Below are 55,682 nucleotides of genomic sequence, written 5' to 3' on the forward strand. Positions count from 1 at the left end.
ACGCTGTTCTTGAGCGTGTTGATCTCGCCCGTGTTGCCGGCGATGTCGGTCGTGTTCTGCGTCACGCGGTCGCCCAGGGCGCCGATCGCGTTCGTATTGCCGGCCACGCTCTGGTTGGTCGCGTTCAGCTGCGACATGTTCACCGCGTCGTTATCGGCGACGCCGGCCGTGACGTTCTTCAGCGTGCGGGTGTTGCCGTCCTTGTCGGCGAAGTCCACCGCCACGCCGTCRGTGGCCTTGCCCACCGTCAGGTCGGCACCGGCTGCAGCTTGCTGCACCAGGCCCACCTTGCCGTCGGCCAGATCGTTCGTGATGCCGTCGATCGCGCTCTTGTTCTGCGTCACGCGGCCGTCGATGTTGGTGATGGCGTCACCCACGTTGTTGACCGGCGTGCCGTTCACGCTGTAGCTCGGCGCCGAGATCGCGCCGGTGGTTGCGTTGTAGGTCGCGCCGCCGCCCAGGGCTGCGGCCGTAGCGGCACCGGTAGCATCGGATTTCGCAGCTTCGGATTGCAGTTGGCTGACGTTGACGGCGTCCGTGGCCGCGGCACCGGCGGCGACGTTCGTGACGCGGCGTTCATTGCCTGCCGAGCCGACCGAGACTTCGCCCTTGGCAGCCGATGCCGTGCCCGACAGGCCCGTCGAACCGGGGTTGTAGCCCGTGGCGCCCAGATCGGCGGTCGTGGTCGAACCCGCGCCGAGGGCGACGGAGTTGGCGGCCGTCGCGTTGGCCGACGCGCCGATCGCAATGGCGCTGGCTGCGGCCGCATTCGCAGCACGGCCCATGACTACGGCGTCAGCCGCGCCAGTCGCGGTCGCATTGGCGCCGAGCACAATCGCGGAAGCGGACGTTCGAACTTGGGATGATTGGCCGATGGCGATAGCGTTTGTCGACGCAGCGTCGGTAGCCACAGTCGTTACGCCGTTGCCCTGAATCGCTATCGAGCCGGCACCCGCCGCCTCGACCTGGTTGCCGATTGCCGTGGAATTGACCCCCGAGGCCTTGGTCTCAAAGCCAACCGCCGTGCCATCTTGGGCCGTAGCGGTCGACGAGGGGCCAACGGAGACAGCGTTCGTGGCTGAGGCGTTGCCACCATCAGTCGAGCCCGCCATCGCCCCAAAGGCCGCACCGGCCATCATGATCGCCACAAGAGCCTTCCGGCTGCTCGACTTCTTCCCTCGCCCCTTGGCGACTTCACTCGCCGCAACAAAAGTTCCCGTCTTCTCGCACCAAACGCTCTTGAATGACTTGTTCATGGAAATTAACACCCCAGTTGAAGTTGAAATAAATGCTCTGCACCGCATTTCTTCTTTCTAAAGAATTGCCGCCGAGATCAGCTCGATTCAATTGCCTTATTGATCTGCCGTCATGGGTTTATTCTGTAAGAAATTACTGCAACAACATATAAGAAAGTTCTTAAACCGATCTCACCCCAAAGGGTTTCACGCGGGGATTGAGAAAATTCTGAAATTGAATTGAAGCTCTCAAATGACGTGATTTATTTCCGCCTCTTGATATTTCCTTGCCGATCGGCTTGCCAAGGACTCGGAATTCATGATATTGACGGGCCCTTGGAGCGCATATGAGAATCGTCTCATTGGAAATGGAAACCATGCGACGAAATGATCGATATATGAACTTTTAAAAATCCTGAAAATTCTTGCCGTCAATTCAATTTCGGGCCATTGACCGAACGCGAAAACCCACCGACCTCGACCGCCGTCAAACCATTGCTTTGAGGCTGACGATCGGGCGGACGACGTCGCGCTTCGAGCACGGATCGAGGCATTCAAGAAGCCCTTGGTCACCACCGCGACCGCGGCCAGCGCCCCCGATTGGCAGAATCCCGGCATGGGAACCCTCTACCTCGTGCGCCACGGGCAGGCCAGCTTCGGCGCCGCCGACTACGACCAACTCAGCGAACTGGGCCGCAAGCAGTCGGTGCGGCTGGGCGAGTACTGGCGCGAGCGCGGCATGCGCTTCGACGCCGTGATCACCGGCACGCTGAAGCGCCATCGCCAGACTTGGGAGGGCATCGCCGAGGGCTTGGGCATCGGGCCCGAGGACGTGTTGCCCTGGCCCGGTCTCAACGAGTACGACAGCGAGGCGATCATTGCGACGGTCCATTCCGGCAAACTCGAGAAGCCCGATTCGCCGGAGATGTACCGCCACCATTTCCGCCTGCTGCGCGACGGGCTGGGCGCCTGGATGCAAGGCCGCACCGAGCCGGTCGGCATGCCGAGTTACGTCGATTTCCTGGCGGGCGTGACGACCGCGCTCGACCATGTGCGCGACAAGCACCACGGGGCCAAGGTGCTGGTGGTGTCCAGTGGCGGTCCGATCAGCACGGCCGTGGGCCATGTGCTGGGCACCAGCCCCGAGACCACGGTCGAGCTGAACCTGCGGATCCGCAACACCGCGGTGACCGAGTTCGCCTTCACGCCGAAGCGCCACATGCTGCTGACCTACAACACGCTGCCGCACCTCGACGGCCCGGCCTACGAAGGCTGGGTCACGTACTCCTGAGGACTACTTCGTCACTTCGCGCAGCCAGGCCGCGCAATCGGCCGCGGCTTCGACCGGCCAGTCGATCTTGAGCTGGGTGTCGCCACGCTGCAGTTCGATGCGGATGTGACGGCCGTCCGCCGTGCTGCCATGGACGAGCCGCGACCACCAGCCGCGGCCCGCTGGCGCGGGGGCAGCCGGGACGGCCGCGGGTGGCGTTGCAACCGGCACAGAAGCCGGCGCCACGACAGCCGCCACGGGCCGCGCAGCAGCCGCCAAGCTGGCCGGTGCCACTCTGGCCGGTGCCGCAGCCTGGATCGGCGCCGCCGCAGCCCTTGCGGGCGCGGTGGCCGCCACTGAAGGCCCGCATTCCAGCCGCGCCACCAGGTTCTGGCCGAACTCCTCCCACATCCGGTCGGCCTTGGTCTTCATGACGCTGAGCCCGAAGGTGCCGAGCCGCCCGAGCACGTCGACCTTGACCTTCATGCGCAGCTCGGTGCGGCCGTCCGGCAGCTCGGCCAGGAACAGCTCGCTCTGCTGCTTCAGCGAGCTGGCGACCGAGGCGTCCTCGCCGGTGCCTTCGCAGCGCAGGTAGTGCGGCGCCCGCTGCTCCACGATGGTCGTGCGCAGCTTGAACCTGGCACTGATGAAGGAGATCTTGACGTGGATCTGGGCGATGTACTCGACGTCGCTGACCACCTCGATCGACTTCATGCCGGGCACGCAGCTGCCCATCACCTGGGGGTCGAGCAGCATCTGCCAGACCTGCGCCGCGGGCGCGGCGACCGTCATCGTCTTTTCAATTTCCACGCATCTTCTCCGCAGCGTTCATGACGGATTCGACGATCTGCGTGTAGCCGGTGCAGCGGCACAGGTTGCCGCTCAGGCCGTGGCGCACTTCGTCGACCGTCGGGTTCGGGTTGTGGGCCAGCAGCGCGCACGACGCCATCAGGAAACCGGGGGTGCAGTAGCCGCATTGCAGGCCGCCGCATTGCATGAAGCTCTGCTGCAGCGGATGCAGCGCATCGCCGTTGCCAAGGCCCTCGACCGTCGTGATGCGGCAGCCGTCGGCCTGCACCGCCAGCGACAGGCAGGACTTGACCACCTCGCCGTCGACGATCACCGAGCAGGCGCCGCAGGTGCCGGTCTCGCAGCCGCGCTTGGTGCCGGTCAGGTGCAGATCGTCGCGCAGGAAATCCGACAGCATGCGCCGCGCCGGCACCTCCATCGATTGCGCTTCGCCGTTGACGGTGATCGCGATCAGGTGCTTGCTCATTGCTTGTCTCCATCGATGGCCAGATCGAACAGCTGGGCAATGGTGCGCCGGGCCACCACCCGCACCATGTCGCGGCGATAGTCCTCGCTGCCGCGCGAATCCGAGACCGCGAGGATGTCCGCGCTCGCGATGTCGGCCGCCTCGGCCGCCACCTCCGCAGTCACGGCCTTGCCGGCCAGGAAGGCCTCGGCGCGTGCCACGCGGGCCGGGATCGGGGTCGATGCGCCGACCACCAGCCGGGCCTCGTGGCAGCGCGCGCCGCTGCGGCGCACCGACAGCGCGACGTTGACCAGCGGCCGGTGCTCGGCCGCGGTGCGCCGGAAGCGGGTGTAGCGGCCGGCGGCGTCGGCCGAGGGCGCCGGCACGCGGATGTCGAGCACCACTTCGTCGGGCTCGATGGCTGTGACGTAGTAGTCGACCAGGAATTCCTCCATGCCCAGCACCCGCTCGCCGCGCGAGCTGGCCAGCGTGACGCGGGCGTCGAGCGCCATCAGGCAGCTGGGCGGGTCGGTGGCCGGATCGGCATAGCAGAGGTTGCCGCCGATCGTGCCCTGGTGGCGCACCTGCGGGTTCGCCACCTGCGCCGCCATCGCGGCCAGCATCGGGTAGTGCTGCTGCACCAGCGGCGAACGCGCCACGTCGCAGTGGCGTGAGAGCGCGCCGATGCGCAAGCCGTCGCGGGCGTCGAAGGAGATGCCGCGCAGTGCGTCGAGCCGGGCGATCGAGACGATGTGGGTCGGCGTCAGCATGCGCTGGCGCATCGCCAGCATCAGGGCGCTGCCGCCGGCCATCACGCGGCAGTCGTCGCCGAGCTCGGCGAGCATGCGGCTGGCCTCGTCGATCGAGGTCGGTTGCAGGAAATCGAAATCACGCATCACGCGCACCTTGCAGTTCGCGCAGGCCCGCCAGCACCTTCTCGGGCGTGATCGGCAGGTCGCGGATGCGCACGCCGATGGCGTCGTAGACCGCGTTGGCGATCGCCGGCGCGCCAGGCAGGATGGCGGTCTCGCTGGCGCCCTTGGCGCCGTAGGGGCCGTTCGGATCGTTCGACTCGACGATGCCGCCGCGCAGCATCGGCACCGCGTCGCTGGTGGCCATCGTGTAGTCGGCGAAGTTGCCGTTGGCCATGCGGCCGCCTTCGAGCTGCAGCTGCTCGTAGAGTGCCCAGCCGATCGCCTGCACGGTGGCGCCGTTGGTCTGGCCGTGGATCGCCAGCGGATTCAGCGCCTTGCCGCAGTCGTCCGAGACGAAGCTGTCGACGAGCGTGACCTGGCCGGTCTCGGTGTCGACCTCGACCTCGACCGCCTGGGCCGCGAACGAATAGGCCGGCGCGATGTTGCCGTAGACCTGGTCGTCGTGCATCTGCGTGCGCGCGTCCCAGCTGCCGCTGACCTGCAGACCTTCGCCGCCGTGGCGCCAGACGTGCAGGCGCGCCAGCATGGCCAGCGTGCAGCTGCGCTCGGGGTCGGCGATGACCCGCACCGTGCCGTCGGCGCATTCGAGCTGCTCGACCGGCCGTTCGAGCTGGGTCGCGGCCAGCGCGATCAGTTTGTCGCGGGCCATGCGCGCGGCCACGATCGCCGCGTTGCCGCCTGCGATGGTCACGCGCGAGGCCAGCGAGCCGATCGCGATCGGCGAGCTGTCGGTGTCGGGCGGCACCACGTGCGTGTGGTCCAGGGGGATGTCGAGCTCGTGCGCCACCACCTGGCTCAGCATCGTCATCGCGCCCTGACCCATGTCGGCTTCGCCGCTGTGGATGAAGACGCGGCCATCTTCGTTGACCTTGACAACCACGGTCGAGCCGTCCCAGTTGCCGATCGTGCGGTTGCCGCTGACGTGCATCGCCGCCGCCATGCCCACGCCGCGGCGGCGGGCGCCAGTGCCCTTCGGCGCGGCGCGCCTGGCTTGCCAGCCGATGGCGTCGATCGCCTGATCGATGCACTCCTTCAGGCCGGTGCTGCCGATCTGCCAGCCGTGGATCGAGGTCTCGCCGGCGCTTATCGCATTGAGCTTGTGGATCGCGACCGGATCGAGGCCGAGCTGCTCGGCCATAGTGTGGATGTGGCTGTTGAGCGCGAACAGCATCTGCGAGCCGCCGAAGCCGCGGAAGGCGCCGTGCGGCGGCGTGTGGGTGTAGACCAGCGTGGCGTGCGAGCGCACGTTCGGGTTGCGGTGCATGTTGTCGCTGCGCATCGCGCTCACGTGCATCACCTCGGCCGCGAGACCGCTGTAGGCGCCGCAGTCGGCCACGATGCGCACCTCCTTGGCGACGATCAGGCCGGCGCGGGTCATCCCGAGCTTGAGCGTGATGCGCTCGGGCACGCTCGAGGGCGCCGCCAGAAAGTCCTCGAGCCGGTTGTTGACCAGCCGCACCGGCTTGCCGGTCTTGCGCGCCAGCAGGCCGGCGATCAGGTTGTTGGCGTCTTCGACCAGCTTGCCGCCGAAGCCGCCGCCGGTGGTCGCCTGGTGCACCCGGATGCGCGAGATCGGCATCTCCAGCGCCGCCGCCAGCCGCAGCCGCGCCTGCGTCACCGACTGGGTCGAGGTCCAGACCACCAGCCGGCCATCGGGCTCGAGCGCGGCGACCGTCGCCATCGGTTCGAGGTAGCCCGGGTACTGCGCGTGCGTGGTGTAGGTGGCCTCGTGGACCAAGTCGGCCGAGGCGAAGGCGGCGTCGGCGTCGCCGCGTTCGAAGCGGATCTCGTGCGAGACGTTGTTGCGGCCCGGATGGACGCCGGGCGCCTCCTCGTCGAGCGCCTCCTCCGGCGTCAGGATCGCCGGCAGTTCCTCGTACTCGACCTGGATGTGGTCGAGCGCGTCGCGTGCGATCTCTTCGCTGGCCGCTGCCACCGCGGCGACTTCTTCGCCGGCGAACCGGACCACGCCCTCGGCCAGGATGCGGCGCTCCTTGTGATGCACGCCCCACATCGCGCGCGGTGCGTCGGCCCCGGTCAGCACCGCCTTGACGCCCGGCAGCGCCAGCGCCGCCGAGGTGTCGATCGCGACGATGCGCGCATGCGGATAGGGGCTGCGCAGCACCGCGCCGTGCAGCATGCCGGCGACCTTGAGATCGCCCGCGTACTGGGCGCGCCCCAGCACCTTGGCGCGCGCATTCACCTGCGGCACGTCCCGCCCGAGCGTGGACTGGTTGGTTCCCGACGTCATGGCGCAGCTTCTAGTCGGCCTGCACGCCCAGGTCGCGGATCACCTTGCCCATCACCTCGTAGTCGGAGGCGTTGGTCTTCCCCAGCAACTCGGGCGCGCCGCCCACCGGCAGGGCACCGAAGGTGGCGAGCTTCTCGACCACCTCGGGCGACTTCAGGATCTCGTTGAGCTGGGTGTTGAGCAGCTTGACCACTTCGGCCGGCGTTCCCTTGGGCGCGAAGAAGCCGTTCCAGGCGCCGACCACCACGTCCTTGTAGCCGGCCTCGGCCACGGTCGGCACGCTGGGCGCGAGCTTCGAGCGCTGGGCGTCGCCGATCGCCAGCGGCACCAGCCGGCCCTGCTGGATGTACTGCGTGACCGGGCCGAAAGTGACCCAGGCGGTGTCGACATGGCCTGCGACCACGTCGGTCACCGAGGGGCCCACGCCGCGGTAGGGCACATGGGTGATCTTGACGCCGGCCTCGCGGTTGAGCCACTCGCCGAGGATGTGCATCGGCGAGCCGGCGCCGGGGCTGGCATAGCTCAGCGGCTTGCCGCCCTTCACGCTCTTGATCATGTCGGGCACCGACTTGACCCCGGCGGCCGGGTTGGCGACCAGCACCAGCGGCTGCACCGCCGTCTTGATGATCGGCTCGAAGCCGTGCAGCACGTCGTAGCCCGCGCTCGGCGACAGCTTCATGACCAGCGGCGCGGTGGTGAACGGGTTCGGCGTGAACAGCAGCGTGTAGCCGTCCGCGGGCGCCCGGCCGACGAAGTTGTTGCCGAGCGCGCCGCCCGCGCCCGGCTTGTTGTCGATCACCACCGGCTGCTTGAGGCGCTGCGACAGCTTGTCGGCGAACAGCCGCGCGATGGCGTCGGTGTCGCCGCCCGGCGGATAGGACACCACGACGGTGATCGGCTTGGTCGGGTAGGCAGCGGCCGTCTGGGCCTGTGCGGCACCCAGCGTGGCGGTGAGCACGCCTGCGATGGCGGCGGTGACGAAGAGTCGGCGGGCGGATTTCATCGAGGGGGCTCCAGCAAGGGCATGGGGGGTCGGCCAGGGGTCAAACTGTTTGTTTCACATATGGATCAATCGCCCATCAGAGAAACGCACAGCCGTATTCTTCGCTTTTCTGGTTGATCGATCAACTAGGCACAATAGCGTATTGACAAATCAACCGAAATGCTCTGAACAGGTCTTTTCCTGCGTTCAATGAGACGATTCGCCCATTGCCCCTGCCGCGAGCGCACGCACCCGCCCTGACCATGGACCCCAACGAAGAACAAGAAGCCCCCCTGCCACGGACGGCTGCCGAGGGCGGATACGGGCATGACGCATCGCCCTGGGCCGGTCTGGAGGAAGGCGGCGCCAGCCTGGCGATCGACGATTTCCTGACCACCATGATGAGTCACGCCAGCAACGCGCTGCGCCGCGCCATCACCGTGCCCTACGCCGAGCAGGCCGGCCTGACGGTGTCGGAGTGGCGCATGCTGTCGGTGCTGGCCGAGGCGCGGCAGCTGCCTTTCATGGAGCTGGTGACGCGCGCCGCGGCCGACAAGGCGCAGGTGAGCCGCACGCTGCGACTGCTCGAGAGCCGGGGACTGCTGTCGCTGCACGCCGAGCAGCTGGGCGCGCGCAAGTGGCAGACCTGCCGGATCAGCCCGCTCGGCCAGGCGCTCTACGAGCAGATCATTCCGCTGGCACGCCAGCGCCAGGCCGCCGTGATCCGCCAGCTGAGCGCGGACGACCGGGTGGTGCTCTACCGCGCCCTCAAGACCCTGCGCCGCATCGGCGAGGCCGCCGCGGACGCACGCGAACCGAAGTGAGGGGTCAGGCCTGCCAGACGCCGTAGCCGGCTTCGCGCAGCGCGATGCCGAGCTCGACCTCCATCTCGCGCGCCGCTTCGTAGGGCATCGGGTTGTACATCGCGTACAGCGCCGGCAGCAGGCGCAGGCCGTGGTCGCGCACGAAGCCGTTGGCCTGGATGCCGGCCTTGTGCTTGTCGAAGCGCACGTCCGGATCGAGCCCGGTCATGCCGACATAGACGAAGGGCATGCCCAGCCGGTAGTCGGGATTGGCGCGCCGGAAGCGCGCCACGTTCCAGACCCGGTCGTCGAGTTCGACCACGTAGACGTGGTGGTGATGGCGGCTGCGCGCCTTGCGGGCCGGCTTCGCGGGGCCCGGCGCGGGTTCAGGTCTTGCGCTTGACAAGTCCGTACAGGAACAAGAGCACGATCGCCCCGACCACCGAGGCGATGAAGCCCGCGCCCTGGCCCGCCGTGTACCAGCCCATGGCCTGGCCGACGTAGGTCGCGATCAGCGAGCCGGCGATGCCGATCAGCGTGGTGATGATGAAGCCGGCCGAGTCGTCGCCCGGTTTGATCGCCCGAGCCACCAGGCCCGCGACGAAGCCGATCAGAATGGTCCAGACGATGCTCATACGAGTCCTTGGAGTTGTGGGAGTGGACGCCCCAGCCCGGCCGGCGGCGTTCGAATCGATGATAGCGGGCCGCGGCCGACATCGCCTGTCGTCCAGCGCCCGCATCCAACCGCCGGCGCTGCTATATAACCGGCAAATGCTCGAGAAGCTCCCTGACGTGATTGGCCACGCCCTGCACGGCGTGCGCGCCGGCCTGGACGAGATCGCCTTCAACACCATCGGCCTGCGTGCCGGCATGGCCTCGATCCGGGTCACCAGCCTGGCCTTCGTCGACCATGCGCCGCTTCCCGATCGCTACACGGCCGATGGCGTCGGCCGCTCGCCGCCGCTCGAATGGGTCGGCGTGCCGGCCGATGCGGCCGCGCTGGTGGTGGTGGTCGAGGACGCCGATTCGCCGACGCCTCACCCGCTGGTGCACGCCCTCGTGGTCGATCTGCCGCCCGCGGACGGCAGCCTGCACGAAGGCGCCCTGCCCAGCGTCGACAACGAAGGCGACGGCAGCCATGCCGGCCTCAACTCCTACCTCCAGGCGGCCTGGCTGCCGCCCGACCCGCCGCCCGGCCATGGCGTGCATCGCTATGCGTTCCAGGTTTTCGCGCTCGGCACGGCGCCATCGTTCTCGTCCCATCCGGGGCGCGACGAGGTGTTCGAGGCGCTGCGTGCGCATGCCATTGCCAGCGGCCTGCTGATCGGCACCTGCGAACGGCCCGACGGGTCGATCAAGCTGCCGGAATCCGCACCCGCGGGGCCGCTGGTCGCCGGCTGATCGGCAGCGGAGCAACGTTCAGGGCAGCGGCTGCGTGTAGGCCGTCGCCAGCGGCAGCCGCGAGACCTCGCCCAGCAGCGCCGCCAGCTGGGCGGCGCTGGCGTCGACCAGCGCCCGGCCCTTGTCCGCGCTCGCGGCTGCGGCGTTTCCGGCCGCGCCCGCGGGGTTGTAGTCTTCCATCGCCCAGCCGAGCTTCGCGCTGCGGCCGTTGCCGAGGATCGGGTAGTCGGCGGCGCGCTGGCGCGAGGTCGAGCCGAAGTCTCGCGCCGCGCCCATCGCCACCTGGCCGGGTGCCAGCGCCAGCATCATCGAGGTCTCCATCTCGCCGGCATGGACGCCGAAGCGGTGCTCGTCGGCGCTGAACTGCGCACCGGCGTCGCCCAGCGGCAGGTTGAACCAGCTGCTGCTGTAGACGATGAGCCCATGCGCCGCCCGCAGCTCGCGCGCCACGATGTCCATGGCGCCCGAATGCCCGCCGTGGGCGTTGAAGAGCACCAGCTTGCGCAGGCCGGCCCGCGCGACGCCGGCGCCGATCTCGCTCCAGAGCTGGATCAGCGTGGTGGAGGACAGGGTCAGCGTGCCGGGAAAGCGCGCGTGCTCGGGGCTCAGGCCGATCTGCTGGGTCGGCAGGAACAGCACCGGCAGCTCGGCCGGCAGCAGCGGCAGGGTGGCGGCGACGATGCCGTCGACCAGCGCCGAATCGACGCCCAGCGGCAGGTGCGGGCCGTGCTGTTCGGTGGCGCCCAGCGGCAGCACCGCGACCGTGGTCGCCGGATCGAGGGCGGCGAAATCGCGCGTCGTGAGCTGGGACCAGAAGCGGCTGGCAGGGGCTGTCATGCAGTGATCTTAGGGCCAGTTTCCGGCGTCGGGTTCGACGTGAACTTCAGCGCCAGGAAGTCGACCAGCGCCCGCACCCGCGCCGGCACGAAGCGGCCGCTCGGCAACAGCGCATGCAGCGGATAGGGCTCGGTGTCCCAGTCGGGCAGCAGGCGCACCAGGGCGCCCGAGGCCACGTCGCGCTGCAGGTCGAGTTCGGACTTCAGGGTGATGCCGTGCCCGGCCAGGACCCATTCGCGCGCCAGCGAGGCATCGTCGACCACCCGGTCTCCATCGACCCGGACCTCGGTCCAGTGGCCTTGGCGGGCGAAGCGCCACAGCCGCTGGCGACGGCCGCCGCGATGAAAGGTGAGGCAGTTGTGCTGCAGCAGGTCGTGCGGCGTCTGCGGCGCCGGATGGCGGCGCAGATAGGCGGGCGAGGCGCACAGCGCCGGACGGGAGTCGGCCAGCCGCCTCGCCACCAGCCGCGAGTCGGCCAGTGGCCCGTAGCGCAGCGCCAGGTCGACCTCGTCGCGCATGACGTCGAGCGGCCGGTCGCCGACCGACAGCGCCAGCTGGAGGCCCGGGTGCAGCGCCAGGAAGTCATCGAACCAGGGCAGCAGCGTGACCCGGGTCAGGTCGGAAGGGGCCGCCACCCGCACCGTGCCGACCAGCGCGCCCCGATCGGCCTGCACCAGGGATTCGCCCTCGGCCAGCAGCTCGAAGGCGCGCACCGCGTAATCGAGCAGGGTCTGGCCTTGCGGCGTCAGCCGCATGGCCCGGGTCGAGCGCTCGAACAGCCGTGCACCGAGTTGCGACTCGAGCCGCTTGAGCGTCGCGCTGGCCGCCGCCGGCGTGATGCCGAGCGCCGCGGCGGCCGCCGTGAGCGTGCCGCCGCGCGCCGTATGGACCAGCACCTGCAGGTCGGCGATATTTTCAATCTTCATTTGAAAGTGAAGCTTTCTCCAAGGCCCTTATCAATTTCCGATTGCCACTCTACATTGAGCCTGTCGCAACGATCAAGGAACTCCCATGAAAGCCGTCGGCTACCGCCAATCCCTCCCCATCGACAACCCCGCGGCGCTCGAGGACCTCGAGCTGCCGGCCCCGACGCCCGGCCCCCGCGACCTGCTGGTGCGGGTGAAGGCGATCTCGGTCAATCCGGTCGACACCAAGGTGCGCCGCAACGCGGCCCCCGAAGCCGGCCAGGCCAAGGTGCTGGGCTGGGACGCGGTCGGCACGGTCGAGGCGGTGGGCGGCGCCGTCACCCGGTTCAAGCCCGGCGACCGGGTCTACTACGCCGGCTCGATCGTCCGTCCCGGCGCCAACAGCGAGCTGCACACGGTCGACGAGCGGATCGCGGCGCTGGCGCCCAGCAGCCTCGACGACGCCCAGGCTGCGGCGCTGCCGCTGACCACCCTCACGGCCTATGAGCTGCTGTTCGATCGCCTGGGCGTGCCCCAGGGCGGCGGCGCCGGCCAGACCCTGTTGATCGTCGGCGGCGCCGGCGGCGTCGGCTCGATCCTGATCCAGCTGGCGCGCCAGCTGACCCAGCTGCGCGTGATCGCCACCGCCTCGCGCCCCGAGACCCGGGCCTGGTGCCTCGAACTCGGCGCCCATGCCGTGATCGATCATTCGAAGCCGCTGGCCGGGGAACTGAAGGCAGCCGGCTTCGGCGAGGTCGAGATGGTGGCCAGCCTGACGCAGACCGGCCAGCACTACACGCAGATCATCGAAAGCCTCCAGCCGCAGGGCCGGATGGCGGTGATCGACGACATGCCCGTTCTCGACGCCATGCCGCTCAAGACCAAGTGCATCTCGCTGCACTGGGAAATGATGTTCGCCCGTTCGCGCTTCGAGACCGCCGACATGGCGCGCCAAGGCGAATTGCTGGCCGAGGTGGCGCAGCTGGTCGATGCCGGCCGCATCCGCACCACGGCCAACGCGAGCTTCGGCGCCATCAACGCCGCCAACCTGCGCCGGGCCCACGCGCTGATCGAGAGCGGCAAGGCGCAGGGGAAGGTGGTGCTGGCGGGGTTCTAGCTACTTCTTCCTGACCCGCCAGACCGCGTTGCCGACATCGTCGGCGACCAGCAGGGCACCGCTGTTGTCGAAGGCCACGCCGACCGGGCGGCCCTGCGCCTTGTCGTCGGCGGTCAGGAAGCCGGTCAGGAAATCAACCGGCGGACCGCTGGGCCGGCCGCCGATGAAGGGCACGAAGACCACCTTGTAGCCGGCCAGCGGCTTGCGGTTCCAGGACCCGTGCTCGCCGATGAAGGCGCCGTTGGCGAACTCCACGGGCATGGCCCCCGGGCGCGAGAAGGCGATGCCGAGCGGCGCCCGGTGCGAACCCAGCGCGTAGTCGGGCACCACCGCGGCGGCGACCCGGTCCGGCCGCTGCGGGTTCACGCGGGCATCGACATAGCCGCCGTAGTAGCTCCACGGCCAGCCGTAGAAGGCACCGTCCTTGATCGAGGTCAGGTAGTCGGGCACCAGGTCGCTGCCGAGCTCGTCGCGTTCGTTGACCACCGCCCACAGCACATTGGTGTCGGGCTCCCAGGCGAGCGCCGTGGGGTTGCGCAGGCCGCTGGCGAACAGCCGCTTCTCGCCGCTCTTCAGGTCGACCTCCCAGACGGCGGCGCGCCCCTCCTCGGCCTCCATGCCGTTCTCGCCCACGTTGCTGTTGGACCCGACCGTGACATAGAGCTTGGTGCCCTCGCGGTTGGCGACCACGTGCTTGGTCCAGTGGTGGTTGATGCCCGCGGGCAGGTCGGTCACCTTGACCGGCGCCGCCGTGACCTGGGTCTGGCCGTCGGCATACGGCACCTTGACCAGCGCGTCGGCATTGGCGATGAACAGTTCGTTGCCGACCAGCACGACGCCGAAGGGCGAGTTCAGGTTCTGCATGAATACCTGCTTCAGTTCGGCGACCCCATCGTGGTCGGCATCGCGCAGCAAGGTGATGCGGTTGGCGCTCGGCACCCCGGCGCCGGCGCGCTTCATGAACAGGCCCGTGACCCACTGCTTGGTCCGTGCGACTAGCCCGCTGCCGCCGTCGTGGCTGCCTTCGGGCTTCGGCGGCTTGTTGCTCTCGACCACCAGCACGTCGCCGTTGGGCAGCGTGTAGACGGTGCGCGGATGGTCCAGCCCGCGGGCCAGCGCCGTCACCGCGAAGCCGTCGGGCGCGGTCGGGCCGGCGGTGTCGGTCCAACCCACGACCGGCGCGACATTGACGGTCGGCAGCAGGGCCTGGCGCGGTGCCGGCAGGGTCGGTGTCGGCCCGGTCTCGGCTTCCGGCGCCAGCTTGGCGGCGTCGCCGCAGGCGGCCAGCAGCAGCGCCGCCGCCGGGGCGAGCAGCGAGCGCCGCACGAAGAGAGATGGGGTGATGGGCAGGTTCATTCTGGTGCCATCCTGCCCGCCCCGCAGCGCCGCGGGTGTCGGCTGTGGGCGCTTTCGGGCGTGGGCCGGCTGCCCCGCAGCCGCGCCGCTACCATCGGGCCATGACCGACGACCTGTTCCGCTCCGATGCCTATCTGCGCGACTGCGAGGCCCTCGTGGTCGCCGCCGACGAAGGCGGCATCGTGCTCGACCGCACCGTGTTCTATCCGATGGGCGGCGGCCAGGCCGGCGACAGCGGCCGGCTGCTGCTGACCGACGGCCGCGAGATCGTGATCGTCGATACCCGCAAGGCCAAGGATGCCGACGGCAAGCCCACCGACCAGATCGTCCATGTCCCGGCCGCGGGCCAGGAGGCCCTGGTCGCCGCGCTGCAGCCCGGCGTGCGCCTCACCGCCGCGATCGACTGGGAGCGCCGCCACAAGCTGATGCGCTTCCATACCGCCACCCACCTGCTGTGCCACCTGGTGCCGCAGCCGGTCAACGGCTGCTCGATCACGCCCGACTACGCGCGGCTCGATTTCCACATGACCGACCCGCTCGACAAGGAGGCCCTGACGGCCGGCCTCGCGCGGCTGGTGGCGGCCGCCCATCCGCTGGTGGTCGGCGCCATCAGCGATGCCGAGCTCGACGCCAACCCGGCCCTGGTCAAGAGCATGAGCGTGCAGCCGCCGCGCGGCACCGGCACGGTCCGCACGATCCGCATCGGCAGCGGCGACCAGGCCATCGATTTCCAGCCCTGCGGCGGCACCCACGTGGCGAACACCGGCGAGATCGGCGCCGTGCTGGTCACCAAGATCGAGAAGAAGAGCGCCAACAGCCGGCGCGTGGTGCTGGGGTGGGGCGGATGAGCCGGAACTTCGCCTCGCGCGCCCGCTCCGACTGACGGCATGTCCCTCCTTTCCCGATTCCGCCTCGCGGCATTCCTCTGCGCCAGCCTCGCGGCCTGCCTGCCGGCCGTGGCCCAGCTGTCCGCCAGGACCGGCCCGGTCGTCACCACCCCGCACGTGCGGGCCGAGCTCGTCGCCCATGCCCCCGAGGGCGTGTCGCCCGGGGCGCCGCTCTGGGTCGGCCTGCAGATCGCGCACCAGCCCGGCTGGCACACCTACTGGAAGAACGCGGGCGACTCCGGCCTGCCGACCGAGCTGGCCTGGTCCCTGCCGGCGGGCGTTTCCAGCGGCGACATCGACTGGCCCGTGCCGCGCAAGATCCCGATCGGCAACCTGGCCAACTACGGCTACGAGAACACCGTGCTGCTGCCGGTGCCGCTCAGCGTCGGCGCCGACTTCAAGCCGCAGCCGGCGCTCACCGGCGCCGCCGAGATGGAAGTCCGGCTCAAGGCCTCCTGGCTGGTGTGCAGCAAGGAGTGCATTCCCGAAGACGGGGAATTCCTTCTCAAGCTGCCGCTGCAGGGCTCGACGGCGCTGCACAAGGCCGATTTCGATGCCGCGCTCGCCGCCCGGCCCGCCGCGCTGGCGCAGCCGGGCCGGATCGCCATCGACGGCGACAAGCTGCAGGTGCGCCTCGACGGCCTGCCCGCCGCCGCCCGAGGCAAGACCCTGGAGTTCTTCCCCGAAACCGCCGAGGTGATCCGCACCGGCGCCGTGCTGGGAAAGGACTGGACCCAGGCCTGGCAGGGCGATGCCTGGACCGCCACCGTGCCGCTGGCCGACCAGCGCAGCGCCAGCCCCGCCGTCATGCCGGTGGTGGTGGCGCTCGCCGAAGCCGATCGCCAGCCCGGCCAACCGGCCGCCTGGCGCGCCGAGGCGCCGGTGGCCGGCAGCTGGCCGAGCGTCGCGGCGCCGGCCCAGGTGTCGCCGGCCCTGACGGCCGCGCTCGCGGCCAACGCCGCGCCGCCCGCGCCGCGACCGGCACCGCCCTCGGCCGGCTTCGTCGCCGCCCTGCTCGGCGCGTTGATCGGCGGCCTGCTGCTGAACCTGATGCCCTGCGTCTTCCCGGTGCTGGCGATCAAGGTGCTGGGTTTCACGCGCCATGCCGACGACCGCCGCGCCCACCGGCTGGCTGCCCTGGCCTACACCGGCGGCGTGATCCTGTCCTTCCTGGCCCTGGGTGGCGCGATGCTCGCGTTGCGGGCCGCCGGCGCCCAGCTCGGCTGGGGCTTCCAGCTGCAGTCGCCCGCGGTGGTGGCGGCCCTGGCCGCGCTGTTCACGCTGATCGGGCTCAACCTGGCCGGCCTCTTCGAGTTCGGCCGCATGGCGCCGGCATCGATCGGGGCCGTGCAGGCCCGCCATCCGGTGGCCAACGACTTCCTGTCGGGCGCGCTGGCGGTGGTGGTCGCATCGCCCTGCACCGCGCCCTTCATGGGCGCCTCGCTGGGGTTCGCGATCGCCCTCCCCGCCGGCCAGGCGCTGCTGATGTTCGCGGTGCTCGGGCTCGGCCTGGCGCTGCCCTACCTGGCGGCCGGCTTCGTGCCCGCCGTGGCCCGGCTGCTGCCCCGGCCGGGCGCCTGGATGAACACGCTGCGCCGCCTGCTCGCGTTCCCGATGTTCGCCACCGTCGCCTGGCTGGTCTGGGTGCTGGGCCAGCAGAGCGGCATCGACGGCGCCGGCGCCCTGCTGGGCCTGCTCGTCTGCCTGGCGGCGATCGCCTGGAGCCTGACCCTGCGCGGCCGCACCCGCCTGGTGCTTGCCAGCCTGACCGTCGCCCTCACGGCCGTGCTGGCGGGCGCCATCGGCGGTCACGTCGTGCGGCCACTCGAACCGGTCGCGACGGCGGCGGGCCAGCGCTGGCAGCCCTGGTCGGCCGAGCGCGCCAGCGCCCTGGCGGCGGCCGGGCAGCCGGTGTTCATCGACTTCACGGCGGCCTGGTGCGTGACCTGCCAGTACAACAAGCGCAGCACCCTGGCCGACGCCGAGGTGCTGGCCGACTTCGATGCCCGCCGGGTGGCGCTGCTGCGCGCCGACTGGACCCGGCGCGACCCGGCCATCACCGAGGCCCTGACGGCGTTGGGCCGCAGCGGCGTGCCGGTCTACGTGCTGCAGGCGCCTGGCCGGCCGCCCGTGGTGCTGACCGAGATCCTGGGCAAGAATGAACTGCGCGAAGCACTCGCCCGGCTTTGACCCCGGGCCCTAACGGGTTGTCACATGGACATGAAGAATCCGTTCTAAGCTATCGCAGTTATTGAGTATTTATTCAGGAGTCCCAGCCGACATGTCCACATCGTCCACCTCCGGCTCTCGTTCCTACCGCGCCGCGCGCGATGCCCGCGCGGCCCTCAGCCGGGCTTCGCGGCGCGCCATCATGACCGCCGCGGTGGCGCTCGGCGCCACCTTCATGCTCAACGCCCAGGCCGCCGCGGCGCCCGCGGTCGGCCAGCCGGCACCCGATTTCGTCGCCGTCGACACCGCCGGCACCTCGCACCGCCTGTCGGATTTCGCCGGCAAGTTCGTGGTCCTCGAATGGACCAACCCGGGCTGCCCCTTCGTCGGCAAGCACTACGGCAGCGGCAACATGCCCGCCACCCAGAAGGCCGCCACCGCCAAGGGCGTGGTCTGGCTGTCCATCAACTCGACCGAGCGCGGCCACGGCGACTACCTGAAACCGGAGGCGCTGGCCGCCTGGATGAAGGCGCAATCGGGCGCCCCCACCGCGCTGCTGATGGACGAAGACGGCGTCATCGGCCGCACCTACGGCGCGCGCACCACGCCCCACATCTTCATCGTCGACCCCAAGGGGACCCTGGTCTATGCCGGGGGCATCGACAGCATTCCCTCGGCCCGCACCGAAGACATCAAGACCGCCACCAACTACGTCAACCAGGCCTTGGGCGAGGCCTTCGGAGGCAAGGCGATCAGCGCCGCCGCGACCCGCCCCTACGGCTGCTCGATCAAGTACAAGACCTGAGCCCGCGGGCCGGCCCGGCCCCCGCCCGGACTCCCCTGCGACAATCGGGGGATGCCTTTCGCCCCCCTGAAGAACGACACCTTCCTGCGCGCCTGCTGGCGCCAGGCCACCGACCACACGCCGGTCTGGTTGATGCGCCAAGCCGGACGCTACCTGCCCGAGTACCTGGCGACCCGGTCCAAGGCCGGCAGCTTCATGGGCCTGGCCACCAACGTCGACTACGCAACCGAGGTCACGCTGCAGCCGCTCGAGCGCTTTCCGCTCGATGCCGCGATCCTTTTTTCCGACATCCTGACGGTGCCCGACGCAATGGGGCTGGGCCTCTCTTTCGAGGCCGGCGAAGGCCCGCGCTTTGCGCGGCCGGTGCGCGACGAGGCCGGCATCGGGGCCCTGGCCGTCCCCGACATGGACAAGCTGCGCTACGTCTTCGACGCCGTCGCCTCGATCCGCCGCGCGCTCGACGGCCGGGTGCCGCTGATCGGTTTCTCGGGCAGCCCCTGGACCTTGGCCTGCTACATGGTCGAAGGCGCGGGATCGAGCGACTACCGGCAGGTCAAGACGCTGCTCTACAGCCGCCCCGACCTGATGCACCGGCTGCTCGCGGTCAATGCCGATGCCGTGGCCGCCTACCTCAACGCCCAGATCGACGCCGGCGCCCAGGCCGTGATGGTGTTCGACAGCTGGGGCGGCGTGCTGGCCGACGGCGCCTTCCAGGCCTTCAGCCTGGCCTACACGCAGCGCGTGCTGTCGCAGCTGCGCCGTGACGGCGCCGACGGCCGGCCGGTGCCGCGGATCGTGTTCACCAAGGGCGGCGGGCTCTGGCTCGAGGACATGCAGCCGCTGGCCTGCGAGGTGCTGGGCCTGGACTGGACCGTGAGCCTCGGGCAGGCCCGCGCGCGGGTCGGCGAAGGGCCCGGCGGCAAGGCGCTGCAGGGCAACATCGACCCCAACGTCCTGTTCGCGCAGCCGCGCCAGATCGAGGAAGAAGTGGCCAAGGTGCTGAACAGCTTCGGCCGCCCGCACAGCGATCCCGACAGCACCGGCCCGACCCACATCTTCAACCTCGGCCACGGCATCAGCCAGTTCACGCCGCCCGAGCATGTCGCGGCCCTGGTGGCGGCGGTGCATGCGCAGTCGCGGATGCTTCGTGCTTGAGCGTTTTGTTATGACTTGTAAGTACCTGAGAACGGCTGTCCGGCATTTGTCAAGCGCCAAAAGCGTAAGGAGGGACTGACTTATGCACAAAACGGCTGTTGCGGTGCGCAAAATCCGCCGAGCCGCGATCTGGCCTGCTCCTAAAGCGATAGCGAAGCTAAGTCATTGATTCATATAGGGTTTGAACTTTGCTTTTTTTCCGGGCATTCCAGCCGGAGCCTTGATTCTCAAGGGTTCGCGCGGTGTCGAGCCCTGATATCAACAAAGTTATCCACAGAAACTCTGGATGTCCCGCAAAGCACTGGAAAATCAACGACTTATGCTGTTTTGCTCAACTTCGCTTTAACAAACGTGCCTAGCCGGAAGCTGCCTTGAATTGGTGCATCGACGTCGCCGTACAAACTCCGGCGCACAGTGCACTAGGGGATGTACTTAGCTACAAAAGCCCTGTGGCTGTGGCGCCGGGCGCACTGGTGCGGGTGCCGCTGGGCCGCCGCGAGGTGCTGGGCGTGGCCTGGGCGGTGCGCAGCGCCGACGAGGACCCGGGCTCGGAGATCGAACTCAAGCCGGTGACCGGCGTGCTCGACGCGCTGCCGCCGCTCGGCGACGGCTGGCGCGACCTGGTCGCCTTCGCCGCCCGCTACTACCAGCGCTCGCTCGGCGAAATCGCGCTGGCCGCCCTGCCGCCGCAGCTGCGCGACCTGAGCGCGGTCCAGCTGGAGCGGCGACTCAAGCGCCAGGCGCCGCCGGCGGCGGCCGCCGGCGGCGGCGAAGCGGCCGCCGCCGTGGTGGCCCTCACGCCCGAGCAGACCGAGGCACTGGCCCGCTTCGAGGCCGAGCCCGGCCCCTTCCTGCTGTTCGGCAGCACCGGCAGCGGCAAGACCGAGGTCTACCTGCGCAGCGTGGCGACGCTGCTGGCCCGCGAGCCGGCGGCGCAGGCGCTGGTGATGGTGCCGGAGATCAACCTGACGCCGCAGCTCGAGGCGCGTTTCAAGGCGCGCTTCGGCGCTGACGCGGTGGTCTCCCTGCACAGCGGCATGACCAACCCCCAGCGGCTGGCGAGCTGGCTGGCGGCGCACGGCGGCGCGGCGCGCATCGTGCTCGGCACCCGGATGGCGGTGTTCGCCTCGATGCCGGCCCTGCGCCTGATCGTGGTCGACGAGGAGCACGACCCCAGCTACAAGCAGCAGGAGGGGGCGCGCTACTCGGCCCGCGACCTGGCGGTCTGGCGCGGCCGCCGCGAAGGCGCCAAGGTGATCCTCGGCTCGGCCACGCCCTCGCTCGAAAGCTGGCACCGCAGCCGGCCGGCCGAGGGCGAGGATGCCGGCGGCAGCTACCGGCGGCTGGCGATGCCCTCGCGGGTCGGCGCCGGCGCGCTGCCCGCGGTCCGGCTGGTCGACATGAACCTGCAGCCGCCCAAAACCGTGCTGTCGGGCGCGCTGCTCGACGCCATCGGCCAGCGGATCGCGCGCGGCGAACAGAGCATGGTGTTCCTGAACCGGCGCGGCTACGCGCCGGTGCTGGCCTGCGGCGACTGCGGCTGGAAGAGCGAATGCCCGCACTGCAGCGCCTTCCGGGTCTTCCACAAGATCGACCGCACGCTGCGCTGCCACCACTGCGGCTTCACCGAGCGCGTGCCGCGCGCCTGCCCGGCCTGCGGCAACCCGGACATCGCCCCGGTCGGCCGGGGCACCGAACGGCTCGAGGAGCATCTCGGCGAGCTGTTCGCGCCGGTCCGGCGCCCCGACGGCAGCGCGGTGCGCATCGCCCGCATCGATGCCGACAGCACGCGCAAGCAGGGGGCGCTCGAATCGCAGCTGGCGGCGGTCCATGCCGGTGAGGTCGACGTCCTGGTGGGGACGCAGATGATCGCCAAGGGCCACGACTTCCGCCGCATCACGCTGGTGTCGGCGATCAACCCGGACGGCGCGCTGTTCTCCAGCGATTTCCGGGCGCCCGAGCGGCTGTTCGGCCTGCTGATGCAGTCGGCCGGCCGGGCCGGCCGCGACGCCGCCTATCTGACGGCGCAGCAAAGCAGCGCCGAGATGTGGATCCAGACCCATCATCCGCAGCATCCGCTGTTCGCGGCGCTGCGTCGCCATGACTATGCGGCCTTCGCCCAAGGCGAGCTGGCGGAGCGCGCCGCCGCCGGCATGCCGCCCTTCGCCTTCCAGGCCCTGCTGCGCGCCGACGCCCGCAGCCAGGAGGCCGCGCAGGCCTTCCTGAACGCCGCCAGTGAGGCCGCCGAGGCCCTGCCCGGCGCCGACCGGGTCACGCGCTATCCGGCGGTGCCGTTGACGATCCAGCGGGTGGCGAACGTGGAGCGGGCGCAGATGCTGATCGAGAGCGGCTCACGGGCCGCCTTGCAGAAGCTGCTGGCCGGGTGGCAGCCGCTGCTGCACGGGCTGCGCCGGCAACCTGAGGGGAAGGGCGTTATCCGCTGGCTGGTGGACGTGGATCCCCAGAGTATCTGAGGCCCGGGCCGAGCGTCAGAGCAACCCGACCGGCTCCTTCCCCATCTCCACATACTGAAGACCCGATCGGCGGCGTCTGACCGCCCCCGGCAGGGCGAACATCAGCAGGCTCAGCAACGCCGCCGCCAAGGCGGCACCGGTTCCGAGCGAACCGCCGAACCAAAGCCAGCCGACAGCGGCCAGCCACACCATCCACAGCACCGTGCGCGTCCAAGTCGTCATGCCACTCTCCCGATCCATGCGCCCACTGTAGCAGCGCTAAGGAATACCTAAGCATTAGTCAAACGGAATACTTCACACTATCTGCTTCTGCGAAGCCCCGTTGTAGGAAATACTCTGCAACAACAGTTGACGAAGCGCCGACGCGCTGTCCAAGCTATGGTCGCAGCGGGACCTACTGCGGGGTCTTGCGAAAGGGTCACTTCGTGAAGACGCTATCAGGGACTTTGTGGGGCCTTGTACTGGCCGGCCTGACCGCCGGCGCGCCAGCGGCGGATCTGGAGCTCGAGGGCAACCGCCTGCTGGTCAGCGGGACGCTCGACGGCAGCGCGGTGAAGGATTTCGAAACCCAACTGGCCGGCGGCCAGGTTCGCACCGTGGTGTTCGAGAACGCCTTGGGCGGCTCCGCCGAGGTGGCCGGCGACTACGCCCGCGCGATCCAGGCGGCAGGCGTCAATACCGAGGTCAAGGGCCAGTGCCAGGCCGCCTGCGCCTATGCCTTCCTGGCGGGCAAGGAGCACCGCTTCGGACACGGCTTCCAGGTCCACGCACTGCTGATCCCGGTGGTCGGACGCCCGCAGCCCGCCGAACTCGTCACCCGCTGGCGCGGCGACGAGGCCCAGCACACGCTGGCCGAGTTCACGACCCCGGCCGGCGGGACCGCCGCCCACAGTGCGCCCGATCCGGCGGCCGCGCCGACGAGCGCGCCCGAGGACGGCGCCAAGGACCGGTGGCAGCCCAACCAGGGCGTGCTGTTCACCTCCTCGCCGACGCTGTTCGGGCGGGTCCGCAACACCTTCTATTGCGACGGCACGCAGGGGCGCGACCTCTCACGCTGCGAGCTGCTGCCCGACGCCGATCCCTACAAGCTCGGCGTGCTCACGCCCTGACCCAGCCAGCCGGCCGCCAGCGGAAAGCTGAAGAACGCGGCCACGGTGGTCCACAGGATGATGCGGGCGATGCGCCCGTCGTCGGCGCCGAAGCGCTCGGCCAGCATCGAGACATTGCTGGCGCTGGGCAGTGCGGCCGCCAGCACCATCGCGACCAGCGCCGGCCCGCCGAGCGGCACGCCGAGCGCCCGCACGCCATGCGCCAGGGCCCACACCAGCAGCGGATGCGCCAGCAGCTTGATCGCGACCACGGGCAGCACGTCCGCCAGCGCCGCCTGGGCCGGCGGCTGTGAGCGGCCGGCCGCACTGCCCAGGGCCTGCGCGACCGCCGCACTGGCGCGGTGCTCGCGCGCCAGCACCGCCGACCGGGCCAGGACCGCGCCGATCGTGAACAGGGCCACCGGCGAGGCCGCCTCGGCCAGCATCGCGACCGTGCGCTCGATCGGGCCCGGGAACGTGAAGCGGGTCGCCGAGGCCAGCACGCCCAGCAGGATCGACCAGGGCATCGGGTTCTGGAAGATGCCGCGCAGCGCCTGCCGCAGGGCCTTGGCGGCGCCATGCCCGTCGGCGCCATCGAGCCGCGACAGCGCGATGCACAGCGACGAGGTGACCACCATGTCGAAGGCCATCGTGATGATCGTGGTCGATGCCGCCTGGGCGCCGAGGATCGCCACCAGCAGCGGCACGCCCATGAAGCCGGTGTTCGGAAAAGCGGCCACCAGGGCCCCGAAGGCCGCATCGTTCCAGCCGATGCGCCCATTGCGGCTGAGCGCGACCGTGGCGCCGACCACGATCAGCGCGCTCAGGCACCAGACCAGCGCCACGCCGCCGTCCAGCAACTGGCCGATCGGTGCACGGGCGCCGAAGCGAAACAACATGCAGGGCAGCGCGAAATAGAGCACGAAGGCGTTCAGCCCCGGAATCGCCGCCAGCGGCAGCAGGCCGCCGCGGGCCGCGGCATAGCCGGCGGCTATCAAGGCGAAGAAGGGAACGGTGACGAGGAAGATCTGCAGCACGCGGCGATTGTCCATGCGCGGCGCGCCTACCACAGTCGGGCGGCCCGGGCGGCCAAGAGGCCCCCGTATCATTCCCGGTTCCCGCCTCCGAACTCCCCATGTCTTCCGGTCTCAATCTCGCGCAACAAGAAGCCGTCAACTACATGCACGGCCCCTGCCTGGTCCTTGCGGGCGCGGGCTCGGGCAAGACCCGCGTGATCACGCACAAGATCGCGCGCCTGATCCAGGCCGGCCTCGAGCCCAAGCGGATCGCCGCCATCACCTTCACCAACAAGGCCGCCTCCGAGATGCGCGAACGCGCCAAGGGCCTGATCGGGCGCGACGCCAGGCAGGTGGTGGTCTGCACCTTCCACGCGCTGGGCGTGCGCATGATGCGCGAGGACGGCGCGGTGCTGGGCCTGAAGCCGGCCTTCAGCATCCTGGACAGCGACGACGTCACCAAGATCCTCAAGGACGCCGGCGGCACCACCGATGCCGCCACCGCGCGGATCTGGCAGTGGACCATCAGCAAGTGGAAGAACATGGGCCTCAACGCGGCCCAGGCCGAGGCCCAGGCGGCCGACGACAACGAGCGCATCACGGCCCGCATCATGGCGCGCTACGAAGAACGGCTGGCGGCCTACCAGAGCGTCGACTTCGACGACCTGATCGGCATGCCGCTGAAGCTGCTGCAGCAGCACGACGAAGTGCGGGCCAAGTGGCAGGCGGCGCTCGGCCACGTGCTGGTCGACGAATACCAGGACACCAACGCGACCCAGTACGAGGTGCTGAAGGCGCTGGTCGGCGAGCGCGGACGCTTCACCGCGGTCGGCGACGACGACCAGTCGATCTACGGCTGGCGCGGCGCCACGCTCGACAACCTCAAGAAGCTGCCGGTCGACTACCCGAACCTCAAGGTCGTCAAGCTGGAGCAGAACTACCGCAGCACCAGCGCGATCCTGCGCGCCGCCAACAACGTGATCGGCCCGAATCCCAAGCTGTTCCCGAAGACGCTGTTCAGCGAACTCGGCGAGGGCGAGCCGGTGCGCATCGTCGATGCCGACAGCGAGGCCCACGAGGCCGAGCGCACCGTGGCACGGATCCAGAGCCTGCGCGCCGGCGACGCCACCACGCAAGGCCCGCAGCACAAGGAGTTCCGCGACTTCGCGATCCTCTACCGCGCCAACCACCAGGCGCGGGTGTTCGAGCAGGCGCTGCGCAAGGCGCAGATCCCCTACAAGGTGTCGGGCGGCCAGAGCTTCTTCGACCGGGCCGAGATCAAGGACCTGTGCGGCTGGTTCCGGCTGTGGGTCAACAACGACGACGACCCGGCCTTCCTGCGCGCCGTGACCACGCCCAAGCGCGGCATCGGCCACACCACGCTGGCCGCGCTCGGCACCTTCGCGAGCCAGTACAAGCTGAGCCTGTTCGAGGCCCTGTTCAGCCCCTCGCTGCCGAGCGTGATGCCCAAGCGGGCGCAAGAGGGCCTGCATGAATTCGGCCGCTACATCAACGATCTCGAGTACCGGGCCCGCCGCACCATGGGCGCCGAGGACGCGCGCGCCTTCCTGGCCGAATGGCTCAAGGAGATCGACTACGAGAAGCATCTCTACGACGGCGAGGACAGCGAGCAGGCCGCGGCCAGCCGATGGACCAACGTGATGGAGTTCTGCGACTGGATGTCGCAGCGCTGCGGCGGCACCATCGACGACGCCTCCGGCGCCACGGTCGAGAGCGAGCGCAAGAGCCTGCTCGAAGTCGCGCAGACGATCTCGCTGCTGTCGACCATCAGCGAGCGCGAGCAGGACCAGAACGTGGTCACGCTGTCGACGCTGCACGCCTCCAAGGGCCTCGAATGGCCGCACGTGATGCTGGTCGGCGTGACCGAGGGCCTGCTGCCCTTCAAGCTGGACGACGACGGCGGCCGGCAGGAAAAGATCAGCGACGACACGCTGACGCGGCTGCAGGAAGAGCGCCGGCTGATGTACGTGGGCATCACGCGGGCCCAGCGCAGCCTCGCGGTGAGCTGGACCAAGCGACGCAAGAAGGGCCGCGAGATGGTCGCCGCCCAGCCGAGCCGCTTCATCGCCGAGATGGCGCTCGACAAGAAGACCGCCAAGGAAGACCCGCGCGAGAAGCTCAAGGCGCTGCGCGCCGAATTCGCGCGCAAGGTGCAGGACAACGCCGCCGCCGCCGCCGCGGCGGCCGCCTCGGCGCCATGAAGGGCTTGCGCAGGGCCTGGCTGGCCGCGGCCTGCATCGCCTTCGCCACCTTCGCCGCCGGCGCCGCGGCGCAAGGCGGCCCCGCGGCCTGCCCCGCCAGCGCCTCCGAGCTGCCGCTCCAGGCGCTGTTCGGCGATTGGGAAGCGCGCATCGACGGCACCCAGGGCGTGGCAAAAGTCAAGCTCAACCAACATCCCGACTACGCCGGGGTGCGCGGCACAATCACGCGGGACGGCGACGGTGCGCCCGCCAAGGTGTCGCAGCTGGCTGGCGACATCGACGACGACGGCATGCTGAGCCTCGACGAATCGCTGGACGGCCACGCCATCAGTGGCGTCTGGCTCGGCGCGCTGCAGCCGGGGTCGTGCGGTCGGGAGTTCAAGGGCGTCTGGCGCGACGCCGCGAACGACAGCACGCATCCGTTCGTCCTGAACAAGATTGGCAATTCGGCAACTGATCGATGAATCAACGCACCCTTCTATTCACCGCTCTTGTCACCGGCCTCGGCGCCACCGGCGCCCTGGCCCAGGCGGTGGACAAGCCGCCGAGTCCTCTGGCCGAATCCGAACTGACCTGGCAACAGTGCCAGCGCCTCGCCGGCAGCGGCAACAACGAGGCGCGGCTCGCCTGCTTCGACCGCTGGGCCCAGCAGCAGACCCTGCCCGCGGCCGCGGTGCCGACGGCGCCGTCGGTGCTGGTCGAGACGATGCCGCCGGTGGACGCCACCGTGCCGGCCACGCGGGTGGTCACGATCACGACCGAGGACGGCTGCCGCGACCGCCAATACTCGCTGCTGTCGCGCTTCTGGGAGCTGGAGGCCGGCAGCAGCTGCGGCACGCTGGGCTTCCGCGGCTACCGACCGCTCAGCGTCGGCCTCGGCGTGGCCGCACGGGAGCCCGAAACGGCGACCTCGCCGGCGCCCAACCACACCGGTGTCGACCGGCCCTACCAGGCGCAGGACATGCGCATCGGCCTGTCGCTGCGCACCAAGCTCGCGCAGGGGCTGCTCACCGGCGACGATCCGGTCAAGAAGGACGGCCTCTGGTTCGCCTACTCGCAGCTCTCGACCTGGCAGGTGTTCAACGAAGATCTGTCGCGCCCGTTCCGCACCACCGACCACGAGCCCGAGGTCATGTACAGCTACCCGCTCGACTACAAGCTGCCGGGCGGCTGGCGGCTGCGCTACACCGGCGTGGGGCTGGTGCACCAGTCGAATGGCCAGGACCTGCCCTACTCGCGCAGCTGGAACCGGGTCTACCTGATGGGCGGCGCCGAGCTCGGCGACCAGTTCACGATCACCGGCCGGATCTGGTCGCGCGTCTCCGAGAACGCCGCCAACGACGACAACCCCGACATCACCAAGTACCTGGGCAACGCCGACATCCGGCTCACCTGGCAGATCGACCGCTTGAACCAGGTCGTGGCCTGGGCGCATGGCGGCAAGGGCGCGGTGAAGCTCGAATGGCTGAAGGTCATCGGCGACCCGGTGAGGAGCAACCTGCGCCTGCAGACCCAGCTCTTCTACGGCTACGGCGACACCCTGGTCGACTACAACCGCAAGCGCACGGTGTTTACGATCGGGTTGGCGCTGGTCGACTTCTGAGCGCCTTCGATCAGTGCGGCACTTCGGCCGCCGCCCCAGAGGCGGCGCGGCCCGGGCTGCGGATCAGCAGCAGCAGCGGGATCGCGGCCAGCGTGACCGCCATCATGATTCCGAAGTCGGACAGGTAGCCGATCAGCACGCCCTGGCGCGTGACCTCGCCGTTCAGCATCGCGAGGCCGGCCGGGCTGGACGGGTTCAACAGCTGGGGCAGGCCGGCGAGGCCGTGGTTGCCCGGCCCCACGGTGGCGGCGAGCGTCGCATGGGCCCGGCCCGAGTTTTCGGTCAGCAGGGCCTGCACGATCGAGATCCCGACGCTGCTGCCGATGTTGCGCAACAGGCTGAAGACCGGCGTGCCCTGGTTGCGCAGCCGCGGCGCCAGGGTCGCGAAGGCCGCGGTCGACAGCGGCACGAAGGTGAAGCCGATGCCCAGGCCCTGGATGAAGCCCGAGACGATGATCAGCGAGCTGTCCATCTCGAGCGTCAGGCGCGTCATCTGCCAGAGCGAGAACGCGGTCAGGCCGAAGCCGACGGCCATGATGGCGCGGACGTCGACCCGCTGCACCAGCCGGCCGACCACGATCATCGCGATCATGGTGCCGATGCCGCGCGGCGCGGTCACGGCCCCGGTGTAGACCACCGGGTAGCCCATCAGCCCCTGCAGGAAGCTCGGCAGCAGCGCCATCGTGCCGTACAGGATCATGCCGACGATGAAGGCGAACAGCAGGCCGGTGACGAAGTTGCGGTCCTTGAGCAGGTCGCGGTTGAAGAAGGACACGCCCTGCACGGTCCAGGTGTGGACCACAAAGAAGGCGAAGGCGATCAGCGCCGCCGCGGCCTCCAGCCGGATCTCCCAGGAATCGAACCAGTCGAGCTGCTCGCCGCGGTCGAGGAACAGCTGCAGCATGCCGATCGCGAGGCTCAGCGTGACGAAGCCGAAGATGTCGAGCCGCTCGCCCTGCGGCCGGCTCTCGGGCAGGAAGCGCATGATGCCCCAGAGCGCGAAGATGCCCACCGGCAGGTTGATGAAGAAGACCCAGCGCCAGTCGAAGTTCTCGGTCAGCCAGCCGCCCAGCAGCGGCCCGAGGATCGGCCCGACCATGATCCCGGCGCCCCAGATCGCCATCGCCTGGCCGACCTTCTCGCGCGGATTGATGTCGAGCAGCACGGCCTGCGACAGCGGCACCAGCGCGGCGCCGAACACCCCCTGCAGCAGCCGGGCGGCGACGATCTCGACCAGCGAGTTCGCCAGCCCGCAGAGCGCCGAGGCGATCGTGAAGCCGATCACCGAGACCATGAAGACCTTGCGCCGTCCCCAGTGGCCGCACAGCCAGCCGGTCAACGGCAGCGCGATCGCCGAGGCCACGATGTAGGAGGTCAGGACCCAGGTGATCTGGTCCTGCGAGGCCTGCAGGCTGCCCTGCATGTGGGGCAGCGCGACGTTGGCGATGGTGGTGTCCAGCGCCTGCATGATGGTGGCGAGCATGATCGAAACCGTGATCAGCCCGCGATGGGCGACGCCCTGAGCGGGGTTCATCGCAGCTCCTCGGTCTGCAGCGCCAGCAGGCCCTCGCGGGCCTTGGCGAGCAGGGCGACCAGCTGGGCCCGTTCGGCCGGCGTGAACTGCGCCAGCGCGCGCGCCTGCAGGCCGTCGCTGAGGCCGAGCGCGGTGTCGAGCGCCTGTTCAGCGCTGGCCGCCGCGCGGACCAGGCGCACGCGCCGGTCGCTCGGGCTGTCCTGGCGATGGATCCAGCCGGCCGCCTCGAGCCGGTCGCACAGGCTGCCGACCGCCATGGCGCTCAGGTCCAGCCGCTGCGCCAGCTCGACCTGCGACATCGGCGCCTCGTCGCCATGCATCGCCAGCGCGCCGAGCACCCGGCACTGGGCCCGCGACAGGCCGATGCGTTCGCGCGCCAGCCGGTCGAACTGCTCGCCGTAGAGCTTGGCGACATCGTTCACGAGGAAGCCGAAGCGCTGGCTGAAGTCTCTTTTCATAAGGGGACTTATTATAAATAGGCTTAGCAGTTCGTGCAGCCCGTCCAGCGCGACAATCCGGCGATGACCTCCTCCCTGCCCACTCTCTCGCTGCTCGAAACCCGCGTCCTCGGCGTCTTGGCCGAGAAGCAGCGCACCGTGCCCGACAGCTATCCGCTGACGCTCAACGCGCTGGTCGCGGGCTGCAACCAGAAGACCAGCCGCAATCCGATCCTGGAGGTGACGGACGCCGAGGCCACGGCGGCGCTGGACAGCCTGCGGGGCTACAGCCTGGTGTCGGAGAGCAGCGGCGGGCGGACCTTCCGCTATGCCCACAACATCGACGGCGTGCTGCGGATTCCTTCGCAGTCGATCATCCTGCTGACCGTGCTGATGCTGCGCGGGCCGCAGACCGCGGGCGAACTGCGCATCGCCTGCGACCGGATGCACAACTTCGCCGACATCTCGGCGGTGGAAGGCTTCCTCGACGAGATGGCGGAACGCCCGGCCGGCGCGCTGGTCGTGAAGCTGGCGCGGCTGCCCGGGGCGCGCGAGAGCCGCTGGGCGCACCTGCTGAGCGGGACGCCGGCGGAAGATGCGGCGAGTCCGTCGGCTGTCGCGGGTGGCAGCAACGATGTGTCGCTCGGCGAGGTGGCGGCGCTGAAGGCCAACGTGGCGCGGCTCGAGGGCGAAGTCGCGAGCCTGAAGGCGCTGGTCGCGCGGATTTGCTCGGAGCTCGGCATCGACGGCTGAGGTGGCGGGGGCGCCGCGCGGCGCTCAGCCCTTCACGCACACCACCTGCTTCAGGGTGTGGACGACCTCGACCAGGTCCTGCTGCGCCGCCATCACCGCATCGATGTCCTTGTACGCGGCCGGCGTTTCGTCGATCACGTCGCGGTCCTTGCGGCATTCGACGCCTTCGGTCGCGGCGCGGTGGTCGGCCAGCGTGAAGCGGCGCTTGGCCTCGCCGCGGCTCATCACGCGGCCGGCGCCGTGCGAGCAGCTGTCGAAGCTGTCGGCATGGCCCTTGCCGCGCACGATGTAGCTGCGCGCGCCCATGCTGCCGGGGATGATGCCCAGCTGCCCGGCCTTCGCGCTGACCGCGCCCTTGCGGGTCACGTAGACGTCCTCGCCGAAGTGGTGCTCCTTCTGCACGTAGTTGTGGTGGCAATTGACCGCCTCGACGTGGCTCTGGAAGCTCTTGCGGATCACCGTCTTCGCGGCTTCGATCACGCGCCGCATCATCACTTCGCGGTTGACGGCCGCGAACTTCTGCGCCCAGCCCACCGCGCGCACGTAGTCGCCGAAGTAGCGGCTCCCTTCCTCGAAATAGGCCAGGTCGCGGTCGGGCAAGTTCACCTGCTGGCGCATCGCATCCTGCTTGGCCAGTTCGATGAACATCGTGCCGATGAAGTTGCCGACGCCGCGCGAACCCGAGTGCAGCATGAACCACACGAAGCCCGCTTGGTCGAGGCAGACCTCGATGAAGTGGTTGCCGGAGCCCAGCGTGCCCAGGTGCTGGATGTGGTTGGTCTTGGCCAGCTTCGGGTAGTCGCGGCACAGGGCCGTGAACTCGGGTTCGAGCGGCGCCCATGCGGTGTCGACCGACCCCGGCGTCTTCTGCCACGCCCCGGGATCGCGCGCGCCGGGCTTGCGGCCGTGCGGCACGGCACGCTCGATGGCCGAGCGCAGCGGGCCCAGGTTGTCAGGCAGGTCAGTGGCCACCAGCGTGGTCTTGCAGGCGATCATGCCGCAGCCGATGTCCACGCCCACCGCGGCCGGGATGATGGCGCGCAGGGTCGGGATCACCGAGCCCACGGTGGCGCCGATGCCGACGTGCACGTCGGGCATGGCCGCGATGTGCCTGAAGACGATCGGCAGGCGCGCCGCATGGCTCAGCTGGCGTCGGGCCTCGTCTTCGACCGGCACGCCGCGCGTCCACATCTTGATGGGCACGCCGCCACCGACTTCTTCCTCGATGTAGTTCTTGTCGTTCATGGTGTTTCTCCTTGTGCGGCCGTCGCGCATCACGCCACGTGCAGCTCGCCGCGCCGCAGGCGCGAGCCGATGCGCTCGATGCGGCGCCAGCCGCTGTTGTCGTTGAGGGTGATCCAGCGCCGCTCCTCGGAACGGTAGAACCAGTCCTTGTCCTGCTGGTAGTACACCTGTGCGCCGCTGGCTTCCCAGATGTTGGCGATCTCGTTGCTGTGCGCGCGCTGCTCGTCGAAGTCGGTGGTGGCCTTCTGGCCCATCTCGCTGTAGAGCGCGTTGAGCTGCAGCAGCAGCGCGGCGACCTCGGCCGGTATGCGCTCGGCGGCCAGGCCGATCTTCACCGCCTCGTCCAGCAGGATCGGATAGTTGTGCGAAGGGTACTTGCCGTTGAGTGCGCCCGCAATCGCCTCGGCCTTGGCCTCGTCGGCGACGTGGTAGGCCAGCAGTTCGCGGCACAGCATGATCGACAGCGACTCGGCCCGGTCGACCGCGCCGATCACCAGCGGATGCACGTACTGGAACAGCGACTTGTAGGCGTTCTCGGGCACCTCGCCTTGCTGATCGCGCCACAGGCGGATCACGCGCTGCAGCTCGTCGAGGCTGACGCCGACGCGGTCGTTGTCCCGGTCGACCGGCGACAGCGAGTGGTTCAGCGAGGTGTCGACCGCGGTGAGATAGGCTGTCGGGCCCATCAGGATCTGGTCCGCGCCAAGCGCCACCATGGTGGCGGCCGACGCGCACTCGAGCGGCACCAGCGCGACCAGACGGCGGCAATGCTGCCGCAGCAGGTTCACCAGGCGCAGCGACACCTGGCCGCTGCCGCCGCTCGACTTCAGGAACAGGTAGATCACCTCGTGTTCTCCGAGCCGCTGCAGCACGTGGTACATCGCGACCACGTCGCTGTGGCACACCGAGCCGCGCGGGCCGTTCCAGTAGGCGATGAGCGGCGCACCGAGCTGCTCGGCCAGCTGGGCGATCAGCGCCTGCGTCTTGCCGAACAGCACCGGAGGCTGCTTGATCTTGACCGGCATCTCGATGGCCGGGAGTTGTTCGTTCTTCATGTTGTTCTCTTTCAGTTGATGGGGCTGCTCAGCGCAGCCTCGGACGCCGTGGCGCCCGAGCCGCGCCAGCGTCAGCTCAGCCGCGATCCCTTCGGCAGGCGCGCGGCCAGCCACTCGTGCACGTCGGCGCGGATCTGCCGGCCCTCGAGCAGGAAGCCCTCGAAACGGCTCGGCACGTAGGGCAGGTAGACCAGCGGCATGCGCGCCTCTTCCGGCGTGCGGTCGGCCTTGCGGCCGTTGCAGGCGCCGCAGGCGGCGACCAGGTTCATCCAGGTCCAGCCGCCGCCGCGCGATTCGGGCACGATGTGCTCGCACTGCAGATCGCGCTCCGCGAAGCGCTGGGCGCAGTAGGCGCAGGTCATGCGGTCGCGGCGCAAGAGCTTGCGCTTGCTGAAGGCCGGTGCGACGTCGAACAGGTTGACGCGCGAGGCGCCAGCCAACGCGATGATGGGATGCACGTCGATGACCGACTGGCGGCCGCGCTCGACATTGAAGCCGCCGCGCAGCGTGGCGAGCGGACCCTCGCCATCGACCCATGCGACCGAGCCCGTGGCCACATGCAGCGCCGCGTGCTCGAGCGAGATCCACGCCTGCGGCGTGCCCTGGATGTCGAGTTGCAGCACGTGGCTGTGGAGCGGGTGCATGGGTGGCCTCCTTTCATGGCCGGGTCGGGGGAAATGCTTGGATGAATGGGGTGCACGAACGGAATCGAACCGTCGTCAGCGGGATCACGACCAGCGGCTCTGCCATTGAGCTACGCGCACCATGATCACCACTCGCCCAGTTCTCTCACGCGTTGGTCGAGATCCATGCGCCCGAGGCGATCCGGCGCCTGCCGGCGGAAAATCAGGGCGCCGAGACGCCTTGCCACGGCGAGAGCCAGCGGATCGCGTGGCTTGGCTGGCCGCACGACGATCGTGCGAATGGGGGTGTTGCATGTGCGCATGGCGGCTCCTGTGATGAAGTTGAGTTGGCGTTCCGCAGGGGAGTCGACCCCTGACTTCCTCCTGGACAGGGAGGCACTCTGGCCACTGAGTTAGCGGAACAAGGTCTGGTCCGTGCGGCAGGTTTCGAACCTGCGGCCTCGTGCTCCCAAAGCACGCGCGCTGCCTGCTGCGCCACACACGGCAAAACTGAAGATGGCGTCTCGTGCGGGGGTCGAACCCGCGATCTTCGGGATGAAAGCCCGATGTCCTTGGCCACTAGACAAGAAGAGAAAGTTGGTGCCCCAGGGGAGAGTCGAACTCCCAGGATTCCGCTTCTGAGGCGGACACGTCTGCCGGTTCCGTCACCGGGGCTTGAATGATCCATTTCGGTTGTGGCCTCACGCGATGGGCAACGCGTTGCGCGCGTTGCCCCGTCGACATCGCTGCACAGGGGTGATCGAGCCCCTGCACATCCCGCCAGGCCGTCCACGCGGCTGATCCCTGGCGGTGGGGTGAAGTCACACCCGAAATGGAGCGGGCACCGGGCGCAAGTCCCGGGGTCCGCATCGTGCGAAGCGGCGATCCGGTCCAGTGTCCGGTCGCGCCTCGCGGCAAATTCTTAAGGAGCATCCCCCGGATTCAGACCACGGTGCGTGCAGCGCGATCACTGCAGAAAAACAAAAAGGCCCGGAACCTTTCGGTGTCCGGGCCTCTGCAATAGAGAGCTTGGAGGTACGCGCCTACGCGCTCCCTCCACCCGGTGGCACTTGATCCTCATACGCCTTGGCCCACAAGCTGGCTTGCGTGGCGTGCATGGGGTTCAGGCGCAGATCGAATTTCGACGGCAGGTTGCCGAGGTCGTGGCACGACGAGACGCGCACGAACGTCCGGCCCGATGCGGGTCGAATGCTGGTGTGGCTCAGAGCTGCGTTCACGTTGGTTCCTGCTTGCGTTGATGAAATTCGTGCGGCTTGGGCCGCGAAGGAAGTGGACTGTAAATAGTCTTTACTGCGACGTCAACAGGCTCGACAATCTTTTCCTGTCTCGTTGTTGTTGTTTTTGAACAGTGCTCCCTCTCACCGTCATCCGTCGCCGCAATGCGCTGCTGCTCCATCGGCGCTTTCTCGAACAGGCGATCGCCGCCGGCCTGCCAGCCAAGGGCCTCGACCAGGCCTTCGCGAAGAAGCTCGAGATCTCGCCCAGCATGTGGAGCCAGATCAAGAGTTCGCGGCCCATCGGCGACATCCTTGCGCGGCAGATCGAGCGGCACTGCGATGTCGATGCCGGTTGGCTCGACGAAGAAGACCTGGTCGCCGATGCGCCGGATCCGGCGGAAGAGCGCTTCATCGCCGCTGCGCGGCGGGCTTGGCGGGGGGCCAATGCGAAGGGGAAGCGGGAGCTGAGTCGCTCGCTCCGAACGATCACGCTCGGACAAGCGCCTTTGCCGCAACGAGAGTGACGGCCCCGCGTGTCTGTCTTGGCGCTCGCGCAAATTCGGGCCGCATCCTATACTGCGCCCGTCATGTCAAAAAAAGGCGTGATCGGGCTTGGACTCCCGTTTGAAATCACTGCGACGAAAGCCGCAGTCACCCCGCAGGTCTGCGGCTTTGTCGTTCGTGTCTCCAGTTTTGGCGGCTCGATGGGCAAGCGCAAGCTTGGCCGGTTTTCATGCAAGTGGTTTCCCGGTAGTCCAAACCCGTCGAGCCGCCGCCCCCGCTTGGACTCGAGGGCATCGGTTTTAGACAGACCGAAACCCTTGGAGGCCATTCATGGCTGTTTCCACCCCCGCGTTCGCTCAATCCTCCAGCCGCTCCTCGGCTCGCACCATTCGCGATCCAGTCGCCACCGAGGCAATCGCACCGCGCCCGCACAGCGCAGCATCGCTCGCCTTCAAGGCGCAAGCCGAACTGGACCACTTGTGCGACGTCCAACTCGCCTACGCCTGCATCGAACAGCTGCTCGATCCGGACCGCTCGAGTGACGACGAGGAGATCCAGATCCACGCCACGCGCAGTCAGTTCAGCGCCCTTTTGAGGCTGCTCAACGGGGAATTGAAGCAGCGTCTCGAGTCTGTCGATGCCGCGCTGCAGTCGGTGCGCGACGCCTTGAAGAGCGGTGCCTGACAGGCACTTCCTCCGGTTGACCCAAGACGTGGCGTTCCGTTATTTATGCAGTTGTTGATTTTTATATAAAAAAAGCAACATACTGCGACATGGCCAGCCACTCCCAAAGCACCCAGGAAGACGCCATCCTCGCGCTGGCAGCTGAGCACCCGCTGCTGCGGGCACGCGAACTGCGCGAGCGCGGGCTGCCGACGATCGCACTCAGCCGACTGGTGGGCGCCGGCAAGCTCGAACGCGTCGCTCGCGGCGTCTACAGCCGGCCGGGGCGCGCAATCAGCGAGCATCGCTCGTTGGCCGAGATTGCGCTGCGCGTCCCGCGCGGTGTGGTGTGCCTGCTGTCGGCGCTGCGGGTGCACGGGATCGGTACGCAAGCCCCCTCCGAGGTTTGGCTGGCCCTTCCATCCAACGTGCCCGCCCCACGCATCGACCAGCCGGCCCTGCGCGCGATCCGCATGTCCGGTCCGGCGCTCACCGAAGGCATGGAGCATCTGCTGATCGACGGCGTGCAGGTTCCAGTCTTCAACGCGGCGAAGACCGTTGCCGACTGCTTCAAGTACCGCAACAAGATCGGCTTGGACGTGGCCCTCGAGGCACTGCATGACGGCTGGGCGCAGCGCAAGCTGACCATGGACGCGCTCTGGCACTACGCGAGCGTCGATCGGGTCGCCAATGTGATGCGCCCCTATCTCGAAAGCGTCACCCTATGAGTCGCAATGTCGCCGCGTCTGTTCGAGCGCGCCTCAAGCAAATCGCGGACTTCTCGAAGCAGGATTTCAATGCTCGACCTCAACGGCGCGAGCAACGACGCCGGCACAGTCGAGGAACTCTGTGGGGCGTACCAGACACTGCCGCAGTGGAGGCGCCCGAGCCAACAACGTTCGCTGCCTTCATCGCCTGGCTGACGGCCCGGGGCGCGCAGCGACGGGTGATCGCGCTGATGGCGGAATTCGCCGCGATGGCAGGTTCGCGCCGCATCGACTTCCTGCACCTCACGTTGCCGCAGATCTACAGCATCGCTGGCAGGATCCGGACCATGCGGGCCAAGCAGCACGGTGGAAGCACTCGCGTCGAGAGCGTCGGCATCACGCCGAAGATGGAGGAACTGGTGCGAAGGCTGCGGGCGTTCCGAGGCCGGATGGGTGCTTGCACGTCTTCACGACCCGCGACGGCAATCCATACACTGACACCGGTTTTGCTTCGACCTGGCAGCGAGCGATGGCCAAGGCGTTGGAAGACAAGGTGATCGCGCGCCGATTCACCTTTCACGAGCTGCGGGCCTACTACACCACGCAGCACAAGGCTCAATATGGCGCGCTGCCCAAGCTGCATGCGGATGCGAAGACAACGGCGCGGGTGTACGACCGATCGCGAGTATCGGTTTGGAAAGATCTCTAGGGCCACTCCAAGTGGAACCGGCGCCGGGGTCCGTCAATCGTGAGCATGAGCGTGCTCAGCACATCTCGACCCAGCAACCCGTCGAATCCTTCGTTGTGAAACTCCCGCCCCAGCACCTCTAGCGCACGGATGTGATGAGGGCTGTCGCCGAATCCAGGCGCGCAAATGCGAAGACTAGCGCCGTAGGTATTGCACGCCGCCCCGGTCACGTCGGTAGTGATCGTCCGAACCGGCGCGGCGCCGCTCACAGGGATGTTCAACGATCGCATGTGTATCTCTGCGACTGTTGTGGTATCCGCCCCCGTGTCTATCAACATCTGCACGGTAATCGGTGGAGGGATGTTCATCCCTTGGGACATCATCCATTTCTGGAGCGGCTCGCTCAGACCTACTTGGACGTCGACGATAGGCCCACGGACGCCGAATGGACCTCGGATAGACGGCACTAGCCTAGATCGCGAGTGAAATGAGCGGCAGCAAGATCCTCGGTCACCTTCTTGACGAAGAATCGCTCAAGTCCGAATTTTTGATATGCCCAATCGAGCGCGCCCTCGTAGGTTCTCGCGTAGTGAACTGGGTTAGCGCCTCGAATAACCACAAACTGGCCGTCATGCTTTGTCAGCATCTCAGGCAACCGTGCGCAATAGGTCTGAAACTCCGTCTGGAGGTCAACCGTCATAGCGACTTCCGAAACCGTTCATGTGATCTCCTCTTGGCAAGTTGTGAACCGGCTGCCCACAAGGTTATCCAAAGCCACCATACTGAATCTACATCCAGCAGGGACCCAAATCAATCAGAGATTTCGCCGCGCCAGCACGATCATTGCTTGCATGTCGCGAAATAGACGAATCCCACGACGGGAATAAAACGACAAAGGCGCTACAACTTTGAAAGTTGTAGCGCCTTGTGGAATTTGGTGGCCTGGGGCGGAATCGAACCACCGACACGCGGATTTTCAATCCGCTGCTCTACCAACTGAGCTACCGGGCCTTGGTGTGCAGCCCGCGATTATACAGCGCTTCTGCGCCCTCGCGAAAGATCGACGCCAAGTTGCTTGAGTTTTCTGTACAGATGGGTGCGCTCGAGCCCGGTCTTCTCGGCCACGCGGGTCATCGAGCCGTTCTCCATCGCGAGGTGGAATTCGAAGTACGCCTTCTCGAAGCCGTCGCGCGCATCGCGCAGCGGGCGGTCGAGGTCGAAGCTCTGGGTCGACTGCGGACCCAGGTCGGCAGCCGGCTGCATGGGCGCGGCAGGCACCAGCGCGCTGTCGCCCACCGTCGTGACGACGGCGGCGAAGCTGCTCGCGGGCGGCACCACGCTGGCCGCGGCGCGGCGGGCGCTTTCGCGCGCCAGGCCCTGCTCGACCGCCTTCAGCAGCTTCTGCAGGGTGATCGGTTTCTCGAGGAAGGCAAAGGCACCGATGCGCGTGGCATCGACCGCGGTGTCGATCGTCGCATGGCCGCTCATCATGACCACCGGCATGCTCAGCAACCCGGCCGCCGACCACTCCTTGAGCAAGGTCACGCCATCGGTGTCCGGCATCCAGATGTCGAGCAGGACCAGGTCGGGACGGGCCCGCTGTCGCGCGGCGCGCGCTTCGGCCGCGTTCTCGGCGAGCTCCACGTTATGGCCTTCGTCATTGAGAATTTCGAAGAGCAGGTCCCGGATGCCCAGCTCGTCGTCGACCACGAGGATGTTTGCCATGTGTGCTTGAGTTGTGCGCGTTGTAGTTAGAGTAATCAGTTCGTTTGCGGATCCACGCCCGCCCGGCGCCGCCAGCGCTCAGAGAAGGGTGGATGACTTCGAATCTTCGGTGTGAGCGACCGCTCCCTGCGGCTGTGCTGCAAGCGCGAATGATAACGAGACTTGCGCACCCGCCACAGCCCCCTCGACCATGCGGTTGGAAAGTTCGATCCGGGCGCCGTGCTCGTCCGCGATCTTCTTGACCACCGCCAGGCCCAGCCCGGTGCCCTTGGCCTTGGTCGTGACGTAGGGCTCGAAGGCCCGCTTGAGGATGTGCTCGGCGAAACCGGCACCGCTGTCCTGCACCGTGAGGCGCACCCGCTGGCCGGATTCACCAAGCCGGGTGCGGATCACGACCTCGGCGGCCTGCCCGGTCCGCCCGGCATTCGCCTCGGCCGCGTCCTGGGCGTTTTGCAACAGGTTGTGAATCACCTGCCGGATCTGCTGCTCGTCGGCACGGATCGGCGGGCAGCGCTCGTCGAGCTCGGGGCGCAGCGCCACCGTCGCGTTCTCGTGCGGATAGAGATGCAGCACGTCCAGAACCAGCGCGTTCAGGTCGACCGGCCGGAGGTCGGCGGCAGGCAACCGCGCATAGTCGCGAAACTCGTTGACCAGCCGCTTCATGGCATCGACCTGGTCGACGATGGTCTTGACCGACTTGGTGAGGATCGCCTGCTCGGGCTGGGCGACCTTGCCCGAGAGCTTCATCTCGAGCCGTTCGGCCGAGAGCTGGATCGGCGTCAGCGGGTTCTTGATCTCGTGCGCCAGCCGCCGCGCCACTTCGCCCCAGGCCTGCGCGCGCTGGGCCGAGACGATTTCGGAGATATCGTCGAACACCAGCAGCCGCTCGGCGCCCGGCAGCTCGGCGCCGCGGGCCACGATGTTGATCGTGTCCTGCCCCATGGCGTCGCCGCCGGCATGCAGTTCGAAGGCGTGCTGCCAGTGGTCGAGGCCATGCTGCAGCCGCTCGACCTCGAAATCGTCGAACTGCTGCTGCACGTTCTGCGCGAATTCCGCCAGGCCCGGGACCTCGGCCAGCTGCTGGCCTTCGAAGGCCGCCAGCGGCGCCCGCAGGACGCGGGTCGCGCCCGGGTTGGTCGAGCGGATGAAGCCGCGGGCGTCGAGCACGATCACGCCCGAGGTCAGGTTGTCCAGGATGGTCTGCAGGTTCGAGCGGGCGGCATCGAGCTCGCCCATGGTCTTCTCGACCACGCTGCGCGCATCGGCCAGCTGCTGCGTCATGACCGCGAAGGAACGCGTGAGCCCGCCGAGCTCGTCGCGGCCCTGGAGCACCGCGGTGGGCCGCAGGTCGCCGGCGGCCACTTGGCGCACGCCATCGGCCAGCACCAGCAGCGGCCGGGCCAGCTGGGTGCCGAACAGCACGGCCAGCAGCACGGCACCGAAGACCGCCAGGAACAAGGTCAGGGTCAGCGTGCCGATGTACATCCGGCGCAGGCCCTCGCGCGCCAGCGCCCGCTCCTGGTACTCGCGGTTGGCCTCCTGCACCGCCAGGGCATTGCTCACGACCGCCGGCGGCAGCGGCTGGGTGACCTGCAAAAAGCGCGGCTCGGTGTTGAACTCGAAGCCCTGGCTCTGCACCAGCGCCAGCGCCCTGACGCTGGCGACCGGTGCCGGCGCACCCGGCATCGGCGTCTCGTCGAGTCCCTCGATGTGGGCGACGGCGCGATCGCCGCGGACCTGCCGCAGCTGCTGCTGGTTCGGCCGCTCGGGGCTCAGCTGGAAGCGCGAGGCGCCCGCGCTGGCCACCAGCTGGCCGCTGCCGGTCCAGAGGATGACGTCGGTGGCGCCCAGCTGGTCGCGGATGCGTTCGAGCACCAGCCCGGCGCGCGCGTCCGGCACGTTGGCCAGCTGCGCGCTGGCGGTGCGTGTCTTGTTCGCGAGGTCGTCGGCCAGCGAGTCAAGCGTGGCGCGCCCCAGGTTCAGGCCGGCGTCGAGCGCCCCTTCGACCTTGACGTCGAACCAGCTCTCGATCGAGCGGGCGACGAACTGGTAGGAGACCACGTACACCAGCAGGCCCGGCACCACGCCGACCAGCGCGAAGATCATGGCCAGGTTGATCAGCAGCCGGCTGCCGAACTTGCCCTGCCGCAGCCGGCGCAGCAGCCGGAACGCGACCCAGCCGATGACGATGACCAGCACCGCCGCCACCACCACGTTGATGCCGAACAGGCGGGTGTAGTTGCGCTCGTAGAGGGCCCGGTTGTTGGTGGCCTGCGCCAGCAGGAACATCAGCACCAGGCCGATCGCCGTGACCAGCGCGGCCACCACCCCGATGGCCCAGCGGATGGCACGCGATCGCCGCGCCGCCGGCGACGCCCGCGGCGCGACCCGCGGGTCGGTGCTCACTTCGACTTCTCCAGCGGCAGCCGGGCGTTCTTCTCGACCGAGATGTTCCAGTCGCTCTGGCCGACCGCGCCGATCTGGAACGGCCGCGGCAGCTGGGAGGTGTCGAGCCGGAAGCGGAAGCTCACGGCATGCGAGGGGTCGTCACCGATCTCGGCCAGGTCGCCAAGCCGCAGCCGGCCGACCCGGCTGATGACCTCGAGCGCATCGGCCAGGGTGTCGAAGTTCTGGTTCAGCGAGACGCCGAAGCCGGAATTGGTGATGGGAACGGGGGACACGTTGAGGCGCCATCGGCGGGTCAGGGGCTGGTAGGCCAGCCGCATGTAGCGCGCCGCCTGAGCCACTTTGAGATCGGTCCAGTACCAACGTTCCCGGTACAGCTCGGCTTCGGCCACGAAATAGATCGCGATGCCCTTCTCGAGCACCTCCTCGACCACCGGCGCCAGGTCGAACTGGACCTGGGCCGTGAGGTAGACGCCGTCGTCGGCCTGCTCCAGCCGCAGCTGCGTGATCGCCGCGTTGCGCGCGTCGGCCCGTGCGGTGCCGGTCAGCCAGGCCGACAAGGCAACGACGAGGATCAGGAGCGCAGCCAGCCGCACCGGCCAGCGCCTTTCAGCGGGGCAGCTTTTCAAGCAGCGCGTAGAAGAAACCGTCGTGGTCACCCAAGGCATTGTCCGGGACGCCACGCGCATTCCCGCCGCTTTGGGGCAGCAAATGGCCCGGCGAAGGCAGCAAACGGGCATCGGTGTTGTGTGCAAGGAACGCCTCGATCTGGTGCGCACCTTCCTCGAAAAACACCGAACAGGTGCAATACAGCAGGCGCCCGCCCGGCCGGACCAGCGGCCACAGGCCGGCCAGCAGCATCGCCTGCTGGAGCGCCAGCTGCTCGATGTCGCTTTCGCGCCGCAGCCAGCGCACGTCGGGGTGGCGGCGGACGATGCCCGAAGCGGTGCATGGGGCGTCGAGCAAGATGGCATCGAAAGCCCGGCCGTCCCACCAGTCGGCCGGGCGCGAGGCGTCGGCGACCACGACCTTGGCGCCGAGGCCGAGCCGCGCCAGGGTCTCGTCGATGCGCCGGGCGCGGACCGGATCGACTTCCAGCGCCGTGACCTCGATGGCCGCACTGCCGGCCGCCTCGAGCAGGTGCGCCGTCTTGCCGCCCGGTGCCGCGCAGGCGTCCAGCACCCGCAGCGGCGCATCGCGGCGCAGGTCGAGGCCGGACAGCAGCAAGGGGGCGGCGACCTGGGCCGCCGCATCCTGCACCGAGCATTCGCCCTCGGCGAATCCGGGAATCTGGCTCACCGGCCGGGCCCGCGCGAGCTGCAAGCCGCTGGCGGCGACCGGCACCGACGCCAGCTGCGCGGCCGCCAGGCCCTGGCGGAAGGCGGCGACGCTGGTCTTGCGCAGGTTGACGCGCAAGGTCATCGGCGCCTGGTTGTTGTCGGCCGCCAGCACGCGCTGCCAGTCGCGCGGATGCTGGCGCTTCAGCCGCTCGATCCACCAGCGCGGGTGGTTCCACTGCGCGACCGGTTCGCGGTCGGTGATGGACACCAGCTCGTCGCGCTCGCGCAGGAAGCGCCGCAGGCAGGCGTTGACGAAGCTGGCCTGGGCCCGGGTTCCCGGATTGCGCTTGGCGGCCTCGACCGCCTGGTCGACCAGCGTGAAGGGCTCGTAGGGCGAACGCTCGCCGTCCCAGGCCAGGGCCAGCGCCGTGCACAGCAGGGCGTCGGCCGCCGGCGGCGGGGTCCGCTTGGCCAGCTGGCGCCGCAGCGCCTCGGCCCGGCCGAGCCAGCGCAGCACCTGGAAACCCAGCGCCTGGACGCCCGGACGCAGGCCCGGCTCGACGGCCTCGAAGGCGACCGAGCCCGACACGCCGGCGCGGATCGAGGCGAGCGCCGCGGCGGTCAGCTGCAACTGGCGCCACAGCGGCGGGGAAGCCTGTGGCGAATCGGAAATGGGGTCTGAATGATCTGGCAACTTGGGTCGATGGTAAGGGCGCTGGGGACAAGGAGGGCGGCGTCGCCGGCCGAGCGGCTCAGCGCAACGGGGCCGCAGGCCGCAGCTGCATGATCCACGCCACCATGAGCGCTGGAAACTGGCCGATCGCCGCGTTGTACTGCGCCACCGCCAGGTTGAACTGGCCGCGGGCGATTTCCGCCGCGGCGGAAGGCTCGGGCCAGGCGATCGGTGCGCTGTCGGGCAGCAGCTCGTCCTTGCCGTTCAGCGGCGCGGGACGCGACAGCGTGCCGTCGGCCTCGAAGCTGACGACCGCCTCCGGATGCAGGCGCTGCCAGGCCGCCACCATCACGTGCAGGGCGGTGCCCAGCGCGGCGATGCCGGCCGGGTCGAGCGCCCGCAGGCGGGTGGCGGCCAGCAAGGTGGCGAGCTGGCCCGAGGCCGCCTGCAGCGAAGCATCGGATGGCGGTTCGGCTCCCGCTGCATCGGTCGTATCGGCCTCGGCCGCACGCGCCTGCACGAACTCGAGCTGGCGCACCAGCGCGGCGTCGAGCGTCGCATAGGCCTGCAGGGCGCCCGAACGCAGCCGCATCAGCCGGTTGTAGGCGCCGACGAACCAGAACAGCGCCAGCGCGCCGCCGATCCAGAACGGCAGGGAGTCCGGCATGCCGTTCATGGCGCGGGCTTCCGTGCCAAAGAAAAAGAAAAAGCCCCCGATCCGCGGGCGGAAAGGGGGCTTCGGATTCCGGTCATGGCCGGAGATGCTAACCAGTTATTCGGTCGCGGTGCCTTCGCTGGCATCGACCGTGGTGATCGCCTCTTCGGTCGCGCTGCCGGCGCCGGCCAGTTCGGCCGCTTCCGACTCGGCGATCGCGCGGCGCTCGGCCTCGTCCATCGCGTCCTTGACCTTGCGTGCCTGGTGGTACGCCATGCCGGTGCCCGCGGGGATCAGGCGGCCGACGATGACGTTTTCCTTCAGGCCGCGCAGCTCGTCGCGCTTGCCCATGATCGCGGCTTCGGTCAGCACGCGCGTCGTTTCCTGGAACGATGCGGCGCTGATGAAGCTGTCGGTCGACAGCGATGCCTTCGTGATACCCAGCAGCAGGTTGGTGAACGTCGCGGGGATCTTGCCAGCGGCGCGCAGGGCGTCGTTGGTGTTGAGCATCTCGCTGCGTTCGACCTGTTCACCGGCGATGTAGTTGGTGTCGCCGACGTTCTCGACCACGACCCGGCGCAGCATCTGGCGAACGATCACCTCGATGTGCTTGTCGTTGATCTTCACGCCTTGCAAGCGGTACACGTCCTGCACTTCGTCCACGATGTAGCGCGCCAGTTCTTCCGAACCCAGCAGGCGCAGGATGTCCTGCGGGTCCGCCGGGCCGTCGACCACGCTCTCGCCCTTGTTCACCACCTGGCCTTCGTGCACCAGGATGTTCTTTTCCTTCGGCACGAGGTCTTCCCAGACGGTGCCTTCGGGATCGGTGATCTGCAGGCGGATCTTGCCCTTGGTCTCCTTGCCGAACGACACGGTACCGGTCATCTCGGCCAGCATGCCCTTGTCCTTCGGCGAACGGGCTTCGAACAGCTCGGCCACGCGCGGCAGACCGCCGGTGATGTCGCGGGTCTTCTGGCCTTCGACCGGAATCCGCGCCAGCACTTCGCCGGGGCCCACGTCCTGGCCGTCACGCACCTGCACCAGCGCGCCGATCGGGAAGCCGATCGTCACCGAGTGGTCGGTGCCGGGGATCTTGACCTCGGCGCCCGAGGCGTCGATCAGCTTCACTTGCGGACGCACGACCTTGGCAGCGCCGCGGCGCTTCGGGTCGATCACGACCAGGGTCGACAGGCCGGTGACTTCGTCCACCTGCTTGGCGACCGTGAGGCCTTCCTCGACGTTCTCGAACTTCGTCTTGCCGGCGAATTCCGTGATGATCGGGCGGGTCAGCGGGTCCCAGTTGGCCAGCACGTGGCCGGCCTTGATGGTCTGGTCGGCCTTCACTGCCAGGATGGCGCCGTACGGCACCTTGTGGCGTTCGCGCTCGCGGCCGTGCTCGTCATGGATGACGATTTCGCCCGAACGCGAGATCACGACCAGCTCGCCCTTGCTGTTGGTCACGTAGCGCATCGTGGCGTTGAAGCCGATCGAACCGTTCGACTTGGCTTCGACGCTCGAGGCCACCGCCGCACGCGACGCCGCACCACCGATGTGGAAGGTCCGCATCGTCAGCTGCGTGCCGGGTTCGCCGATCGACTGGGCGGCGATCACGCCGACCGCTTCGCCGTTGTTGACCAGGCCGCCGCGGCCGAGGTCGCGGCCGTAGCACTTGGCGCAGATGCCGAAGCGCGTGGCGCAGGTCAGCGCCGTGCGCACCTTGACTTCGTCGACGCCGTCGGCTTCGAGCGCTTCGATCAGGTCTTCGTCGAGCATGTCGCCGGCGTTGGCCAGCACCGCACGCGTTTCCGGGTGCAGCACGTCCTCGGCCGCGGTGCGGCCCAGGATGCGGTCGCGCAGCGATTCGATGACTTCACCGCCTTCGACGATCGCGCGCATCACGGCACCTTCGTGGGTGCCGCAATCCTGCTCGATCACGACCAGGTCCTGCGTCACGTCGACCAGGCGGCGCGTCAGGTAACCCGAGTTAGCGGTCTTCAGCGCCGTGTCGGCCAGACCCTTTCGGGCACCGTGGGTGGAGATGAAGTACTCCAGCACGTTCAGGCCTTCGCGGAAGTTCGCCGTGATGGGCGTCTCGATGATCGAGCCGTCCGGCTTGGCCATCAGGCCCCGCATGCCGGCCACCTGGCGGATCTGCGCGGCGGAACCGCGAGCGCCCGAGTCGGCCATCATGTAGATCGAGTTGAACGACTCCTGCTCGACTTCCTTGCCGTGGCGGTCGGTGACGGTCTGCTTCGACAGCTTGGCCATCATGACCTTCGACACTTCGTCGCCGGCCTTGCCCCAGATGTCGACCACCTTGTTGTAGCGCTCGCCGGAGGTCACGAGACCGGAGACGTACTGCTGCTCGATCTCCTTCACTTCCTTGGCCGAGCGGTCGATGATGCCGTGCTTTTCAGCGGGCACCAGCATGTCGTCGATCGCGATCGAGATACCGGCCTTGGTCGCCAGGCGGAAGCCGTTCTGCAGCAGCTTGTCGGCGAAGACGACGGTCTCTTTCAAACCGCACTTGCGGAACGAGACGTTGATGAGCTTGGAGATCTCCTTCTTCTTCAGCGCCTTGTTGATGTTCGAGAACGGCAGGCCCTTGGGCAGGATCTCGGACAGCAGCGCACGGCCCACGGTCGTGTCCACCAGCGAGGTCGACGGCACGAACTCGCCCGTTTCCTTGTCCTTGGTGTACTCGGTGATGCGGACCGCGACCTTGGCGGTGAGCTCGACCACGTTGGCGTCGAGCGCGCGCTGGACTTCGCCGATGTCGGAGAAGACCAGGCCCTCGCCCTTGGCGTTGATGCGGTCACGGGTCGTGTAGTACAGGCCCAGCACCACGTCTTGCGAAGGAACGATCGACGGTTCGCCGGAAGCCGGGAACAGCACGTTGTTGGAGGCCAGCATCAGGGTGCGGGCTTCCATCTGCGCTTCGACCGACAGCGGCACGTGGACGGCCATCTGGTCACCGTCGAAGTCGGCGTTGAAGGCCGCGCAGACCAGCGGGTGCAGCTGGATCGCCTTGCCTTCGATCAGGATCGGCTCGAAGGCCTGGATGCCCAGGCGGTGCAGCGTAGGCGCACGGTTCAGCATCACCGGGTGTTCCTTGATGACTTCTTCAAGGATGTCCCAGACCACCGGCGTGCCGGATTCCACTTCCTTCTTGGCCGCCTTGATGGTGGTCGCGATGCCCATGGCTTCGAGGCGCGAGAAGATGAAGGGCTTGAACAGCTCGAGCGCCATCAGCTTCGGCAGGCCGCACTGGTGCAGCTTGAGCGTCGGGCCCACCACGATGACCGAACGGCCCGAGTAGTCGACGCGCTTGCCCAGCAGATTCTGGCGGAAGCGGCCGCTCTTGCCCTTGATCATGTCGGCCAGCGACTTCAGCGCGCGCTTGTTGGCGCCCGTCATGGCCTTGCCGCGACGGCCGTTGTCCAGCAGCGAGTCGACCGCCTCTTGCAGCATCCGCTTCTCGTTGCGCGCGATGATCTCCGGCGCCTTCAGTTCGAGCAGGCGGCGCAGGCGCGAGTTGCGGTTGATGACGCGGCGGTACAGGTCGTTCAGGTCGGAGGTCGCGAAGCGGCCGCCGTCCAGCGGCACCAGCGGACGCAGGTCCGGCGGCAGCACGGGCAGCACTTCGAGCACCATCCAGTTGGGCTTGATGCCCGACTTGCGGAAGGCTTCCAGCACCTTGAGGCGCTTGGAGTTCTTCTTGACCTTGACTTCGGAGCCGGTCAGGTCGCCGCGCAGCTTCTCGATCTCGCTGTCGATCTCGATGCCTTCGAGCAGGTCCTTGATGCCTTCGGCGCCCATCTTGGCGACGAATTCATCGCCGTATTCCTTGCGCTTCGCGTCATAGTCGTCCTCGGACATGATGCCGAACTTCTTCAGCGGGGTCATGCCGGGGTCGGTGATCACGTAGGCTTCGAAGTACAGCACGCGCTCGATGTCGCGCAGGGTCATGTCGAGCACCAGGCCCAGACGCGACGGCAGCGACTTCAGGAACCAGATGTGGGCGCAGGGCGCGGCCAGGTCGATGTGACCCATGCGCTCGCGACGCACCTTGGTCTGCGTGACTTCGACGCCGCACTTCTCGCAGATCACGCCGCGGTGCTTCAGGCGCTTGTACTTGCCGCACAGGCACTCGTAGTCCTTGATCGGGCCGAAGATCTTGGCGCAGAAGAGACCGTCGCGCTCGGGCTTGAAGGTCCGGTAGTTGATCGTCTCGGGCTTCTTCACCTCGCCGAAGGACCACGAACGGATCTTCTCGGGCGATGCCATGCCGATGCGGATGGCATCGAAATGCTCGTCCGGCGTGAATTGCTTGAACAGGTCGAGTAATGACTTCATGTGACTCTTTCCTTGTTGGCTTATGAGCGTTCCAATTCAATGTCCAAGCCCAAGGAACGAATTTCCTTGACCAGCACATTGAACGATTCCGGCATGCCGGCTTCGATCGAGTGTTCGCCCTTGACGATGCTCTCGTAGACCTTGGTACGGCCCACCACGTCGTCGGACTTCACCGTGAGCATTTCCTGCAGCACGTAGGCGGCGCCGTAAGCTTCCAGTGCCCACACTTCCATTTCACCGAAGCGCTGGCCGCCGAACTGGGCCTTGCCGCCCAGCGGTTGCTGCGTGACCAGCGAGTACGGGCCGGTCGAGCGGGCGTGCATCTTGTCGTCCACCAGGTGGTGCAGCTTCAAGAAGTGCATGTAGCCGACGGTGACCGGACGCTCGAACTGGTCGCCGGTGCGGCCGTCGTACAGGTAGGCCTGGGTGCGGGTATCGGTCAGGCCCTTGAGCTTGGCGATCTCGTCCGGGTAGGCGAGCTTCAGCATGCCGCGGATCTCGTCTTCCGAGGCGCCGTCGAACACCGGCGTGGCGAAGGTCGCGCCGCTCGACAGGTTGGCCGCCATCTCGAGCACGTCGGAGTCGCTCAGCTTGCCGAGGTCTTCCTTGCGGCCCGAGCCGTTGTACATCTCTTCCAGGAACTTGCGCAGCTCGGCCACCTTGGCCTCTTGCTGCAGCAGGTCGCCGATGCGCTGGCCGATGCCCTTGCCGGCCCAGCCCAGATGCACTTCGAGCACCTGCCCGACGTTCATCCGCGAGGGCACGCCCAGCGGGTTCAGGCAGATGTCGCACGGCGTGCCGTCGGCCATGTGGGGCATGTCTTCGACCGGAACGATCTTCGACACCACACCCTTGTTGCCGTGGCGGCCGGCCATCTTGTCGCCGGGCTGCAGGCGGCGCTTGACGGCCAGGTAGACCTTGACCATCTTCAGCACGCCCGCGGGCAGCTCGTCGCCCTGCGTGAGCTTCTTGCGCTTTTCTTCGAACGCGAGGTCGAAGCTGTGGCGGGTCTGCTCGAGCGAGTTCTTGATCGATTCGAGCTGGGTCGCCACTTCGTCTTCCGCCGGGCGGATGTCGAACCAGTGGAACTTCTCGATCGACGTCAGGTACGCCTTGTCGAGCTTGGTGCCCTTGGCCAGCTTGTTCGGGCCGCCATTGGCGACGCGGCCGGTCAGCAGCTTCTCGATCCGGTCGAAGGCGTCGGCCTCGACGATGCGCAGCTGGTCGTTCAGGTCGAGGCGGAAGCGCTTCAGCTCGTCGTCGATGATCTGCTGGGCGCGCTTGTCGCGCGTGATGCCTTCGCGGGTGAACACCTGGACGTCGATCACGGTGCCCTGCGAGCCCTGGTCGACGCGCAGCGAGGTGTCCTTCACGTCGGAAGCCTTCTCGCCGAAGATCGCGCGCAGCAGCTTCTCTTCAGGCGTCAGCGTGGTCTCGCCCTTCGGCGTGACCTTGCCCACCAGCGTGTCGCCCGGCTGCACTTCGGCGCCGACGTAGATGATCCCGGATTCGTCCAGGCGGTTGAGCTGCTGCTCGGCCAGGTTCGGGATGTCGCGCGTGATTTCCTCGGCACCCAGCTTGGTGTCGCGGGCCATCACGACCAGTTCCTCGATGTGGATCGAGGTGTAGCGGTCTTCGGCGACCACGCGTTCGGAGATCAGGATCGAGTCTTCGAAGTTGTAGCCGTTCCAGGGCATGAAGCCGATCAGCATGTTCTGGCCGAGCGCGAGCTCGCCCAGGTCGGTCGACGCACCGTCGGCCACGACGTCGCCCTTGGCGATCTTGTCGCCGCGCTTGACGATCGGACGCTGATGGATGTTCGTGTTCTGGTTCGAACGCTGATACTTGATCAGGTTGTAGATGTCGACGCCGACTTCACCGGCCGTGGCTTCGGCGTCGTTGACGCGAACCACGATGCGGGTCGCATCGACGTAGTCGACGATACCGCCGCGGGTGGCCGTGACCACGGTGCCCGAGTCGACCGCGGAAACGCGCTCGATGCCGGTGCCGACGAACGGCTTTTCGGGGCGCAGCACAGGCACGGCCTGACGCTGCATGTTGGCGCCCATCAACGCACGGTTCGCATCGTCGTGCTCCAGGAACGGAACGAGCGAAGCAGCCACCGACACGATCTGCGCGGGCGACACGTCCATGTACTGAACGCGCTCGGCGCTCACCAGGATCGATTCGCCGGTTTCACGCGCCGACACCAGGTCGCCGGTCAGGCGGCCGTCCTTGTCCAGGGCCGCATTGGCCTGGGCGATGACGTACTTGCCTTCTTCGATGGCCGACAGGTAGTCGATGTCCATCGTGACCTTGCTGTCGACCACGCGGCGGTACGGCGTCTCGATGAAGCCGTATTCGTTCAGGCGGGCGTACAGGGCCAGCGAGTTGATCAGGCCGATGTTCGGGCCTTCGGGCGTTTCGATCGGGCACACGCGGCCGTAGTGGGTGACGTGCACGTCGCGCACTTCGAAGCCGGCGCGTTCGCGGGTCAGACCGCCCGGGCCGAGGGCCGAGACGCGACGCTTGTGCGTGATCTCGGACAGCGGGTTGGTCTGGTCCATGAACTGCGACAGCTGCGAGGCGCCGAAGAATTCCTTCAGGGCGGCCGAGATCGGCTTGCTGTTGATCAGGTCGTGCGGCATCAGCGGCTCTTGCTCCGCTTGACCCAGACGTTCCTTCACGGCCTTCTCGATCCGGGCCAGGCCGGTGCGGTACTGGTTCTCGGCCAGTTCGCCGACGCAACGCACGCGACGGTTGCCCAGGTGGTCGATGTCATCGACTTCGCCGCGGCCGTTGCGCAGGTCGACCAGGATCTTGACCACGGCCAGGATGTCCTCGTTGGTCAGCACCATCGGGCCGGTCGATTCGTCGCGGCCGACCTTGGCGTTGAACTTCATGCGGCCGACGCGCGACAGGTCGTACGTGTCCGGGTTGTAGAACAGGCGCTGGAACAGGGCCTGCACTGCGTCTTCGGTCGGCGGCTCGCCGGGGCGCATCATGCGGTAGATCGCGACGCGGGCGGCGAATTCGTCCACCGTCTCGTCGATGCGGAGCGTCTGCGAGATGTAGGCGCCCTGGTCGAGTTCGTTGGTGTAGATCGCCTGCACGTCCTGCACGCCGGCCGTGCGCAGCTTCTTCAGCAGCGCTTCGGTCAGCTCGTCGTTGGCCTTGGCCAGGATCTCGCCGGTGTCGGGGTCGACGATGTTGCGGGCCACGACGCGGCCGACCAGGAAGTCTTCCGGCACGCTGATGTGCGTGGTTTCAGACTGCTCGAGTTCGCGCGTGTGGCGGGCCGTGACGCGCTTGTCCTTGGCGACCACGACCTTGCCGGCCTTGTCCGTGATGTCGAAACGGGCCACTTCGCCGCGCAGGCGTTCGGCGACGAACTCCATCTGCGCGCCGCTGTCCATCAGGCGGAAGTTGTCGTTGACGAAGAAGTTCGCGAGGATCGATTCCGGGTTCAGGCCGATCGCCTTCAGCAGGATCGTGACCGGCATCTTGCGGCGGCGGTCGACGCGGAAGTACAGCATGTCCTTCGGGTCGAACTCGAAGTCGAGCCACGAGCCGCGGTAGGGAATCACGCGCGCCGAGAACAGCAGCTTGCCCGAGCTGTGGGTCTTGCCCTTGTCGTGCTCGAAGAACACGCCGGGCGAACGGTGGAGCTGCGACACGATGACGCGCTCGGTGCCGTTGATGATGAACGAGCCCTTGTCGGTCATGAGCGGCACTTCGCCCATGTAGACCTCTTGCTCCTTGACTTCCTTGACCACCTTCGACTGCGAGGTCGACGACTCACGGTCATAGATGATCAGCTGGACCTTGGCACGCACGGCCGAGGCGAAGGTGAGGCCACGAGTCTGGCACTCGCGGACGTCGAAAGCGGGCTTCGCGAGGTTGTACTCGAGAAACTTCATCTCGACGAAACCGTTGTGCGAGACGATCGGGAACGCTGCGTCGAAGGCAGCCTGGAGGCCTTCCACGGTCCGTTTCTGGGGCGCGATGCCGGCTTGCAGGAACGCGGTGTACGCGTCTTTCTGCATTTGCAGCAGGTAGGGGATTTCGACGACGCTGTCGCGGTTGCCGAAATTCTTTCGGATGCGCTTGCGTTCGGTGTAACTGTACGTGGACGTTTGGGCCATGAGAGCTCCGGAGCTTGAGATCTTCAGCGACGTGGTGAGGTGCGCGAGCACCACTCTCCTTGGCGGCTGGCCACTACCAGCCCTGGCGGACGGCGATGCGTTGCACATCGCCCGAACCAAGGGGGTCTTCTGCAGTCGGGGTCAGAAGACACTCAAAAATCGTCTTGTTTTCGCGTCAACAAGCCGACTTTTGGGTGCGCTCTGAAAGCGGCAAAGGCTGGAGGGCCTTGCAGCACCTCCAGCCCTCTGGGGAGACTGAATTACTTCAGTTCCACCTTGGCGCCAGCTTCTTCCAGCTTCTTCTTGGCGGCTTCGGCGTCAGCCTTCGACAGGCCTTCCTTGACGGCCTTGGGAGCGGCTTCCACCAGGTCCTTGGCTTCCTTGAGGCCCAGGCCGGTGATTTCGCGCACGGCCTTGATCGCCGACACCTTGTTCGCGCCAGCTTCCATCAGCATGACGTTGAATTCGGTCTGCTCTTCAGCCACGGCGGCCACGGCGCCGCCGCCGGCTGCGGGAGCCGACATTGCAGCGGCGCTCACGCCGAACTTCTCTTCGATGGCCTTGACCAGGTCGTTGAGTTCCAGGACCGTCATTGCGTCGAGCGCGGTCAGAAATGCGTCTTTATCGAATGCCATTTTTGTTTCCTAACAATTGGGTTGAATTTGTCAAACGCAAGGCTCAGGCAGCCTGCGCTTCTGCGGCGGGAGCTTCCGCCTGTGCTTCGCCACCACCACGCTTCTCGGCCAGCGCCGCGAGCACGCGGGCGGTACGAGAGATCGGGGATTGCATCAAGCCCAGCAATTGCGCCAGCAGCACTTCCTTGGAAGGGATGTTGGCCAGTTGCTTCACGCCTTCGACGTCCAGGGCCTTGCCACCGAATGCACCGCCGCGAATCACCAACTTGTCGTTGGTCTTCGCGAAGTCAGCCACCACTTTCGCGGCGGCCACGGCGTCTTCGGAGAAGCCATAGATCAGCGGACCGGTCATCTGGTCGCCGATGATCTCAAACGCGCTACCAGCGACAGCACGGCGTGCCAGCGTGTTCTTCAACACGCTGAGGGTCACACCCTTGCTGCGTGCATCGGTACGCAGTTTGGTCATATCGGCAACCGTGATGCCACGGTATTCCGCCATCACGAGCGTTTGAGCTTTTGCGGCGAGGCTGGTCACATCACTGATGACCGCTTCTTTCTCACTGCGATTCAGACTCAAGGTCTACTCCTTTTCAATGCGATCCTCGGCGGGAGCCTCGGATCGCGCTTCATGCAGCGACCAACTGTTCGGAACAAAAACACAAATTCCTTGCAGTGGGGTCGCCATCTGCGCTGGCTGCCCGGCAAAGGCCGGGTGATTAAGTGCAGGCGGCCTGCACACCAGCGGTCTTGGATGGCCCGAGGCAACCTGAAAAGCTGCCCCGACCCACCACATCCGCCTCACCGTTCGACCGGCGAGGCAAATCTCATATCAACGCTCAGCTTGCGGCGATGGTTTGCGTGTCCACGCGGACACCCAGACCCATCGTCGACGACACGGCCACCTTGCGCAGGTAGACACCCTTGCTGGTCGCCGGCTTGGCCTTGACCAGGGCGTCGATCAGCGCGGCGAGGTTGCCCTGCAGCTTTTCGTTGTCGAACGAACGACGGCCGATCGTGCCGTGCACGATGCCGGCCTTGTCGACGCGGAACTGGACCTGGCCAGCCTTGGCGTTCTTGACGGCGGTCGCGACGTCGGGCGTCACGGTGCCGACCTTCGGGTTGGGCATCAGGCCGCGCGGGCCGAGGATCTGGCCCAGCGTACCGACCACGCGCATCGCGTCCGGTGCGGCGATCACGACGTCGAAGGGCATGTCGCCAGCCTTCACCATCGCAGCCAGGTCGTCCATGCCGACGATGTCGGCGCCGGCGGCCTTGGCTTCTTCAGCCTTGGCGCCCTGGGCGAACACGGCCACGCGCTTGGTCTTGCCGGTGCCGTTGGGCAGCACGACGGCGCCGCGAACGACCTGATCCGACTTCTTGGCGTCGATGCCGAGCTGCACCGCGACGTCGATGGACTCATCGAACTTGGCGGTGGCGGCGTCCTTCACGAGCACGATCGCATCGGCCAGCGGGTACAGCTTGTTGCTGTCGACCTTGCCCACGAGGGTCTTTTGCTTCTTGGTGATCTTGGCCATTTACACGCCCTCCACATTCACGCCCATCGAGCGGGCCGAGCCGGCGATGGTACGAACCGCGGCGTCCAGATCGGCGGCCGTCAGGTCCTTCATCTTGGCCTTGGCGATTTCCTCGAGCTGTGCGCGAGTGATCTTGCCGACCTTGTCCGTGTGCGGACGTGCGGAACCCTTCTCGAGCTTGATGGCCTTCTTGATCAAGGTGATCGCCGGCGGCGTCTTGATGATGAAGGTGAAGCTCTTGTCGGCGAACGCGGTGATGACCACCGGCAGCGGCAGGCCCGGCTCGACGCCTTGGGTCTGCGCGTTGAACGCCTTGCAGAATTCCATGATGTTCAAACCGCGCTGGCCCAGTGCGGGACCGATCGGCGGTGAGGGATTGGCTTTACCAGCTGGGACTTGCAGCTTGATGAAGCCGACGATTTTTTTCGCCATGCTTTTCTCCTTGCGGGTGATGACGCCTGGGCTTGTTGGCCGCGGCTCCCCGGGGGTTAAACGACTCTGGAATCAAGACCCTGCGCCGAGTCGAAAAAGCGCAAGACCAAAAACGGGCGCTAGGTTTTTTCGACCTGAGCGAATTCGAGTTCGACAGGCGTCGCGCGGCCGAAGATCATGACCGACACGCGCACCTTGCTCTTCTCGTAGTTGACTTCCTCGACCGTGCCGTTGAAGTCCGTGAACGGGCCTTCCTTGACGCGGACGAACTCGCCGACGATGAACTCGACCTTGTGGCGGGGCTTCTCGGTGCCCTGCTGCATCTGGCCGACGATGTCCTCGACTTCCTTTTGCGAGATCGGGGCCGGGCGGTTCTTGGCGCCGCCGACGAAACCGGTCACCTTGTTGGTGTGCTTCACCAGGTGCCAGCTCTCGTCGTCCATGATCATCTCGACCAGCACGTAGCCCGGGAAGAAGCGGCGCTCGGTGGTGCGCTTCTGGCCGTTCTTGATCTCGACCACTTCTTCGGTCGGCACCAGGATGCGGCCGAACTTGCTTTGCATGCCGGCGCGGTTGATGCGCTCGAGGATGTTGCGTTCGACGGCCTTTTCCATGCCGGAATAGGCG

Annotated in this window: 52 protein-coding genes and 6 tRNA genes (1 of these 58 running past the window's edge); 18 read left to right on the forward strand and 40 right to left on the reverse strand. The window is 67.8% G+C overall.

Annotated elements, in window-relative coordinates; genetic code table 11:
• The coding region (locus tag AC1DF3_RS30220) for an ESPR-type extended signal peptide-containing protein (protein WP_478141846.1) at nt 1–1,256 on the reverse strand (1,256 nt) is incomplete at its 3' end.
• 595 nt (nt 1,257–1,851) lie between these two features.
• Between AC1DF3_RS30220 and AC1DF3_RS30225 the strand changes: the two genes are divergently transcribed.
• The gene (locus tag AC1DF3_RS30225) at nt 1,852–2,526 is read left to right on the forward strand and encodes a histidine phosphatase family protein (RefSeq protein WP_286533793.1); all 675 of its coding nucleotides are present in this window, start codon (nt 1,852–1,854) and stop codon (nt 2,524–2,526) included.
• Between the two features lie 3 nt (nt 2,527–2,529).
• Here AC1DF3_RS30225 and AC1DF3_RS30230 read toward each other — a convergent pair whose 3' ends face one another.
• From AC1DF3_RS30230 to AC1DF3_RS30250, 5 genes are read right to left on the reverse strand one after another with little or no spacing between them, the layout of a single operon-like run.
• The gene (locus tag AC1DF3_RS30230) at nt 2,530–3,315 is read right to left on the reverse strand and encodes a CoxG family protein (RefSeq protein ID WP_478141847.1); all 786 of its coding nucleotides are present in this window, start codon (nt 3,313–3,315) and stop codon (nt 2,530–2,532) included.
• A complete protein-coding gene (locus AC1DF3_RS30235) occupies nt 3,305–3,781 on the reverse strand; it encodes a (2Fe-2S)-binding protein (protein ID WP_478141848.1) in 477 nt (158 codons plus the stop codon). Before AC1DF3_RS30235 ends, AC1DF3_RS30230 begins: the two co-directional genes overlap by 11 nt.
• Nucleotides 3,778–4,656 carry an FAD binding domain-containing protein gene (locus AC1DF3_RS30240; protein WP_286533790.1) on the reverse strand — a complete coding sequence of 293 codons (879 nt, stop codon included), beginning with the start codon at nt 4,654–4,656 and terminating at the stop codon, nt 3,778–3,780. Before AC1DF3_RS30240 ends, AC1DF3_RS30235 begins: the two co-directional genes overlap by 4 nt.
• Nucleotides 4,649–6,946 carry a xanthine dehydrogenase family protein molybdopterin-binding subunit gene (locus tag AC1DF3_RS30245; RefSeq protein WP_478141849.1) on the reverse strand — a complete coding sequence of 766 codons (2,298 nt, stop codon included), beginning with the start codon at nt 6,944–6,946 and terminating at the stop codon, nt 4,649–4,651. The genes AC1DF3_RS30240 and AC1DF3_RS30245 overlap by 8 nt, the downstream gene beginning before the upstream one ends.
• A gap of 10 nt (nt 6,947–6,956) precedes the next feature.
• Nucleotides 6,957–7,949 (reverse strand): Bug family tripartite tricarboxylate transporter substrate binding protein, encoded by a 993-nt coding sequence (locus tag AC1DF3_RS30250; RefSeq protein ID WP_478141850.1) that lies wholly within the window; start codon nt 7,947–7,949, stop codon nt 6,957–6,959.
• A 242-nt stretch (nt 7,950–8,191) separates the two neighbouring features.
• On the opposite strand from AC1DF3_RS30250, the gene AC1DF3_RS30255 reads away from it, so the two are divergent.
• Nucleotides 8,192–8,752 (forward strand): MarR family winged helix-turn-helix transcriptional regulator, encoded by a 561-nt coding sequence (locus tag AC1DF3_RS30255; RefSeq protein WP_478141851.1) that lies wholly within the window; start codon nt 8,192–8,194, stop codon nt 8,750–8,752.
• A gap of 4 nt (nt 8,753–8,756) precedes the next feature.
• Here AC1DF3_RS30255 and AC1DF3_RS30260 read toward each other — a convergent pair whose 3' ends face one another.
• Nucleotides 8,757–9,053: a hypothetical protein gene (locus AC1DF3_RS30260; protein WP_286533831.1), complete on the reverse strand. Its 297-nt coding sequence runs from the start codon at nt 9,051–9,053 to the stop codon at nt 8,757–8,759.
• Nucleotides 9,054–9,117: 64 nt separating this feature from the next.
• The gene (locus AC1DF3_RS30265) at nt 9,118–9,366 is read right to left on the reverse strand and encodes a GlsB/YeaQ/YmgE family stress response membrane protein (protein WP_286533785.1); all 249 of its coding nucleotides are present in this window, start codon (nt 9,364–9,366) and stop codon (nt 9,118–9,120) included.
• A 136-nt stretch (nt 9,367–9,502) separates the two neighbouring features.
• On the opposite strand from AC1DF3_RS30265, the gene AC1DF3_RS30270 reads away from it, so the two are divergent.
• Nucleotides 9,503–10,132, forward strand: coding sequence for a YbhB/YbcL family Raf kinase inhibitor-like protein (locus AC1DF3_RS30270; RefSeq protein WP_286533784.1), 630 nt, complete (start codon nt 9,503–9,505; stop codon nt 10,130–10,132).
• 18 nt (nt 10,133–10,150) lie between these two features.
• Here AC1DF3_RS30270 and AC1DF3_RS30275 read toward each other — a convergent pair whose 3' ends face one another.
• Nucleotides 10,151–10,969, reverse strand: a complete 819-nt coding sequence (locus AC1DF3_RS30275) for a creatininase family protein (protein WP_286533783.1) — start codon at nt 10,967–10,969, stop codon at nt 10,151–10,153.
• Nucleotides 10,966–11,895, reverse strand: coding sequence for a LysR family transcriptional regulator (locus AC1DF3_RS30280; RefSeq protein WP_478141852.1), 930 nt, complete (start codon nt 11,893–11,895; stop codon nt 10,966–10,968). The genes AC1DF3_RS30275 and AC1DF3_RS30280 overlap by 4 nt, the downstream gene beginning before the upstream one ends.
• Nucleotides 11,896–11,980: 85 nt before the next feature.
• Between AC1DF3_RS30280 and AC1DF3_RS30285 the strand changes: the two genes are divergently transcribed.
• Entirely contained in the window at nt 11,981–12,991 is a 1,011-nt protein-coding gene (locus AC1DF3_RS30285) for a zinc-binding alcohol dehydrogenase family protein (RefSeq protein ID WP_478141853.1), read from the forward strand.
• Here the strand turns inward: AC1DF3_RS30285 and AC1DF3_RS30290 are convergent, their stop codons facing one another.
• Complete coding sequence (locus AC1DF3_RS30290; protein ID WP_478141854.1) at nt 12,992–14,347, reverse strand: PQQ-dependent sugar dehydrogenase; 1,356 nt, start codon at nt 14,345–14,347, stop codon at nt 12,992–12,994. It abuts the gene before it with no gap.
• A 101-nt stretch (nt 14,348–14,448) separates the two neighbouring features.
• Here AC1DF3_RS30290 and AC1DF3_RS30295 point away from each other — a divergent pair, with 101 nt between their 5' ends.
• The 5 genes from AC1DF3_RS30295 (at nt 14,449) to priA (ending at nt 21,837) form a co-directional block, all read left to right on the forward strand.
• The gene (locus AC1DF3_RS30295; RefSeq protein WP_478141855.1) at nt 14,449–15,195 is read left to right on the forward strand and encodes an alanyl-tRNA editing protein; all 747 of its coding nucleotides are present in this window, start codon (nt 14,449–14,451) and stop codon (nt 15,193–15,195) included.
• Between the two features lie 39 nt (nt 15,196–15,234).
• Entirely contained in the window at nt 15,235–17,424 is a 2,190-nt protein-coding gene (locus tag AC1DF3_RS30300; RefSeq protein WP_286533778.1) for a protein-disulfide reductase DsbD family protein, read from the forward strand.
• Between the two features lie 91 nt (nt 17,425–17,515).
• Nucleotides 17,516–18,208 carry a redoxin domain-containing protein gene (locus tag AC1DF3_RS30305; protein WP_286533777.1) on the forward strand — a complete coding sequence of 231 codons (693 nt, stop codon included), beginning with the start codon at nt 17,516–17,518 and terminating at the stop codon, nt 18,206–18,208.
• A 51-nt stretch (nt 18,209–18,259) separates the two neighbouring features.
• Nucleotides 18,260–19,363 (forward strand): uroporphyrinogen decarboxylase, encoded by a 1,104-nt coding sequence (hemE, locus tag AC1DF3_RS30310; protein WP_286533776.1) that lies wholly within the window; start codon nt 18,260–18,262, stop codon nt 19,361–19,363.
• A gap of 371 nt (nt 19,364–19,734) precedes the next feature.
• Nucleotides 19,735–21,837, forward strand: coding sequence for a replication restart helicase PriA (priA, locus tag AC1DF3_RS30315; protein WP_478141856.1), 2,103 nt, complete (start codon nt 19,735–19,737; stop codon nt 21,835–21,837).
• Nucleotides 21,838–21,852: 15 nt separating this feature from the next.
• Here the strand turns inward: priA and AC1DF3_RS30320 are convergent, their stop codons facing one another.
• A complete protein-coding gene (locus AC1DF3_RS30320; protein WP_286533772.1) occupies nt 21,853–22,059 on the reverse strand; it encodes a hypothetical protein in 207 nt (68 codons plus the stop codon).
• A gap of 203 nt (nt 22,060–22,262) precedes the next feature.
• Here AC1DF3_RS30320 and AC1DF3_RS30325 point away from each other — a divergent pair, with 203 nt between their 5' ends.
• Complete coding sequence (locus AC1DF3_RS30325; RefSeq protein ID WP_286533771.1) at nt 22,263–22,946, forward strand: hypothetical protein; 684 nt, start codon at nt 22,263–22,265, stop codon at nt 22,944–22,946.
• On the opposite strand, the gene AC1DF3_RS30330 is transcribed toward AC1DF3_RS30325, so the two are convergent.
• Nucleotides 22,919–23,977: an AEC family transporter gene (locus tag AC1DF3_RS30330; RefSeq protein WP_478141857.1), complete on the reverse strand. Its 1,059-nt coding sequence runs from the start codon at nt 23,975–23,977 to the stop codon at nt 22,919–22,921. The genes AC1DF3_RS30325 and AC1DF3_RS30330 overlap by 28 nt on opposite strands.
• An 83-nt stretch (nt 23,978–24,060) precedes the next feature.
• On the opposite strand from AC1DF3_RS30330, the gene AC1DF3_RS30335 reads away from it, so the two are divergent.
• The 3 genes from AC1DF3_RS30335 to AC1DF3_RS30345 are packed head-to-tail and all read left to right on the forward strand — an operon-like array spanning nt 24,061 to nt 27,766.
• Nucleotides 24,061–26,163, forward strand: coding sequence for an ATP-dependent helicase (locus tag AC1DF3_RS30335; protein ID WP_478141858.1), 2,103 nt, complete (start codon nt 24,061–24,063; stop codon nt 26,161–26,163).
• Nucleotides 26,160–26,627 carry a hypothetical protein gene (locus AC1DF3_RS30340; RefSeq protein ID WP_286533767.1) on the forward strand — a complete coding sequence of 156 codons (468 nt, stop codon included), beginning with the start codon at nt 26,160–26,162 and terminating at the stop codon, nt 26,625–26,627. The genes AC1DF3_RS30335 and AC1DF3_RS30340 overlap by 4 nt, the downstream gene beginning before the upstream one ends.
• Entirely contained in the window at nt 26,624–27,766 is a 1,143-nt protein-coding gene (locus tag AC1DF3_RS30345) for a phospholipase A (RefSeq protein ID WP_478141859.1), read from the forward strand. Before AC1DF3_RS30340 ends, AC1DF3_RS30345 begins: the two co-directional genes overlap by 4 nt.
• Before the next feature lie 10 nt (nt 27,767–27,776).
• Here AC1DF3_RS30345 and AC1DF3_RS30350 read toward each other — a convergent pair whose 3' ends face one another.
• Nucleotides 27,777–29,300, reverse strand: coding sequence for a DHA2 family efflux MFS transporter permease subunit (locus AC1DF3_RS30350; protein ID WP_478141860.1), 1,524 nt, complete (start codon nt 29,298–29,300; stop codon nt 27,777–27,779).
• Nucleotides 29,297–29,758 carry a MarR family winged helix-turn-helix transcriptional regulator gene (locus tag AC1DF3_RS30355; RefSeq protein ID WP_478141861.1) on the reverse strand — a complete coding sequence of 154 codons (462 nt, stop codon included), beginning with the start codon at nt 29,756–29,758 and terminating at the stop codon, nt 29,297–29,299. The genes AC1DF3_RS30350 and AC1DF3_RS30355 overlap by 4 nt, the downstream gene beginning before the upstream one ends.
• A 63-nt stretch (nt 29,759–29,821) precedes the next feature.
• Between AC1DF3_RS30355 and AC1DF3_RS30360 the strand changes: the two genes are divergently transcribed.
• Nucleotides 29,822–30,490, forward strand: coding sequence for a YceH family protein (locus AC1DF3_RS30360; RefSeq protein WP_478141862.1), 669 nt, complete (start codon nt 29,822–29,824; stop codon nt 30,488–30,490).
• 24 nt (nt 30,491–30,514) lie between these two features.
• Here the strand turns inward: AC1DF3_RS30360 and AC1DF3_RS30365 are convergent, their stop codons facing one another.
• The 11 genes from AC1DF3_RS30365 to AC1DF3_RS30415 all read right to left on the reverse strand — a co-directional run bounded on the left by AC1DF3_RS30365 (nt 30,515) and on the right by AC1DF3_RS30415 (nt 35,151).
• The gene (locus AC1DF3_RS30365; protein WP_286533759.1) at nt 30,515–31,735 is read right to left on the reverse strand and encodes an RtcB family protein; all 1,221 of its coding nucleotides are present in this window, start codon (nt 31,733–31,735) and stop codon (nt 30,515–30,517) included.
• Between the two features lie 29 nt (nt 31,736–31,764).
• Nucleotides 31,765–32,790: a hypothetical protein gene (locus AC1DF3_RS30370; RefSeq protein WP_478141863.1), complete on the reverse strand. Its 1,026-nt coding sequence runs from the start codon at nt 32,788–32,790 to the stop codon at nt 31,765–31,767.
• A 71-nt stretch (nt 32,791–32,861) separates the two neighbouring features.
• Entirely contained in the window at nt 32,862–33,434 is a 573-nt protein-coding gene (locus AC1DF3_RS30375) for an HNH endonuclease (RefSeq protein WP_478141864.1), read from the reverse strand.
• Between the two features lie 46 nt (nt 33,435–33,480).
• Nucleotides 33,481–33,554: transfer RNA gene (locus AC1DF3_RS30380), tRNA-His, on the reverse strand.
• 5 nt (nt 33,555–33,559) lie between these two features.
• Nucleotides 33,560–33,736: a short-chain dehydrogenase gene (locus AC1DF3_RS30385; protein WP_286533756.1), complete on the reverse strand. Its 177-nt coding sequence runs from the start codon at nt 33,734–33,736 to the stop codon at nt 33,560–33,562.
• 25 nt (nt 33,737–33,761) lie between these two features.
• A tRNA-Asp gene (locus AC1DF3_RS30390) sits at nt 33,762–33,836 on the reverse strand.
• A gap of 6 nt (nt 33,837–33,842) precedes the next feature.
• Nucleotides 33,843–33,918, reverse strand: a tRNA-Pro gene (locus tag AC1DF3_RS30395).
• A 12-nt stretch (nt 33,919–33,930) separates the two neighbouring features.
• A tRNA-Glu gene (locus AC1DF3_RS30400) sits at nt 33,931–33,999 on the reverse strand.
• Nucleotides 34,000–34,011: 12 nt separating this feature from the next.
• Nucleotides 34,012–34,088: transfer RNA gene (locus AC1DF3_RS30405), tRNA-Leu, on the reverse strand.
• 368 nt (nt 34,089–34,456) lie between these two features.
• Entirely contained in the window at nt 34,457–34,651 is a 195-nt protein-coding gene (locus tag AC1DF3_RS30410) for a hypothetical protein (protein ID WP_301813022.1), read from the reverse strand.
• Nucleotides 34,648–35,151 (reverse strand): hypothetical protein, encoded by a 504-nt coding sequence (locus tag AC1DF3_RS30415; protein WP_478141865.1) that lies wholly within the window; start codon nt 35,149–35,151, stop codon nt 34,648–34,650. The genes AC1DF3_RS30410 and AC1DF3_RS30415 overlap by 4 nt, the downstream gene beginning before the upstream one ends.
• A 334-nt stretch (nt 35,152–35,485) precedes the next feature.
• Between AC1DF3_RS30415 and AC1DF3_RS30420 the strand changes: the two genes are divergently transcribed.
• From AC1DF3_RS30420 to AC1DF3_RS30435, 4 genes are all read left to right on the forward strand, one after another.
• On the forward strand, nt 35,486–35,839 hold the full coding sequence (locus AC1DF3_RS30420; RefSeq protein WP_286533754.1) for a hypothetical protein: 354 nt from the start codon (nt 35,486–35,488) through the stop codon (nt 35,837–35,839).
• 89 nt (nt 35,840–35,928) lie between these two features.
• Nucleotides 35,929–36,546 carry a type IV toxin-antitoxin system AbiEi family antitoxin domain-containing protein gene (locus AC1DF3_RS30425; RefSeq protein ID WP_478141866.1) on the forward strand — a complete coding sequence of 206 codons (618 nt, stop codon included), beginning with the start codon at nt 35,929–35,931 and terminating at the stop codon, nt 36,544–36,546.
• Nucleotides 36,543–37,082 (forward strand): hypothetical protein, encoded by a 540-nt coding sequence (locus tag AC1DF3_RS30430; RefSeq protein WP_478141867.1) that lies wholly within the window; start codon nt 36,543–36,545, stop codon nt 37,080–37,082. The genes AC1DF3_RS30425 and AC1DF3_RS30430 overlap by 4 nt, the downstream gene beginning before the upstream one ends.
• A complete protein-coding gene (locus AC1DF3_RS30435; protein WP_478141868.1) occupies nt 37,055–37,234 on the forward strand; it encodes a hypothetical protein in 180 nt (59 codons plus the stop codon). The genes AC1DF3_RS30430 and AC1DF3_RS30435 overlap by 28 nt, the downstream gene beginning before the upstream one ends.
• Before the next feature lie 445 nt (nt 37,235–37,679).
• Here the strand turns inward: AC1DF3_RS30435 and AC1DF3_RS30440 are convergent, their stop codons facing one another.
• The 14 genes from AC1DF3_RS30440 to nusG form a co-directional block, all read right to left on the reverse strand.
• Nucleotides 37,680–37,913: a hypothetical protein gene (locus tag AC1DF3_RS30440; protein ID WP_478141869.1), complete on the reverse strand. Its 234-nt coding sequence runs from the start codon at nt 37,911–37,913 to the stop codon at nt 37,680–37,682.
• A gap of 235 nt (nt 37,914–38,148) precedes the next feature.
• Nucleotides 38,149–38,224 (reverse strand) — tRNA-Phe (locus AC1DF3_RS30445).
• An 18-nt stretch (nt 38,225–38,242) separates the two neighbouring features.
• A complete protein-coding gene (locus AC1DF3_RS30450) occupies nt 38,243–38,938 on the reverse strand; it encodes a response regulator (protein WP_286520082.1) in 696 nt (231 codons plus the stop codon).
• Nucleotides 38,939–39,016: 78 nt separating this feature from the next.
• The gene (locus AC1DF3_RS30455) at nt 39,017–41,344 is read right to left on the reverse strand and encodes a sensor histidine kinase (protein ID WP_286533742.1); all 2,328 of its coding nucleotides are present in this window, start codon (nt 41,342–41,344) and stop codon (nt 39,017–39,019) included.
• Nucleotides 41,341–41,940 (reverse strand): DUF4390 domain-containing protein, encoded by a 600-nt coding sequence (locus AC1DF3_RS30460; RefSeq protein WP_478141870.1) that lies wholly within the window; start codon nt 41,938–41,940, stop codon nt 41,341–41,343. The genes AC1DF3_RS30455 and AC1DF3_RS30460 overlap by 4 nt, the downstream gene beginning before the upstream one ends.
• A gap of 13 nt (nt 41,941–41,953) precedes the next feature.
• Nucleotides 41,954–43,318 (reverse strand): 16S rRNA (cytosine(967)-C(5))-methyltransferase RsmB, encoded by a 1,365-nt coding sequence (gene rsmB / locus AC1DF3_RS30465; protein WP_286533738.1) that lies wholly within the window; start codon nt 43,316–43,318, stop codon nt 41,954–41,956.
• Between the two features lie 58 nt (nt 43,319–43,376).
• On the reverse strand, nt 43,377–43,973 hold the full coding sequence (locus AC1DF3_RS30470; RefSeq protein ID WP_478141871.1) for a LemA family protein: 597 nt from the start codon (nt 43,971–43,973) through the stop codon (nt 43,377–43,379).
• 96 nt (nt 43,974–44,069) lie between these two features.
• Nucleotides 44,070–48,308 (reverse strand): DNA-directed RNA polymerase subunit beta', encoded by a 4,239-nt coding sequence (gene rpoC / locus AC1DF3_RS30475; RefSeq protein WP_286533735.1) that lies wholly within the window; start codon nt 48,306–48,308, stop codon nt 44,070–44,072.
• A gap of 20 nt (nt 48,309–48,328) precedes the next feature.
• Nucleotides 48,329–52,453 (reverse strand): DNA-directed RNA polymerase subunit beta, encoded by a 4,125-nt coding sequence (gene rpoB, locus AC1DF3_RS30480; protein WP_286533733.1) that lies wholly within the window; start codon nt 52,451–52,453, stop codon nt 48,329–48,331.
• Between the two features lie 260 nt (nt 52,454–52,713).
• Nucleotides 52,714–53,088, reverse strand: coding sequence for a 50S ribosomal protein L7/L12 (rplL, locus tag AC1DF3_RS30485; protein WP_286520076.1), 375 nt, complete (start codon nt 53,086–53,088; stop codon nt 52,714–52,716).
• 43 nt (nt 53,089–53,131) lie between these two features.
• Nucleotides 53,132–53,665: a 50S ribosomal protein L10 gene (rplJ, locus tag AC1DF3_RS30490; protein WP_286520075.1), complete on the reverse strand. Its 534-nt coding sequence runs from the start codon at nt 53,663–53,665 to the stop codon at nt 53,132–53,134.
• A gap of 259 nt (nt 53,666–53,924) precedes the next feature.
• On the reverse strand, nt 53,925–54,623 hold the full coding sequence (rplA, locus tag AC1DF3_RS30495) for a 50S ribosomal protein L1 (RefSeq protein WP_286520074.1): 699 nt from the start codon (nt 54,621–54,623) through the stop codon (nt 53,925–53,927).
• Nucleotides 54,624–55,055, reverse strand: a complete 432-nt coding sequence (gene rplK, locus AC1DF3_RS30500) for a 50S ribosomal protein L11 (protein ID WP_007831051.1) — start codon at nt 55,053–55,055, stop codon at nt 54,624–54,626.
• A gap of 119 nt (nt 55,056–55,174) precedes the next feature.
• Nucleotides 55,175–55,682: the 3' portion of a transcription termination/antitermination protein NusG gene (nusG, locus tag AC1DF3_RS30505; protein WP_286520073.1), read on the reverse strand. It continues 95 nt past the right edge of the window; only the last 508 of its 603 coding nucleotides appear in the window; the start codon falls outside the window, past its right edge; the stop codon is at nt 55,175–55,177.

Source organism: Variovorax sp. 10N432 (assembly GCF_056394465.1).

Coding starts and splice junctions, on each gene's coding strand:
- AC1DF3_RS30225 (WP_286533793.1), top strand. CDS start 1,852: ATGGGAACCCTCTACCTCGTGCGCCACGGGCAGGCCAGCTTCGGCGCC.
- AC1DF3_RS30235 (WP_478141848.1), bottom strand. CDS start 3,781: ATGAGCAAGCACCTGATCGCGATCACCGTCAACGGCGAAGCGCAATCG.
- AC1DF3_RS30240 (WP_286533790.1), bottom strand. CDS start 4,656: ATGCGTGATTTCGATTTCCTGCAACCGACCTCGATCGACGAGGCCAGC.
- AC1DF3_RS30245 (WP_478141849.1), bottom strand. CDS start 6,946: ATGACGTCGGGAACCAACCAGTCCACGCTCGGGCGGGACGTGCCGCAG.
- AC1DF3_RS30250 (WP_478141850.1), bottom strand. CDS start 7,949: ATGAAATCCGCCCGCCGACTCTTCGTCACCGCCGCCATCGCAGGCGTG.
- AC1DF3_RS30255 (WP_478141851.1), top strand. CDS start 8,192: ATGGACCCCAACGAAGAACAAGAAGCCCCCCTGCCACGGACGGCTGCC.
- AC1DF3_RS30265 (WP_286533785.1), bottom strand. CDS start 9,366: ATGAGCATCGTCTGGACCATTCTGATCGGCTTCGTCGCGGGCCTGGTG.
- AC1DF3_RS30270 (WP_286533784.1), top strand. CDS start 9,503: ATGCTCGAGAAGCTCCCTGACGTGATTGGCCACGCCCTGCACGGCGTG.
- AC1DF3_RS30275 (WP_286533783.1), bottom strand. CDS start 10,969: ATGACAGCCCCTGCCAGCCGCTTCTGGTCCCAGCTCACGACGCGCGAT.
- AC1DF3_RS30280 (WP_478141852.1), bottom strand. CDS start 11,895: ATGAAGATTGAAAATATCGCCGACCTGCAGGTGCTGGTCCATACGGCG.
- AC1DF3_RS30285 (WP_478141853.1), top strand. CDS start 11,981: ATGAAAGCCGTCGGCTACCGCCAATCCCTCCCCATCGACAACCCCGCG.
- AC1DF3_RS30290 (WP_478141854.1), bottom strand. CDS start 14,347: ATGAACCTGCCCATCACCCCATCTCTCTTCGTGCGGCGCTCGCTGCTC.
- AC1DF3_RS30295 (WP_478141855.1), top strand. CDS start 14,449: ATGACCGACGACCTGTTCCGCTCCGATGCCTATCTGCGCGACTGCGAG.
- AC1DF3_RS30300 (WP_286533778.1), top strand. CDS start 15,235: ATGTCCCTCCTTTCCCGATTCCGCCTCGCGGCATTCCTCTGCGCCAGC.
- AC1DF3_RS30305 (WP_286533777.1), top strand. CDS start 17,516: ATGTCCACATCGTCCACCTCCGGCTCTCGTTCCTACCGCGCCGCGCGC.
- hemE (WP_286533776.1), top strand. CDS start 18,260: ATGCCTTTCGCCCCCCTGAAGAACGACACCTTCCTGCGCGCCTGCTGG.
- AC1DF3_RS30320 (WP_286533772.1), bottom strand. CDS start 22,059: ATGACGACTTGGACGCGCACGGTGCTGTGGATGGTGTGGCTGGCCGCT.
- AC1DF3_RS30330 (WP_478141857.1), bottom strand. CDS start 23,977: ATGGACAATCGCCGCGTGCTGCAGATCTTCCTCGTCACCGTTCCCTTC.
- AC1DF3_RS30335 (WP_478141858.1), top strand. CDS start 24,061: ATGTCTTCCGGTCTCAATCTCGCGCAACAAGAAGCCGTCAACTACATG.
- AC1DF3_RS30340 (WP_286533767.1), top strand. CDS start 26,160: ATGAAGGGCTTGCGCAGGGCCTGGCTGGCCGCGGCCTGCATCGCCTTC.
- AC1DF3_RS30345 (WP_478141859.1), top strand. CDS start 26,624: ATGAATCAACGCACCCTTCTATTCACCGCTCTTGTCACCGGCCTCGGC.
- AC1DF3_RS30350 (WP_478141860.1), bottom strand. CDS start 29,300: ATGAACCCCGCTCAGGGCGTCGCCCATCGCGGGCTGATCACGGTTTCG.
- AC1DF3_RS30355 (WP_478141861.1), bottom strand. CDS start 29,758: ATGAAAAGAGACTTCAGCCAGCGCTTCGGCTTCCTCGTGAACGATGTC.
- AC1DF3_RS30360 (WP_478141862.1), top strand. CDS start 29,822: ATGACCTCCTCCCTGCCCACTCTCTCGCTGCTCGAAACCCGCGTCCTC.
- AC1DF3_RS30365 (WP_286533759.1), bottom strand. CDS start 31,735: ATGAACGACAAGAACTACATCGAGGAAGAAGTCGGTGGCGGCGTGCCC.
- AC1DF3_RS30370 (WP_478141863.1), bottom strand. CDS start 32,790: ATGAAGAACGAACAACTCCCGGCCATCGAGATGCCGGTCAAGATCAAG.
- AC1DF3_RS30375 (WP_478141864.1), bottom strand. CDS start 33,434: ATGCACCCGCTCCACAGCCACGTGCTGCAACTCGACATCCAGGGCACG.
- AC1DF3_RS30385 (WP_286533756.1), bottom strand. CDS start 33,736: ATGCGCACATGCAACACCCCCATTCGCACGATCGTCGTGCGGCCAGCC.
- AC1DF3_RS30420 (WP_286533754.1), top strand. CDS start 35,486: ATGGCTGTTTCCACCCCCGCGTTCGCTCAATCCTCCAGCCGCTCCTCG.
- AC1DF3_RS30425 (WP_478141866.1), top strand. CDS start 35,929: ATGGCCAGCCACTCCCAAAGCACCCAGGAAGACGCCATCCTCGCGCTG.
- AC1DF3_RS30430 (WP_478141867.1), top strand. CDS start 36,543: ATGAGTCGCAATGTCGCCGCGTCTGTTCGAGCGCGCCTCAAGCAAATC.
- AC1DF3_RS30435 (WP_478141868.1), top strand. CDS start 37,055: ATGGCCAAGGCGTTGGAAGACAAGGTGATCGCGCGCCGATTCACCTTT.
- AC1DF3_RS30440 (WP_478141869.1), bottom strand. CDS start 37,913: ATGACGGTTGACCTCCAGACGGAGTTTCAGACCTATTGCGCACGGTTG.
- AC1DF3_RS30450 (WP_286520082.1), bottom strand. CDS start 38,938: ATGGCAAACATCCTCGTGGTCGACGACGAGCTGGGCATCCGGGACCTG.
- AC1DF3_RS30470 (WP_478141871.1), bottom strand. CDS start 43,973: ATGAACGGCATGCCGGACTCCCTGCCGTTCTGGATCGGCGGCGCGCTG.
- rpoC (WP_286533735.1), bottom strand. CDS start 48,308: ATGAAGTCATTACTCGACCTGTTCAAGCAATTCACGCCGGACGAGCAT.
- rpoB (WP_286533733.1), bottom strand. CDS start 52,453: ATGGCCCAAACGTCCACGTACAGTTACACCGAACGCAAGCGCATCCGA.
- rplL (WP_286520076.1), bottom strand. CDS start 53,088: ATGGCATTCGATAAAGACGCATTTCTGACCGCGCTCGACGCAATGACG.
- rplA (WP_286520074.1), bottom strand. CDS start 54,623: ATGGCCAAGATCACCAAGAAGCAAAAGACCCTCGTGGGCAAGGTCGAC.
- rplK (WP_007831051.1), bottom strand. CDS start 55,055: ATGGCGAAAAAAATCGTCGGCTTCATCAAGCTGCAAGTCCCAGCTGGT.